Raw genomic sequence first — 56,284 nt, 5'->3', positions numbered from 1 at the left:
AAAGCGAAATCGTGCGCCACAGCTCGACGTTCGACCGCGGCATCGTCGCACCGAACAACCGCTGGAGCGGCGTTTCCCGTTCGACCTTCCTGGGCGAGCCCAACGACGGCGACATCGACAACCACAACAACATGCTCCAGGCAGCCCTCGAACATCAGCTCAACGATACCTGGCAAGTACGCCTGGCCAGCCATTACAAGCAAGGCGAACTGTGGGGCTTTGCCTCCGAGGCGCGCCCGCTGAACGCCGACGGCCACACAGTGAACCGCCGCTACCGCGAGCGTGACAACGATTGGCACGACAGCATCACTCAGCTGGAATTGCGCGGTCTGTTCGACCTGGGCCCCTGGCAGCACGAACTGCTGGTCGGTACTGAATACGAGGATTACCGCAAGAACGAGCGCGTGACCACCATCGCCGGCGGTGCTTATCCCATCGACATCTATCAACCGATCTATGGCCAGCCAAAACCCAACGGCACGCGCTCCGGCACAGACTTCTTCGAGCACGTCCAAAGCCGGGCGTTGAACCTTCAGGATCAGATCGTGTTCACCGACAAACTGCGGGGCATGCTCGGCGTGCGTTATGAGCATTTCGAGCAGAGCATCGACGACCACACCACCGACGTCACCCGCCGCCAACGTCACGACGCCCTGACGCAACGGGCCGGCTTGCTGTATCAACTGACGCCGCAAGTCGGGCTGTTCGCCAATGCCTCCACCTCGTTCAAGCCCAATAATGGCCTGGATGCGGACGGTAAGACCTTCGACCCGGAGGAAGGGGTTGGCTATGAAGTGGGGATCAAGAGCGAGCTGTTCGACAATCGCCTGAGCAGCACGCTGGCAGCATTCCATATAGAGAAGGAAAACGTTCTGGCGCCGGTTCCGGGTACTGACACCAACGTCGCCACGGGCAAGGCCCGCAGCCAGGGGATCGATCTGCAAGTCACCGGGCAAGTCACCGACGCCATACGGGTGATCGGCGCTTTCGCCTACATCGATGCTGAAGTGACCAAGGGTGACAAAACCATTCCCACAGGCAGCCGGATCCTCGGCGTCGCCAAGCGCAGCGGCAGCCTGCTCGGCGTCTACGAATTCCAGGACGGGCACCTGCGGGGCTCGGATCTCGGCGCGGCATTCACCTATGTTGGAGACCGCTCGGGTGAAGCCGGCAAGGATTTCGAATTACCGGCCTACCACACCGTGGACCTGCTGGCCCATTACAAAGCCAGCGATAACGTCACCGTGGGCCTGAACCTGAACAACGTCTTCGACGAAAAATACTTCGAGCGCTCCTACAGCAACTACTGGGTCACCCCCGGCGCGCCGCGCAACTTCACCGTCAGCCTCACCCTCGATATGTAAAGGAAACCCCCTATGAAACACCCCAAGACACTCGCCCTTCTCGGCTTGCTCCTGGCTACACAAGTTTCGGCCCATGGCCTGTGGACCGAACAACGGCGTGGCAACATCGAAGTGATCTACGGTCACGGCGCCGAGGACAATGCTTTCAAGGCGCAGAAAATCAGCGGCGCATGGGCTTATGACCTGGGCGGCAAAATGATCCCGGTCACCGTGGAACGCTTGCCGGACCACGCCCGCCTGCAACCGCTCAAGCCGCCGGCCGCGCTGGCAGTGGCGCTGGACAATGGCATGTGGTCACAGACCGCCGACAAGAAGTGGATCAATGAGGGTCGCAGCAAAGTGCCGGGGGCGATCGAGTCGACCCATACCTTCAAATACAGCCTGGCCATCTACGAGCCGGGGGCGAAACTGCCGGCATTGGACTCGATCAAATTCCTGATCTTGCCGGAGGTCGATCCACTGACCGTAGGGCCGGGCCAGCCATTGCCTGTCAGGGTATTGCTCGACGGCAAGCCGGCAGCCGGCGTGAAACTGGTGGGCGACTACCGCAGCGCCCCGGACACCGTATCGACTGAAACCGATGCCGAAGGCCGGGCCAAGGTCGTGGTGCGTAACGAGGGGTTGAATGTGATTGCCGCGCAGCTGGAAATTCCGCTCAAGGACAACAAGGACGTAGCCACACGCGGCGTCTTCACCTCGCTGACATTCGTCGGCGAGCCGCATCACGAATAAGCCCTGAACACCTGAAAGCAATGTGGGAGCGAGCTTGCTCGCGATAGCGATGGTTCAGTCAGTACTGAAGTGACTGACACACCGCTATCGCGAGCAAGCTCGCTCCCACATCAGGTTCATCGCCAGGCTTTAGAGTTCGCCGAGGGCTTCGATCAGCGCCTGGTTCTGCTCTGGCGTGCCAATGCTGATCCGCAGGAACTGGGCAATCCGCTCCTGCTTGAAGTGCCGCACGATCACACCTTGCTCCCGCAGTTTCGCCGCCAGGCCTGCCGCATCGTGCCGGGGATGACGGGCGAAGATGAAATTGGCCGCCGAAGGCAGCACCTCAAAGCCCTTGGCTTGCAGTTGCGTCACCACCCATTCCCGGTGCTCGATGACCAACCGGCAAGTCTTGTCGAAGTGCTCGCGGTCGTCGAACGCCGCCGCGCCGCCGACATTCGCCAGGCGATCCAGCGGGTAGGAGTTGAAGCTGTTCTTGATCCGCTCCAGCGCTTCGATCAGGTCCGGATGGCCTACCGCCAGGCCCACCCGCAGTCCTGCCAGTGAACGGGACTTGGACAAGGTCTGGGTCACCAGCAAGTTCGGGTAACGGTCCACCAGGCTGATGGCCGTCTCGCCGCCGAAGTCGATATAGGCTTCATCGACCACCACCACCGAATCCGGGCTGGCCTTGAGAATTTGCTCCACGGCCTCCAACGCCAACAGGCAGCCGGTCGGCGCGTTCGGGTTGGGGAAAATGATCCCGCCGTTCGGCTTGGCATAGTCCGCCGGATCGATCCGGAACTGTGCGTCGAGGGGCACGGCGTCGAACTGGATGCCGTACAACCCGCAATACACCGGATAAAAGCTGTAGCTGATGTCCGGGAACAGCAACGGCCGGTCGTGTTGCAACAGGCCGTGAAAGATGTGCGCCAACACTTCATCCGAACCGTTGCCCAGGAACACTTGGTTGCCCTGCACACCGTAGTACCGGGCCACGGCGTTTTTCAGCAGGTCGCTGTTGGGATCCGGGTACAGGCGCAGGTTGTCGTTCAGCTCGGTCTGCATCGCCGCGAGCGCCTTGGGCGAAGGCCCATAGGGGTTCTCGTTGGTGTTGAGCTTGACCAGGCGGGTCAGCTTCGGCTGTTCGCCCGGCACGTAGGGCACCAGGTTCTTGACGAACGGGCTCCAGAATTTACTCATTTCAGTTCCCCTGCCCTTCAATGGAAGGCTCGTCAAGAATGCGGTATTCGGCGCTGCGGGCGTGGGCGCTCAGCGATTCGCCACGGGCCAGCACGGAAGCGGTCTTGCCCAGTTCGGATGCGCCCTGCTCGGAGCAGAAGATGATCGACGAACGTTTCTGGAAGTCATACACCCCCAGCGGCGATGAGAAGCGCGCGGTGCCGGAAGTGGGCAGCACGTGGTTGGGGCCCGCGCAATAATCACCCAGGGCTTCGCTAGTGTGGCGGCCCATGAAGATCGCACCGGCGTGGCGGATCAGCGGCAGCCAGGCCTGCGGGTCGGCGACCGACAACTCCAAATGTTCCGGCGCGATGCGGTTGGCAACCTCGATGGCCTGTTCCATGTCGCGGACCTTGATGAGTGCGCCACGGCCGTTGATCGAAGTGTTGATGATCTCGGCGCGGTCCATGGTCGGCAGCAGCTTGTCGATGCTGGCGGCGACCTTGTCGAGAAACTCGGCGTCCGGGCTGACCAGGATCGCCTGGGCGTCTTCGTCGTGCTCAGCCTGGGAAAACAGGTCCATGGCGATCCAGTCCGGATCGGTCTGGCCGTCGCACACCACGAGGATTTCCGAAGGGCCGGCGATCATGTCGATGCCGACCTGGCCAAACACGTGACGCTTGGCGGTGGCGACATAGATATTGCCTGGCCCGACCACCTTGTCGACCCGTGGCACGCTTTCGGTGCCATAGGCCAGCGCAGCGACGGCCTGGGCGCCGCCGATGGTGAACACCCGGTCCACCCCGGCGATACAAGCGGCGGCCAGCACCAGTTCGTTGATTTCACCCCGCGGCGTCGGGACGACCATGACCACTTCGGTCACGCCGGCCACCTTGGCCGGGATCGCGTTCATCAGCACCGAGGACGGATAGGACGCCTTACCACCCGGTACGTACAAGCCGGCACGGTCCAGCGGCGTGACTTTCTGGCCCAGCACCGTGCCGTCGGCTTCGGTGTAGCTCCAGGAGTCCTGTTTCTGTCTTTCGTGATAGTCGCGCACCCGCGACGCGGCTTTTTCCAGGGCTTCGCGCTGGGGCACGGTGATCCGGGTCAGGGCCAGCTCCAGACGCTCGCGCGGCAGGATCAGGTCGGCCATGGACGCCACTTGCAAGCCGTCGAATTTCTGGGTGAACTCCACCAGGGCTTCATCGCCACGCTCGCGCACGGCCTTGATGATGTCCAGCACCCGCTGATTGACCGAGTCGTCAGACACACTTTCCCAGCTCAGCAGATGATCCAGATGATGGGCGAAATCCGGGTCGGCAGCGTTGAGTCGGCGAATCGAAGTGGGAGCGGTCATAGCGAGGGCCTCATTAATGGCAAATGCTCAGGCGCCCTAAGCTACCAGTCCATTCGCGTGGGCACCTGAGAAAATTGGCTATGACACGGATAGACGGGCGCGACTCAAGGTCGCGCAGGTGAATCAGCCGCGGTGTCGCGATTCCACTGCCTTGCGCAGGGTATCGATCAAAGCCTGGATTCGGGCGTGTTGCATCTTCATCGAAGCCTTGTTGACGATCAGCCGGGAGGTGATGTCCGCGATGAAGTCCTGGGGCTCCAGGCCATTGGCCCGCAGGGTGTTGCCGGTGTCGACCACGTCGATGATCTTGTCCGCCAGGCCGATCAGCGGCGCCAGCTCCATCGAACCGTACAACTTGATGATATCGACCTGACGGCCCTGCTCGGCGTAATAACGCTTGGCAACGTTGACGAACTTGGTCGCTACCCGCAGGCGGCCCTTGGGCTCTGGCGCGCCGACTTTACCGGCCGTCATCAGCTTGCAACGGGCGATCTGCAGGTCCAGGGGCTCGTACAAACCCTGGCCGCCGTATTCCATCAGCACGTCTTTACCGGCAACGCCCAGGTCGGCGGCGCCATGTTCCACGTAAGTCGGCACATCGGTGGCACGCACGATCAGCAAGCGCACATCGGCCTGGGTCGTGGGGATGATCAGCTTGCGGCTCTTGTCCGGATTCTCGGTCGGCACGATGCCCGCTTCAGCCAGAAGCGGCAGGGTGTCGTCAAGGATGCGGCCCTTGGACAGTGCGATGGTCAACATGGGAAACGTCAGTCCTTATCAAGGTACTCATGCCCGGTCGCAAGCGGCGCCGGACATACATCGAGGGTGCAACCACCCTCGAATGAAACGAAATCAACGGATGCGTCCCTGCATCCATGCAACCAGAACTAGCCCGGTACGCGGCGGATCTTGGCGCCAAGCATCTGCAACTTCTCTTCGATGCACTCATAACCACGGTCGATGTGGTAGATACGATCGATGAGGGTATCGCCTTCGGCCACCAGGGCCGAGATCACCAGGCTGGCCGAGGCCCGCAGGTCGGTGGCCATGACTGGCGCGCCCTTGAGCTTCTCGGTGCCGGTGACAATGGCCGTGTTGCCTTCGACTTGGATCTTGGCGCCCATGCGGTGTAGCTCGTAGACGTGCATGAAACGGTTTTCGAAGATCGTCTCGATCACTGCGCCCGTGCCTTCGGCAATGGCGTTGAGGGAGATGAACTGGGCCTGCATGTCAGTCGGGAACGCCGGGTACGGAGCGGTGCGCACGTTGACGGCTTTGGGCCGCTTGCCGTGCATGTTCACTTCGATCCAGTCTTCGCCGCAGGTGACTTCGGCACCGGCTTCCTTGAGCTTCTCCAGGACGGCTTCGAGGATGGTCGGATCGGTGTCCTTGACCTTGACGCGGCCACCGGTGACGGCAGCGGCCACCAGGTAGGTGCCGGTTTCAATCCGGTCCGGCATCACCTTGTAGGTGGCCGAATGCAGACGCTCGACGCCATCGATGGTGATGGTATCGGTGCCGGCACCGCTGATCTTGGCGCCCATGGCGATCAGGAAGTTCGCCAGGTCGACCACTTCCGGCTCGCGCGCGGCGTTTTGCAGCACGCTGCGACCCTTGGCCAGGGCAGCGGCCATCATGATGTTCTCGGTACCGGTCACGCTGACGGTATCGAAGAAGAAATTCGCGCCGCGCAGGCCACCTTCAGGTGCCTTGGCCTTGATGTAGCCGCCTTCGACGTCGATCACCGCACCCATGGCTTCCAGGCCGCGAATGTGCAGGTCCACCGGACGCGAGCCGATGGCGCAACCGCCAGGCAGTGCAACTTCCGCCTCACCGAAGCGGGCAACCATCGGGCCCAGCACCAGGATCGACGCGCGCATGGTTTTCACCAGCTCGTACGGCGCAATCAGGGTCTTGATGGTGCGCGGGTCGATCTCGACGCTGAGCTTCTCGTCGATCACCGGCTCAATGCCCATGCGCCCGAACAGCTCGATCATCGTGGTGATGTCGTGCAGGTGCGGCAGGTTGGCCACGGTCACCGGGCCATCGCACAGCAGGGTTGCGGCCAGGATCGGCAGGGCGGAGTTCTTTGCCCCGGAAATACGGATTTCGCCATCAAGACGAACACCGCCGGTAATAATCAATTTATCCATAAGAATCTCGACGCCCTTGGGCTCAGGTGCGCTCGGCCCAGGCCGCGCTGCTGAAAAATTTCATAGTGACCGCGTGGATGCTGCCATCGGCGATCCATGGGTTCAAATGGGCATAGACTTGCTGTTGACGCTTCACCGGGCTCAACGCCGCCAGTTCATCGCTAATCACGTTCAGCTGAAAGTTGCAGCCTTCGCCCTCAACTTCAATTCGAGTTCCGGGCAGCTTTCCTTCGAGGAAGCTCTTCACTTCTATGGCCTGCATGCTCAACCTCAATCGGCGCCCTGTGCGCGCGGGTCGCACATCATACAAAAAAGCCCCGCGCCTGCGAACCCCGCGAAGCAGGACTCTGACGGGGGGCTTTTTCAAGGATGTGGGTCAGGGGTGCACAAGCAGCTCGGTCAGTTCGCTGACCTGGGCTATCTCACGCATGTCTTCGGGCATCCCTTGGATGCTCCACGTTTTACCGGCAGCCTTGGCGTCCCGCATAAAGCACAGCAGCAGCGACAGACCGACACTGCTGGACTTCTCGACGCCCGAGCAGTCAATCACCAGCTCGGCGCCTTTGGCGGACCTGATCAGCGCCTGGCCTTGCTTGCGCAGGGTCGGACCGGTGCGATAGTCCAGCACGCCGCGGAGCATCAGCTCGCCGGCCTCACCCAGACGAACGGCTGACTCGCTTGTCAACTCACTCATTGCGCCTGCTTCTCTTGGGCATCTTGGGCCACTTCCTTGGCCTTGGCCACTTCACCGGCCCAACCGTTGATGGTCTTGTCCAGATCATTGCCATTGCGCTGCATCGCGTCGGCGAACTGATCACGGAACAGCTTGCCGATGTTGATGCCATTGATGATCACGTTGCGCACTTTCCACTCGCCGTTGATGTTCTCGAGTGTGTAGGACACAGGATAGACCGCGCCGTTACTGCCCTTGACCTGCATGTCGACGCTGGTGCGGTTACCGCTTTCGTCCTTGGCCGGCGAAACGGTGATGCCCTGGTTGTTGTACTCGAGCAGGGCATTGCCATAGAACTGCATCAGGCTGCGCTTGAAGTTTTCCTGGAAGCGGGTCATCTGCGCAGGGGTAGCCTTGCGCGAATACTTGACGGTCATGATGCTCTTGGAGATGCCGTCGGCGTCCACCACCGGGCCGACGATACCGTTCAGCGCATCATAGAACGCCCCCGGGTCCTGCTTGTACTTCTCCTTGTTGGCGGCAAGATCCGCCAGCAACCGATTCGTGGTGTCCTGGATGATGTCGTGAGCCGAAGGCGCGGCCACGGCGTTGGCCATCAACGGCAGCGTCGCGAGCAACACCAACAGGCCACGTCGCAAGATAGAGATCATTCAAAAGCTCCTCATTTGGCGTCTTTGCTAACGGTATTGAGCAGGAATTTACCGATCAGGTCCTCGAGCACCAGCGAAGACTGGGTATCGTGGATGGTCTCGCCATCCTTGAGCAGCTTGTCTTCCCCGCCCACGCTGATGCCGATGTATTTCTCGCCCAGCAACCCAGCCGTGAGGATAGATGCAGTGGAATCAGTCGGCAGGTTATCCACGCGCTTTTCCAGCTGCAGCGTCACCCGACCAGTGAAACTGTCACGGTCCAGATCGATTGCCGTGACCTTGCCGATGGTTACACCGGCCATGGTCACCTTGGCTCTGACCGTCAAACCGGCGATATTGTCAAAATAAGCATAAAGTTTATAAGTATCGGTGCTTGCCGTCGGCGCCAGGCCACTGACTCGCAGGGCCAGCAGCAGCAAAGCCAGGATGCCAGCCAGCAAGAAAAGGCCGACACCGATTTCCAGGGTGCGGTTTTGCATCAGAAATCTCCAAACATCAAGGCGGTCAGAATAAAGTCAAGGCCCAGGACCGCCAGCGAGGCGTACACCACGGTCTTGGTTGTGGCACGGCTGATCCCCTCTGACGTGGGCTCACAGTCATAGCCTTGAAACACGGCGATCCAGGTCACCACGAAAGCGAATACGGCACTTTTGATAACGCCGTTGAGCACATCGTCGAGAAAGTCGACGCTGTTCTGCATGTTGGACCAGTAGGAACCTTCATAGACCCCCAGCCAGTCGACGGCCACCCATGAGCCCCCCCAGATCCCCACGACGCTGAAAATGATCGCCAGCACCGGCAGGGAAATGAAGCCGGCCCACAGGCGCGGGGCAACGATGTATTTAAGCGGGTCGACCCCGATCATTTCCAGGCTGGACAGCTGCTCGGTGGACTTCATGTTACCGATTTCGGCCGTCAGCGCCGAACCGGCACGCCCGGCGAACAGCAGCGCAGTCACCACCGGCCCGAGTTCACGCAACAACGTCAGCGCGACCATCTGCCCGACTGCCTGCTCCGAACCGTAGCTGGACAGAATACTGAAGCCCTGAAGCGCCAGCACCATACCGATGAAGATCCCCGAGACCACGATGATCACCAGGGACATCACGCCCACCGAGTGCAACTGCTTGACCAGCAGGCCAAAACCGCCGCCCGTCGAGTTGCGCCCAAACAAGGCGTGCATCAGAAACAGCGAGGAACGACCCAATATCGCCACCACGTCGATGCCGGAACGGCCGAACAGGCGAACTCTTTCTATCAGTGATTTCTTGCGCATCAGCGCTTCCCCAGCAGATCGGTACGGTAATCCGTGGCCGGAAAATGGAACGCCACCGGGCCGTCCGGATCACCTTTCATAAATTGGCGAATGCGCGGGTTGTCAGAATCCTTCAGCTCCTGGGGCGTGCCCTGCCCCAACACCTGGCCGTCGCCGACAACATAGATGTAGTCGGCAATACTCGCGGTTTCAGCCAAGTCATGGGACACCACGATGCTGGTGATGCCCAGCGCATCGTTGAGCAGGCGGATCAGGCGCACGAGCACGCCCATGGCGATCGGGTCCTGCCCGACGAAGGGTTCGTCGTACATGAGGATCTTCGGATCGAGGGCAATCGCTCGCGCCAGCGCAACCCGGCGCTTCATGCCACCGGACAACTCGTCCGGCATCAAATCGAGGGCGCCACGCAGCCCGACCGCCTGCAACTTGAGCAGGACGATGTCGCGGATCATCTCTTCCGGTAGGTCGGTATGAACCCGCAGAGGGAACGCCACATTCTCGAAAACGTCGAGATCGGTAAACAGCGCACCACTCTGGAACAACACCCCCATGTGCTTGCGCGCATCGAACAGATCGCCGCGCGACAGTTCGGGAAGATTCTGGCCGTTGACCCAGACTTCGCCCGCATTGGGACGCAGTTGTGCACCCATCAGGCGCAGCAGTGTGGTCTTGCCACACCCGGAAGGCCCCATGATACCGGTCACCTTGCCGCGCGGGATGCGAATATCAATGTCATTAAAAATGCTGCGCGTCCCTCGCTTGAAGGACAGTCCCTTCAGCTCGACCGCGTAGGCGTTGTCGGCACTCATCTAAACTCCTTGCGATGCAGCCTCACATTCGAACGCCCAGGCCAGCCGACCAACGCCGGTACCGCCGGGCATGCGAACCGGCGGCGAACTATATCACTGCAACAGCCAAGCGCCCAAGACCAACCCTGCGCCCGTTAAGCCTGGTTTAAGGTAAAAAGCCACATTTTATGTCGAACCTTGCGACCCCTTGAACAAAGCATGACGAACTTACGTGAGGGAATTGTTCATTGCCGCTATAATCGCCGCCTTTTCATCGGGCTATACGATTTCTGACATGAGCCAATCCAGCGACCTGATTCAATCGGCACAACGTACCATCCGCCTCGAGCTCGAAGCCGTACAAGGCTTGCTGCCCCATATCGACGCTGATTTCGTACGCGCCTGCGAGATGATTCTGGCCAGCAAGGGCCGCGTGGTCGTGGTCGGCATGGGCAAGTCCGGGCACATCGGCAACAAGATCGCCGCCACCCTGGCCAGCACCGGCACCACGGCCTTTTTCGTCCATCCGGCAGAAGCCAGCCACGGTGACATGGGCATGATCACCCGGGACGACATCATCCTGGCCCTGTCCAACTCCGGCTCCACCAATGAGATCATCACCCTGCTGCCGCTGATCAAGCGCTTGGGCATCCAGTTGATCAGCGTCACCGGCAATCCGGATTCGCCGCTGGCCAAGGCCGCCGAAGTGAACCTCAACGTCCATGTCGAGCACGAAGCCTGCCCGCTGAACCTGGCGCCCACCTCTTCCACCACCGCGGCGCTGGTCATGGGTGATGCACTGGCTGTCGCCCTGCTGGAAGCGCGCGGGTTCACCGCTGAAGATTTCGCCTTTTCCCATCCGGGCGGCGCCCTGGGCCGTCGCCTGTTGCTGAAAGTCGAGAACGTGATGCATGCCGGCCAGGAGTTGCCGCAGGTACTGCGCGGCACGCTGCTCAAGGACGCACTCATGGAGATGACCCGCAAGGGCCTGGGCATGACGGTCGTTCTCGAAGCCGACGGCAAGCTCGCCGGGATCTTCACCGACGGCGACCTGCGCCGCACCCTGGACCGCACCATCGACATCCACAGCGCGACCATCGAGCAAGTCATGACGCCCCATGGCAAGACCGCACGCGCCGAGATGCTCGCCGCCGAGGCCCTGAAAATCATGGAAGACCACAAGATCAGCGCCCTGGTGGTCGTCGACGACGAAGACCGTCCGGTGGGCGCCCTGAATATGCACGACTTGCTGCGTGCGGGAGTCATGTAAATGAACACAGACCTGCTGCAACGTGGCAAAGCGATCAAACTGGCCGTGTTCGACGTGGACGGCGTGCTGACCGACGGCCGCCTGTATTTCCTCGAAGACGGCAGCGAATTCAAGACCTTCAACACCCTCGACGGCCAGGGCATCAAGATGCTGATGGCCGCCGGCGTACAGACCGCTATCATCAGCGGCCGCAAGACCCCGGTGGTCGAGCGGCGCGCAAAGAACCTTGGCATCCCGCACCTTTACCAGGGTCGCGAAGACAAACTGGTGGTGCTGGACGAACTTTTGGGCCAACTCAACCTAAGCTACGAACAAGTCGCCTACCTCGGTGACGACCTGCCTGACCTGCCGGTGATTCGCCGGGTCGGCCTGGGCATGGCCGTCGCCAACGCGGCCGCGTTCGTACGCGAGCACGCCCACGGCATTACCACGGCACGAGGCGGCGAAGGGGCCGCGCGTGAATTCTGTGAACTGATCCTGCGCGCCCAGGGCCGCCTCGAAGCGGCCAACGCCGCGTACCTGTGAGCCATTTATGCTGAGCAAGAAGATTCGCACCATCGTGGTGTTCGGCTGTATCGCGGCGATTTTCGCGGCGGTGGGCTACTGGAACATCAGCCCGGAACGCTTTCTCGACCAACCCGCGGCCACGGTCGAAGAAAATATCGACTGGTACGCGACCAACACGCATACCCTGCAATACCTGCCCGATGGCAAAGTGCAGTATGAGATGACGTCCGACAAGGTCGACCATGTAAAGGCCACTGATATTACGCTGGTGACCAAGCCGGACCTGAACATGTTCCGCGGCACCGAGTTTCCGTGGCACGTGCAGAGCCTGCGGGCCGAGGTCAACTCCGGGGGCACTGAGGTGGAACTGATCGATTCGGTCCGCGTGGCCCGGACCGATGAGAAAAACCGCACGACCATCATCACCAGCAGTCGCATGACCGTGTTCCCACAGCAGCAATATGCGCAGACCGAGCAACCCGTTAGAATCGACGGCGCCGGAGGGGTATCGACCGGCACGGGAATGAAAGCGTATTTGAAGGAAAGCAGGATACACCTGCTATCGAACGTAAGAGGACAGTATGAAGCTCGCTAAAACCCTCCCTATTTTGCTCAGTCTGGGCGCAGCACTGGGAAGCGCGAGCGCCTGGGCTCTTCCCAACGATCGTGACCAACCTATCCGCATCCAGGCCGACGACGCCCAGCTGGACGACAAGAACGGTGTAGCCACCTACAAGGGTGACGTGATCATCACCCAGGGCTCGATGAAGGTCACCGGCAACACCGTGACCATTACCCGCACCCAGTCCGGCGATATCGACGTGGTGACCTCGGTGGGCAACCTGGCCTACTTCGAACAGATCCAGACCGCCGGCGACACCAAGCCTGTGCAAGGCTACGGGGTGACCATCCAGTATCACGCATCCCAGGACCGTGTCGTGCTGATCGACCGCGCCAAGGTCGTCGACAAGGACGGCAACGTCACCCAAGGCGAGAAAATCGTCTATGACACGAACAAAAAACTGGCCAGCGCCGGTCGTGCCACCGGCAGCAAGGTCACCGAATCGCGCCCACGCATCGACATGGTGATCCAGCCGAAAAAGAAAACCGACGAGCAGAAGGCCCCGTAATGGCAACTCTGAAAGCTCAGCATCTGGCCAAGAGCTACAAGAGCCGCCAAGTCGTGCGTGATGTCAGCCTGTCTATCGACAGCGGCCAGATCGTCGGCCTGCTCGGCCCCAACGGCGCGGGCAAGACCACCTGCTTCTACATGATCGTCGGCCTGGTCCAGGCCGATCAGGGCCGCGTGCTGATCGACGACCTGGACGTCAGCCACCAGCCGATGCACGGCCGGGCAAAGGCCGGCATCGGCTATCTGCCACAGGAAGCGTCGATCTTCCGCAAGCTGTCGGTGGCCGACAACATCATGGCCATCCTCGAGACCCGCAAGGAGCTCGACAAGGCCGGCCGCCGCCAGGAGCTGGAAAGCCTGCTGCAGGAATTCCACATCAGCCACATCCGCGACAACCTGGGCATGAGCCTGTCCGGCGGCGAACGACGCCGCGTGGAAATCGCCCGCGCCCTGGCCACCGCGCCGAAATTCATCCTGCTCGACGAACCGTTCGCCGGCGTGGACCCGATTTCGGTGGGTGACATCAAACAGATCATCCATCACCTCAAGGCCAAGGGGATCGGCGTGCTGATCACCGACCACAACGTGCGCGAGACCCTGGATATCTGCGAAACCGCCTATATCGTCAATGACGGCCAACTGATCGCCGAAGGCGATTCCGCGGCCATCCTGGCCAATGACCTGGTCAAGGAAGTGTACTTGGGCCATGAGTTCCGCCTGTAAGCGCAAAGTGTCTGGCCAATCGCCAGGGCGTCGCTAATTTTATTATGGCGACGCCCTAGGCAAACACTTCAGTTTCAGGCATATAATTTGCTTAAGTTTGGCGCTTCGGCGCCCTGTAGTGGATGGCGCATGTGCGCCGGCGAATAAGGTGTTAAGCCCCTGCCATGAAACCATCGCTAGTCTTGAGAATGGGCCAGCAGCTGACGATGACACCGCAGCTGCAACAGGCCATCCGCCTGCTCCAATTGTCGACCCTGGACCTGCAACAGGAAATCCAGGAGGCCTTGGAGTCCAATCCGATGCTCGAACGCCAGGAAGAAGGCGACGACTTCGACAACACCGATCCGCTGGCCGATAACGTCGAGCAAAAAACCAATACCGAAATTCCGGAACCCTCCTACCAGGAAGCCGCCCCGACGGTGGATAACCTTGAGGATGGCGAATGGAATGAACGCATCCCCAACGACCTGCCCGTGGACACTGCCTGGGAAGACGTCTACCAGACCAGCGCCAGCAACCTGCCCAGCAGCGATGACGACGAGTGGGACTTCACCACCCGTACCTCTGCCGGCGAGAGCCTGCAAAGCCATCTGCTGTGGCAGCTGAACCTGGCGCCGATGTCCGATACCGATCGCCTGATCGCCGTGACCCTGATCGATTGCATCAACAATCAAGGCTACCTGGACGAGACCCTCGAAGAAATCCTCGAAGCCTTCGACCCCGAGCTGGACATCGAGCTGGACGAAATCGAAGCCGTCCTCCATCGCATCCAGCAGTTCGAACCGGCCGGCATCGGTGCCCGCAACCTGGGCGAATGCCTGCTGCTGCAACTGCGCCAGTTGCCTGCCAAGACGCCATGGCTGGCCGAAGCCAAGCGATTGGTCACCGATTACATCGACCTGCTGGGCGGTCGCGACTACAGCCAACTGATGCGCCGCATGAAACTCAAGGAAGACGAGCTGCGCCAGGTGATCGAACTGGTCCAGAGCCTCAACCCGCGCCCTGGCTCGCAGATCGAGTCCACCGAACCCGAATACGTGGTCCCTGACGTGATCGTGCGCAAACACAACGATCGCTGGCTGGTGGAACTCAACCAGGAGTCGGTGCCCAAGCTGCGGGTCAATGCCCAGTACGCCGGTTTCGTCAGGCGCGCCGACACCAGCGCCGACAACACCTTCATGCGCAACCAGTTGCAGGAAGCACGCTGGTTCATCAAGAGCCTGCAAAGCCGCAACGAAACCCTGATGAAAGTCGCCACCCAGATCGTCGAGCATCAGCGCGGCTTCCTGGAGTACGGCGACGAAGCGATGAAACCGTTGGTCCTGCATGACATTGCCGAGGCGGTGGGCATGCACGAGTCGACGATATCCCGGGTAACCACCCAGAAATTCATGCATACCCCCCGGGGCATCTATGAATTGAAATACTTTTTCTCCAGCCATGTCAGCACCTCCGAAGGCGGCGAATGCTCGTCCACGGCCATCCGCGCGATCATCAAAAAACTGGTCGCTGCGGAAAATCAGAAAAAGCCGTTGAGTGACAGCAAGATCGCTGGTTTACTGGAGGCACAAGGCATTCAGGTGGCCCGCCGTACCGTCGCCAAATACCGCGAGTCCCTCGGGATCGCACCTTCGAGCGAACGCAAGCGGTTGATGTAACGGGCCACGCCACAGCGTTCCAGTGGCAGGCATTTCTGCCTGCCGCTTTATGCACTGGCAACGAAGGAGAAGCTGTATGCAAGTCAACATCAGTGGACACCAACTGGAAGTGACCGAACCCCTGCGCACCTATATCGGCGAAAAACTCGACCGATTGGAGAGGCATTTCGACAAGATCACCAACGTGCAAGTCACGATGAACGTCGAGAAGCTGCTGCAGAAGATCGAAGCCACGCTGCATATCCCCGGCGGAGAAGTGGTCGCCAACGCGGAGCATTCAGACATGTATGCCGCAATTGACCTGCTGACCGACAAGCTGGATCGCCAACTTAAAAAGCATAAGGAAAAGACCCAGAGCCTCCTCCAGGGCGCAACCGGTCGTTAACCCCCCCAATCCATGATCCGACTAGAATCCATCCTGACCCCCGGCCGTTCCATGGTGAACGCGCCGGGCGGCAGTAAAAAGAAAGCCCTCGAACAAATCGCCAACCTGATCCACCGCGAAATGCCGGATCTGGAAATGCAGGACGTCTTCGAGGCCCTGGTTGCCCGTGAAAAACTCGGTTCCACCGGTTTTGGCAACGGCATCGCCATTCCTCACTGCCGCCTCAAGGGTTGTACCGCGCCCATCAGTGCGCTGTTGCACCTTGAAGCCCCCATAGATTTCGACGCCATCGATGGCGCACCGGTCGACCTGCTGTTCGTACTGCTGGTCCCGGAAGCGGCTACCGATGCGCATCTCGAGCTGCTGCGCCAGATTGCCAGCATGCTGGACCGCAAGGAAGTTCGCGAAAAACTGCGCAGCGCACCGAGCAACGAAGCCTTGTATCAGGTTGTCCTGGACGAGCAGAACGGTCATTAAACATGCGCATGATCATTGTCAGTGGCCGCTCCGGCTCCGGTAAAAGCACGGCGCTCAATGTGCTTGAGGACAACGGCTACTATTGCATCGATAACCTCCCGGCCGGCCTGCTGCCGGAGCTGGCCGAACGCGCCTTGATCCACACTGAACTGGCGCAACCGCTGGTGGCGGTGTCCATCGATGCACGCAACCTGCCAAGCCATCTGTCGCGCTTCCCCGAGTTGCTGGAGGAAGTACGCAACCGGCATATCCAATGCGATGTGCTGTACCTGGACGCCGATGAAGAAACGCTGCTCAAGCGCTTTTCCGAAACCCGTCGACGTCACCCGCTGAGCAACGCCAGCCGTTCCCTGGCTGAAGCCATTCATGACGAAAGCCACCTGCTCGGCCCGATCGCCGACCTGGCGGACCTGAAGGTCAACACCACGAACCTGAACCTGTATCAGCTACGCGACACCATCAAGTTGCGCCTGCTGAACCAGCCGGAGCCAGGCACGGCGTTCCTGGTGGAATCCTTCGGTTTCAAGCGTGGCATGCCGGTAGACGCCGACCTGGTGTTCGATGTGCGCTGCCTGCCCAACCCTTATTGGAAACCGGAATTGCGTGAGCAGTCCGGGCTCGACCAGCCGGTGATCGACTACCTGGCCGCCCAGCCGGATGTCGAAGACATGTACCAGGATATCTCCAGCTACCTGCTCAAATGGCTGCCCCGCTTTGCCGCGAGCAACCGCGCCTACGTCACGATAGCCATCGGCTGCACGGGTGGCCATCACCGCTCTGTCTACCTGACCGAACGCCTGGGTCAGCTCCTGCAACAATCCCTGAAGAACGTCCAGGTTCGCCACCGCGACCTCAGCTAAAGGATTCACATCGCGATGCCTGCTCGGGAAATTGAAATCATCAACAAGCTGGGCTTGCATGCCCGTGCGTCGGCCAAGTTCGTCGGGATTGCCGGTCAATTCAAGGACACCACCATCCGGGTCGGGCGCACGCCTGAGTCTACGGTCGACGGTAAAAGCATCATGGCGATGATGATGCTCGCAGCCGGCAAGGGCACCAAAATCCACCTGCAAACCGAAGGTGATCGAGCGCAGGAAGCGATGGATGCCCTGGTGGACCTGATCAACAGGTATTTCGACGAAGGCGAATAATTCCCCTGTGGTGCAGGCGCGGATTGATCGTTCCCACGCGCAGCAAAGGAATGCATCCTGTGACGCCCTGCGTCACCTTGCAGAAGCGGAACGCGGAGCGTCCCTGGCGGCGTTCCCACGCGGGAGCGTGGGAACGATCAAAAACCAGATCGCTCTAGTTCCCTGCGCGACAGCGCAGCGTCGAAGACGCGGCGGCTCCCTCGCCACAAAGGCATTGCGTCACGCCAACGCCGTATCCATCACCATCATCAGGCAAAACCCCACCAGCAACCCCAGGCTCGCCAGCTTGTCGTGGCCATTGCGGCGTGATTCGGGAATAACCTCATGAGTCACCACCAGCAACATCGCCCCGGCCGCCAGTGCCAACCCCAGGGGCAGCAGCATCTCGGCCAGGCTCACCAACCAGGCGCATAACAACGCGAACACTGGCTCGACCACCCCTGACGCGGCGCCAATCAGGAACGCCTTGACCCGCGACATCCCAGCCGCAGCCAGCACCAGTGCGATCACCAGCCCTTCCGGTACATCCTGCAAGGCGATCCCCATTGCCAGGCTATCGGCATCGGGCATGCCGCCACCCGCCGACACGCCAACGGCCATTCCTTCGGGAATGTTGTGGGCCACGATGGCAAACACGAACAACCAGATCCGCGGCGCGATGATCGGGCGTCCGGGCGTCTCTATCAGCCTTGCGGGGCTGGCTGACACCTTGCGATCCACCAGATACAGCCCGAAGGCCCCCAGCAGGATGCCGAAGCTGATCAGGCCACTGGCCGCCCAAGGCGTGAGCCCCAGCTGTTCGGCCGCGGCAATGCCCGGCACGATCAGCGAAAACGCCGTGGCGGCCAGCATCACGCCAGCACCGAAGCCCAACAACGAATCACTCACGGCCTGGGGCATGCGCCGGATGACCAGCACCGGCACGGCGCCCAACGCCGTACCCAAGGCGCATAACCCACCGCCCTGCAGCGCACGCAACAGTCTCGGCTCCAGGTCCAGCCACGCCAGGCCCTGGGCCGCCAGCAATGTCATTCCGGCCAACAGCAACAACGATCCCAAGGCGTAGCGGAACATCCGCCCGCTCCCTATCGCCAGCGTTTCAGTATCCATAGTCAGCCTTGGATGATTTTCATGAGGCAGTCAGGCCAGCGCAGCCTGGTAACGGCGTGCGACTTCCGGCCAGTTGATCACGTTGTAGAACGCGTTGATGTATTCAGGCCGACGGTTCTGGTACAGCAAGTAATAAGCGTGTTCCCAGACGTCCAGGCCCAGGATCGGCGTGTGCCCGTTCATCAACGGGCTGTCCTGGTTGCCGCTGCTTTCCACCACCAAAGTCTTTTTCGGGGTCACGCTCAACCAGGCCCAACCGCTGCCGAAACGGGTCAGCGCCGCTTTGGTGAAGGCTTCCTTGAATCGCTCGAGACCACCCAATTGCGCTTCGATCGCGGCGGCCAGGGCCCCTTCGGGTTGCCCCCCGCCCTGGGGCGCCATGACCTCCCAAAACAGCGAATGGTTGGCGTGGCCACCGCCCTGGTTGATCACTGCGGCCCTGAGGCCTTGCGGCAATTGCTCGACGCTGGCCAGCAATTTTTCCACGGGCCAGCCGGCGTATTCAGTGCCGTCGACCGCAGCGTTGAGGTTGTTGATGTAAGTCTGGTGATGCTTGGTGTAGTGGATCTCCATGGTTTGCGCATCGATGTGCGGTTCCAGGGCGTCGTAGGCGTAGGGCAATGCAGGCAAGGTAAAAGCCATTTTCAATGAACTCCGTAATGAACAGGGGCGTTGCGCTGCCGGGGCGAAGCGGCATTGCAGTGCAGCAGGCGCTGGGTGCGAGGGTATTCACCGTGCTCGCTGATGAACGTCAGCAGTTCGATATAGGTCTTGTGGCTCTGACGCAACGCGGCAGCGCGCAGGGCCGGCGCCATACGCTCGTCCTGCACGGTCTGCAGCAAACGCTGGTGGATGGCGCAGAGGTACTCGGCGCTCTCCTCCGGCTGGTTCAGGCGCAAGTGCAGATCCGCCAGGTTGTGGTGGGAGACGACGCAGGCGGCCACGGCTTCGTCGGCATCTGCCCAGCGCTCAAACAGCACTTGGGCCAGGGCCAGCGCTTGCAGATAGCCTTCGCGGGCGTCCACCAATTCACCTAGCATGAAACAGCGATTGGCTCGTTCGATCGTGCGTTTCCAATGTTCCACGGTGAGTCCTCCACAGCGTGTCGGGTTTACACACCGCCGGCGGTGAGCTTTTCCGGGTCCAGCAGGACCTCGAGCTCACTGCGCGTCAGATCGGTGTGTTCCAGGGCGACATCGATGACCGGGCGACCTTGCTGATAGGCCTTCTTGGCGATTTCAGCGGCCTTCTGGTAACCGATGATCGGGTTCAGCGCGGTCACCAGGATCGGGTTGCGTGACAACGCTTCCTTGAGCCTGGCCTCGTTGACCTTGAAGGTGGCGATGGCCTTGTCGGCCAGCAAGCGGCTGGCGGTGGACATCAGGACGATGCTGCTCAGCAGGTTCTGGGCGATGATCGGCAGCATCACGTTCAATTCGAAGTTGCCCGATTGACCGGCGATGGTGATCACGGTGTCGTTACCGATCACTTGGGCGGCGACCATCGCCGTGGCTTCGGGAATCACCGGGTTGACCTTGCCGGGCATGATCGAGGAGCCCGGCTGCAGGCCTTCGAGTTCAATCTCTCCCAAGCCCGCCAGCGGCCCGGAGTTCATCCAGCGCAGGTCGTTGGCGATTTTCATCAGCGACACCGCCGTGGTCTTGAGCTGTCCGGACACCGCCACGGCGGTGTCCTGGGAGCCGATCAGCGCGAACAGATTCTTGCCCGGGGTGAATTGCACCTGGGTCAGTTGCGTCAGTTGTTGGCTGAACAGCTCGGCGAAGCGGGGATGGGCGTTGACCCCGGTGCCGACCGCCGTACCGCCCTGGGCCAGGGATTGCAGGCTCGGCAACAGATCCCGCAAATGGTCGATATTGGCCTTGAGCTGCTGCGCCCACCCCTCGAGCACCTGGCTCAAGCGCACCGGCATGGCATCCATCAAATGGGTGCGGCCGGTCTTGATGAACGGGTGCACCTCTACAGCCTTGCGCTCGATCACCTGCACCAGGTGCTGCAGCGCCGGCAGCAGTTGCTCATGCAAGGCCAACGCGGCACTGACATGGATGCTGGTAGGGATGATGTCGTTACTGCTCTGGCCACAGTTGACGTGGTCGTTCGGATTGACCGCTTCCCCCAGCAGACGACTGGCCAGGGTGGCGATGACTTCGTTGGCGTTCATGTTGGAACTGGTACCAGAGCCGGTCTGGAAGATATCCACCGGGAAATGGTCCATGAATTGGCCTTCGAGCAGCCCTTGTGCGGCGTCGACGATGGCCTTGCCCTGGGCTGCGCTGATTTGTTCCAGCTCGACGTTGGCCCGAGCGGCGGCGGCCTTGGCCAGGATCAGGGCGCGAATGAACTGCGCCGGCATGCGCTGGCCGCTGACAGGGAAGTTATCCACAGCGCGCTGGGTCTGCGCGCCATAGAGGGCGTCCACCGGGACTTGCAGTTCGCCCATGCTGTCGCGTTCGATACGGGTATTACTCATCGGGAGATCCTTGCACCAGTTCAATAAGAGGAATCGATGGCTCCAGGGCGCAGGTCGCCAGCGCCCAGGCATGGCTCTGCCAGCGCTTGAGGCGGCAGCGGCAAAGCGATTGGCGTTCGAGGTCACGTAAGGGGCGCCAGGCCTGGTCGAGGCACAGATTGCGCCAATGCCACGGCAGCGCGACGTCGGCGGCGGTGTCGAGCAGCAGGCGGAACGCGGTTTCGGAAATCATCCACGGCGAAGTGGCGGTGCAACAGGCCAGATAACGGCCCTCGGCCAGGTAGTGCTCGATCAGACGTGGCTCGTCCGGAGTCATCGCACAACGGATCTGGCGACTCATCCAGCGCCAGCTTTCAAGGTAGGGTTGCTCGTGCAGGGCAGAACGCATGACCGCGGCTCACTCGGCGAATGAGATTCATTATTAGATGATAATAAGAAGCAACACAAGTCTTGAGAGGGACACATTGTGGCGAGGGGATTTATCCCCGATGGGGTGCGTAGCGCCCCCCAAAAAGGCCTATACAATCAACCAGAGACACCGCGAGAGTAGGTTTTGGGGCTGCTTCGCAGCCCAGCGGGGATAAATCCCCTCGCCACAAAGGAGCTCTGCGGGTACAAAAAAGGCGCGTCACCCCAGTAGATGACGCGCCTTTTTTCAAGCGGTGATCGTTAGCTACCCGCCACCGTCATCCGCTCGATCAGTACCGAGCCGGTGCGGATGTTGCTGCGCAGTTCCAGGTCATTGCCCACGGCCACGATCTGTTTGAACATATCGCGCATGTTACCGGCGATGGTCACTTCCTGGACCGGGAACTGAATCTCGCCATTTTCGACCCAGAACCCCGCCGCGCCACGGGAATAGTCCCCGGTGACCATATTCAGGCCATGGCCCATCAGTTCGGTCACCAGCAGACCGCGCCCCATCCGCCGGAGCAAGGCGGCCTGGTCTTCTTCGCCATGGGTCACGAACAGGTTATGCACGCCGCCGGCATTGGCGGTGCTCGGCATGCCGAGCTTGCGGCCCGAATAGGTGCCGAGGATGTAGGACACCAGCTCGCCGTTTTCCACGAACGGCTTGGCGTAGGTCGCCAGGCCATCACCGTCGAACGCCGAGCTGCCCATGGCCTGCATCAGGTGCGGACGTTCGTCGATGGTCATCCACTCTGGGAACAACTTCTGCCCCAATGCACCTTCGAGGAACGACGACTTGCGGTACAGGTTGCCGCCGGACACCGCCGACAGGAAGCTGCCGAACAAGCCACCGGCCAACTCGGCGGCAAACAGCACCGGCACTTCACAGGTCGGCACCGGCCGGGCGCCCAGGCGGCTGGCCGCCCGCTGCGCGGCTTTCTGGCCGATGCTGACCGGATCTGCCAACAAATTGCCCTGGCGACTCACGTCGTACCAGTAATCGCGCTGCATCTGGCCGTTGGCTTCGGCGATCATCACGCAGCTGAGGCTGTGGCGGGTCGATGCATAACCGCCGATGAAACCATGGCTGTTACCGTAGACGCGGCAGCCCTGGTGAGTATTGAGGGTGGTCCCGTCGGCGTTCTTGATCCGGCTGTCAGCCTCGAACGCCGCCGCTTCGCAACGCAGCGCCTGCTCGATGGCCTGTTCAGGGGTGATGTCCCAGGCGTGGAACAGGTCGAAGTCACGCAGTTCCTTGCACATCAGCGCGGCATCGGCCAGGCCCGAGGCTTCGTCTTCGGAGGTGTGCTGGGCAATCGCCAGCGCCGCGGCAACGGTTTCGCGAATGGCGTCAGGGCCGCTGGCCGATGTGCTGGCCGATCCTTTGCGCTGGCCGGCGTACAGGGTGATGCCAAACCCCTGGTCGCGATTGAATTCGACGGTTTCCACCTCGCGCTGACGTACCGACGTCGACAGCCCCTGCTCCAGGGACACCGCCACCTCACAGGCACTGGCGCCCTGCCGCTTGGCTTCGGCGAGGATCTGCTCGACTTGTTCCTGCAGTGCCGGCAATGCTTGCGGGCCGACGCTCTGAACTGCACTCATGGTGTTCTCCACTCAAATTCTGTTTTCGGTCAGGGTATGCACGAACAAACCCGAGGCCTTCGAGCGACCGGGCCGGACAAGCGGCCCCCGACTGGTTATCATGGCGGCGTTTCTTTGCGGACTGCCACCATGGTTGATTCTTACGACGACTCCCTCTACGAGGGTGAAAAAAGCAAATCCCAGGTCAAACGCGAGCTGCATGCTCTGGTTGACCTCGGCGAGCGCCTGACAACACTCAAGCCTGACTTGCTGGCCAAACTGCCCTTGACCGACGCCATGCGTCGGGCCCTGGCCGATGCGCCCAAGCACACCGCGAATATCGCGCGTAAACGGCACCTGCAATTCATCGGCAAACTGATGCGCGACCAGGACACTGCCGCCATTCTGGTTCTGCTCGATCAACTCGATGCCTCCACCCGACAGTACAACGAACGCTTCCATGGCCTGGAACGCTGGCGTGATCGCTTGATCGCAGGCGATGACGGCGTGCTGGAAAAATTCGTCATCGACTACCCGGAGGCCGATCGCCAGCAATTGCGCTCCCTGATTCGTCAGGCCCAGCACGAGTTGGCGCATAACAAGCCACCGGCCTCGAGCCGAAAAATCTTCAAGTACATTCGTGAGCTGGACGAAACCCAACGCGGCCTGCGCTGAGTAACGCCCACGGGTGGAGGCCTCGCACTCCACCCGACGCTCCCATCATGCGCCCGTGCCACCCACGGTAATCGCATCGATCTTCAGGGTCGGTTGACCCACGCCAACCGGCACCGATTGCCCGTCCTTGCCGCAGGTCCCCACCCCGCTGTCCAGCGCCAGGTCGTTACCGACCATCGACACCTTGCTCATCGCCTCCGGCCCGTTGCCGATCAGCGTCGCGCCCTTGACCGGCGCGGTGATCTTGCCGTCTTCGATCAGGTAGGCCTCGCTGGTGGAGAACACGAATTTGCCGCTGGTGATGTCCACCTGGCCGCCGCCGAGGTTGGCGCAATAAATGCCCTTTTTCACCGAGGCGATGATTTCCGCCGGATCGCTCTGGCCACCCAGCATGTAGGTATTGGTCATGCGCGGCATGGGCAGGTGCGCGTAAGACTCGCGGCGACCGTTGCCGGTGCGGGCCACGCCCATCAGCCGGGCGTTGAGTTTGTCTTGCATGTAGCCCTTGAGTACGCCGTTCTCGATCAGCGTGGTGCACTCGGTCGGCGTGCCTTCGTCGTCGACGCTCAGGGAACCGCGACGCCCAGCCAGGGTGCCGTCATCGACGATGGTGCAGAGTTTCGAGGCAACCATTTCCCCCATGCGCCCGCTGTAGGCTGAGCTGCCCTTGCGGTTGAAATCGCCTTCCAGGCCGTGGCCCACCGCTTCGTGCAGCAGCACGCCGGACCAGCCGGAACCCAGCACCACCGGCAACGTCCCCGCCGGCGCCGGGATCGCCTCGAGGTTGACCAGCGCCTGGCGCAACGCTTCGCGGGCATAGCCCATGGCGCGGTCTTCGCTGAGGAAATAGCGGTAATCGGTACGTCCGCCGCCGCCATGGCCGCCACGCTCGCGACGACCGTTCTGCTCGACAATGACGCTGACATTGAAACGCACCAGCGGCCGGACGTCCGCCGCCAGGCCGCCGTCGGTGGACGCCACCAGGATCCGTTCCCAGACACCGGCCATGCTCACCGTCACTTGCTGGATACGCGGGTCTAGGGCCCGGGTGGCGACGTCGATGCGCTTGAGCAGTTCGACCTTCTCGGCGCGGCTCATGACTTCCAATGGGTTGTCCGGCGCATACAGCTGCGTCACGTCCTGGCTGCTGAAGGCCTGGACCGTGCCATTCTGCCCGGCCCGGGAAATCGAACGAGCGGCACGAGCCGCGGCGCCGAGGGCCTCCAGGGTAATGGCGTTACTGTAGGCGAAGCCGGTTTTTTCCCCGGACTGGGCCCGCACCCCCACGCCTTGGTCAAGGTTGAAACTGCCTTCCTTGACGATGCCGTCTTCCAGCGACCAGGACTCGGAGATCTGCCCCTGGAAATACAGGTCGGCCGCATCGATGCCCGGGCCGGCCAGGTCGCCCAGCACGCCTTGCAGGCTCTCCAGGGTGACGCCGCCGGGGGCTAAAAGGTGTTCGCTGACTGAGGATAACAACCCGCTCATATGTTCTACGCCTTGAATTCGTCGTCTTGGACAGGTCGCGGTGAAGCGCCCTGCGAGAAAAAGCGCCGATGGCTGGCCACCGGCATGCGCGCCCGGATGGACGCCTGTTCGCTGCTGTCGCGTTCGGCCAGCAGCACGGCCTCGCCTTGATCCTGGTGCGCCAGCACACGGCCCCACGGATCGACAATCGCGGCGTGGCCAAAGGTTTCCCGTGGCCCTGGGTGCATCCCGCCCTGGGCGGCCGCCAGCACATAGCACTGGGTCTCGATGGCCCGGGCGCGAATCAGCACCTCCCAATGAGCGGCGCCGGTCACCGCCGTGAATGCCGAGGGCACCGTGATCAGCTCGGCGCCGGCCGCACGCAATTCGCTGTACAGCTCCGGGAAACGCACGTCATAACACACCGTCAGGCCAACCTTCCCTGCGGGTGTATCGGCGACCACCACCTGGCTGCCATAAGCATAGTCATCAGACTCGCGATAGCGCCCGCGATTGTCCGCCACGTCCACATCGAACAGGTGCAGCTTGTCGTAGCGCGCCACGATCTGGCCCTGGTCGTCGATCAACAACGAACAGGCATGGACCTTGCCCTCGGGCCGGTCCACCGGCGGCAACGGCAAGGTACCGGCCACAATCCATAACTTGAGGTCGCGGGCGGCCTGTTTCAACCAGGGCAGGATCGGGCCCTGACCAAAGGCTTCGGCACGACCGATGTCACCGATGTCCCGCCGGCCCATGGCCGCGAAATTCTCAGGCAGCACCACCAGCCTGGCCCCGCCGGCGGCCGCCTGTTCCAGCAGCACACGGGCACGCGCCAGGTTGGCGAGCACATCGCTCTGGCTGACCATTTGAATCACTGCGACTGGCATGGCAGTTCTCCTGTGTTGGGTGGTGCCCTGTGTGGGAGCGAGCTTGCTCGCGATGGCGGTGTATCAGTCAACCTAATTGTCAGATGTACCGGCCTCATCGCGAGCAAGCTCGCTCCCACAGGGGATTGTCATCGCCCTTTAGAACGGTTTGTCGAAGGTGATCTTCGGCTCTTTCCACGGTCCCTTGACGTCGTATCTTACGCTGGCGAAACGCGCCACGCGGTCGCCGATCAACTTGTCGATCAAAAACAGTGCGCCACCCACCGCCGGCGCACCGACAATCAGGGCGGCAATCGGCAGGTTGTTGGTCACCGGCAGCGTCACCAGCAACTTGGCGTCGACCCGGTCGGCCACCATGTCCAATGTCCCGTTGAGCTCCAGGTTGCTTGACGGTCCCGTCAAGGTGATGGGTTCACGGGTGACGTAGATACCATCGCTCGCCACCAGCAGCCCCTTGACCCGGTCGTAGCTCAAACCCTTGCCGAACAGGTCGGAGAAGTCCAGGCGCAGGCGTCGGCCGATGGAGTTGAAATTCAGCAGGCCAAAGACCCGCAATGCCTGGGCGCTGCCTTCAACCTCGACGAACTGGCCCTTGCTCAACGACGCATCGAGACTGCCGGAAAAACGTTTGGTCGCAACCCACGCTGGCGAACCCGGCCAACGACCATCGACATCCAGGTGGAATTCCTGGCTGGTCACGCTCGGGGCATAGCCCCAGCCCTTGAGCACGTCGGCCAGGTTCTTGCCACCGATGCGGCCCTTGTACCAGCTGCTGGTGGAACCCGGCGCGCCCTCCCAGGCGCCGTTGCCCTGCAACACCATGCCCTTGAGGCCCAGGTCCAGGTTGTTCAGCGCGATGCCCTTGCCTGTTGGACGCACTTTCAGCGACCAGGCACCGATCAGGTCCGGGCCTTGGAACAGTTGGTCGATGGCGATATCCATCGCCGCAATTGCAGTGGGATCGACCGATGCCAGCGGGTCCGGTGCGTTCTCGTCGGTCTGGACCGTCGGGTCCACGGCCGGCAGGCGGACATAGTCAAGCTTGATACCAATCGGGGCGGTCTTGGCGTCTGGCAAGCTGACGCGGCCCTTGGCCTGCTGGCTGTCGAGTCGCAAGCCCCAGGCGTCCGGCTTACGATCAAGTTGCACCGAAGCCTGGTCCAGGGTCGTGCCCATGGCCGTGAGCTTGCCGATTTTCAGGTCGGCGCTGCTGAGCAGTTGCTTGGCGCTGCCGCCCGGGTCCTGGCCGGCGTACTTGCTCACCAGTGCCTGCCAGGGGCCGACGTCCAGTTCCGAAAGCGTCCCGCGCAATCTCAGGCCCTTGCCGCCCGGCAAGACAGCATCACCATCCCCCAGCAACAACTCGCCACGACCGTCGGCGAACTTCCCGCCCGGCGCCGCGTAAGTGAAGCTGGCCAGGTCGCCATAATCGACCCAGTAACGGCGCTCCGGCCCTTGGAGGGTCATGCGAAACGTCGTGTCGCGCCCCACATCGGCGGCCATGCCGAAGGGCGCCGGCAGGTCCACCGCCACGCCCTTGAGGCTGGAGTTGACCGACAACTGGCTGTCGGCACCGTCGAGGATCACTTGCAACTGATAGGGAATCACCCCGGACACGGGCAGCGGCTGGGTGACGTTCAGCCAACTGGTGAGCTTGTTGATCTCCACCTGCCCAGACGCAGCGACCCGGGTATTGAGCGCACCGGCGCGGCCTTCGGCAAAAATCTGCGCCGTGACAGGCCGGTCGAAGGCCCGAGCCGTAATGCCCTTGCCGCTGAGCCCTTTGTTGCTGTCGAAACGGAAGTCGCCTTTGAGCTGGGTCAGCTCCAGCGCCGGCTCGCTGAGTTTGAGCCGGGCTTTATCAGTGGCGAAATCCACCAGGATCTTCGGCTGCTCGCCTTTGACCAGCGGGATATCGAGCTTCACGCTGCCTTGCAGACTCCCCTCGCCCTCCCAGCCGGCGAACGTCTCGGCGGTGCCAATCGGCGCCGTCTGGAGAATTTTCAGACCGTCCCCCAGCCCTCCGACGAACCCGCCGTCCAGCAGCAGATGGGAACTCTGCCCGCTCGGTACATGGGGAATATTCACCGCAACGTCCTTGACCTGGGTATCCAGCAATTGCCCCTGGCTGGCATAGATGCGCACGCCGCTGTCTTCGACAAAGACATCGCCACTGACTTTGCTGACCGACGGCCAGCCCGGCTGGAACGCCAGTTCGGCATCGTGCACCTTGAAAAACAGGCTGATACTGCGAGCCGCATCTTCAGCACCGTGGTTCAGCGAGCCCTGGTACTGGAAAAAGCCCTCATCCACCGCACCCTTGACGATTGCCGTGCGCAGCCACTCATCCAGCGCCGGGCTCAAGACTGCGGGCAGATACTTGGCGGTGTAGCGCCCATCACCGTCCACCAGGCCGACCCGCAGGTCCATGTAGTCTTCCTGGCTGTGGTCGAAATGCAGGCGGATCAGGAAATCGCCAGCAATCCGGCCCTCCTCGCCCAGCACCTTGAGATACGGCGCGATGAGGGTGAAACCTTGTTTGTCCAGCTTCCAGGTCAGCCGCGCGTTGGCCTGCAGATACTGCCAGGGCTTGGCGAAGATCGGGGCCAGGTGCAGGGAAAAGTCCTTGCTGTCCATGCGCAGCTCACCGCCACCCAGGTCGCCGCTCAGGCTGCCCGATACATTGCGCGCCGCCGGCGCACCGCGATAGGCATCGAACCCCACCGTGTCCAGATTCGTGGCAAAGCTGATTTTTTGATCACCGCTGTTTTGCGGTCGATAGTCCACCAGCACGTTGCGCAGGCCGCCCGTCACCTTGAGATGGTCGATGGTCGTGGCGACGCCTTCGGGCAGCGGTGCCAGGGCATTGAGCAAGGGCGTCAGCGGGGTCAGGTCGAGGCGATCGGCCTGTAAATGCCAGCGCTCTTCAGCCGTCTCGGTGGCGTTGCTCTGTTGCAGTTGCAGGCGCGACTCCCAGCGCGTCTCGCCGAGGCTCATCGCCAGGGAATCGAACGTCGCGGTGAACCCTTGGCTACCGCGCTGGAAATAAGCGTTGAGGGCCAGGTTGTGGATCTGCACCGGTTTGCGCTCGGCATAGGCGCCCTGGAGCTGCGGCGCGTTCAATCGCATGGCCGCGCTTTGCACCGCGCCCTCGCCCCAACTGAGCCAGAACTCACCGCCGGCCTGGATCCGGGAGAAATTCCATTGCTGGGTCAGGCGTTTCGGCAACCATTTGGCCCAGTCGCTTTGCGGCAGGCTCAGGTAGACATCGGCCTGGCCGTTCTTCCAATCGCTGGCGCGGATACGGGTGCGCAGGTTGATCGCCACGGGCTGGCCGTCGGGCAGGGTCAGGCGTGCGTCCAGGCGTTGGCGCGTGACGCCGGTGCGCAGGCTCAGGCCGACGTAGGTCAGGGTCAACGGTGGCTGTTCAAGGGGTTGCAAGGTTACCTGGCTGTCGAGTACCGACAGCCGGGAAACCACCTGCATGCGATCGAGCAACTGCTGCGGATCCAGAGGCTGGTCGTCCTGCACCGGCAGGCCTTCCAGGGCCCACTTGCCATCGCCACCCTCCTTGAGGCTGATCTTCAGCCCGCTGAGCTCCAGGTGAGCAATGCGCACCTGGCGCGCCAGCAGGCTGCCCCACAAGTCCGGCACGGCCCGCACCTGATCCAGGTGCAAGGCGTTGGCGCCCTCGCCGACCACCACGTCGCGCGCCGCCAGTATCGGCGCCAACGCGCTCCAGCTGCCCTCGAGGCTGCCGATGTGCACCGGCATGCCCAAGGCTTCGCCGGCCCGGGTCTGGACCTCGGCGCGATATTCGGCCACCAGCGGGACCAACTCCCGACCAAGGCTGACGTATAAGGCCAGCAGCACCAGGAGGAGCGCGCACAGGCCCAGCCCCCAGCGGGTCAGCGCGGCCAAAATGCGTGTCAGACGCTCCATGTCAGTGGGCTCCCCTGGCAAAGAAAATCAAATCCGCGGGCCCGCCGCTTCCCAAGCTCTTCAGAGCAACACCACGTCGTATTGTTCCTGGGAATACATGGTTTCCACCTGGAAGCGAATCGTACGGCCGATAAAGGCCTCCAGCTCGGCGACATTGCCTGACTCTTCATCGAGCAGGCGGTCCACCACTTTCTGGTTGGCCAACACTCTATAGCCGGTCGCCTGGTAGGCGCGTGCCTCCCGGAGAATTTCCCGGAAGATTTCGTAACACACGGTTTCGGGGGTCTTGAGCTTGCCCCGGCCCTGGCAACTGCTGCAGGGCTCGCACAACACTTGCTCGAGGCTTTCGCGGGTGCGCTTGCGGGTCATCTGCACCAGGCCCAGTTCGGTGATGCCGATGATGTTGGTCTTGGCGTGGTCCCGCTCCAGTTGTTTTTCCAGGGTCCGCAACACCTGGCGCTGGTGCTCTTCATGCTCCATGTCGATGAAGTCGATGATGATGATCCCGCCCAGGTTGCGCAGGCGCAGTTGGCGGGCAATGGCCGTGGCCGCTTCCAGGTTGGTCTTGAAGATGGTTTCTTCGAGGTTGCGATGGCCGACGAACGCCCCGGTGTTGACGTCGATGGTGCTCATGGCCTCGGCCGGATCGACCACCAGGTAACCGCCGGATTTGAGCGGCACCTTGCGCTCGAGGGCTTTCTGGATTTCGTCCTCGACGCCGTACAGGTCGAAAATCGGTCGCTCGCCCGGGTAATGCTCAAGGCGATCGGCGATTTCCGGCATCAGCTCGGCGACGAATTGAGTGGTCTTCTGGAAGGTTTCCCGGGAGTCGATGCGGATTTTCTCGATCTTGGGGCTGACCAGGTCCCGCAGCGTGCGCAGTGCCAGGCCCAGGTCTTCGTAAATCACGCTGGGGGTGGCGATGGTCTTGATCTGCGCGGCGATCTGGTCCCACAGCCTTCGCAGGTAACGGATGTCCATGAGGATCTCATCGGCCCCGGCCCCTTCGGCCGCCGTGCGCAGGATGAAACCACCGGCTTCCTTGATGCCTTCTTTTTCCACGCAATCGCTGACCACCTGCTTGAGGCGCTCGCGTTCGGCTTCGTCTTCGATCTTCAGGGAAATGCCGACGTGGGCGGTGCGTGGCATGTACACCAGGTAGCGCGACGGGATCGACAGTTGCGTGGTCAGGCGCGCGCCCTTGGAGCCGATGGGGTCCTTGGTGACCTGCACCACCAGGCTCTGGCCTTCATGGACCAGCGCGCTGATGCTCTCCACGGCCGGCCCTTCGCGCATGGAAATTTCCGAGGCATGAATGAACGCCGCGCGGTCCAGGCCGATGTCGACGAAGGCCGCCTGCATGCCCGGCAACACCCGCACCACCTTGCCCTTGTAGATATTGCCGACAATGCCACGCTTTTGCGTACGCTCGACATGGACCTCTTGCAGCACACCGTTTTCAACCACCGCCACGCGCGATTCCATCGGCGTGATGTTGATCAGGATCTCTTCACTCATGGCAGGGTCTCGTTCAGGCGTGTTCACGATTATGGCCGCATCAAGTCAGACGGCGCTCAGCGCGCGTTCAAGGTTTGCCAACAGGGTATGCCGAAATGGCCCAGCAGCTCGAAGGTTTCGCACAGCGGCAGCCCAACCACGGCCGAATAACTGCCTTCCAGCCCAGCGACGAACACCGCACCCAACCCCTGGATGCCATAGCCACCGGCCTTGTCCCGGGGTTCACCGCTGGCCCAGTAGGCGATCGCCTCTTGTTCAGTGATGAAACGAAAACGCACCCGGCTGCGCACGACGCGGGATTCGCAACGTTGCCCGTCCAGGACCGCAATGGCGGTCAACACTTCATGGTCGCGGTTGGACAGGCTCAAGAGCATGGCCAGGGAGTCGGCCTGGTCCAGCGGTTTGCCGAGTATCTTTGCGTCCAGCACCACGGCCGTGTCGGCACCCAACACACAACCATCCACGCCGGCCGGCATGGCGCGCCGCCCGGCCTCGGCCTTGCCGCGCGCCAAACGCTCGACATAGGCCGAAGGGGTTTCGTGATCCTGGGGTGTTTCATCGATGTCCGCGCTGATGGCGGTAAAAGGCACGCCGATCTGCGTGAGCAGTTCACGTCGACGCGGTGAGCCGGAGGCGAGGTAAAGCGGTTTCATCAAGACATTCTCCCTATCAAGGCCAATGCCTGACCGAATCAGTTGATTTTGAAACGCAGGCGCAGGCCACGCAAACCGAAGCTGACCCACGGCCAGAGCAAGGCGCTGACCAGGGCTGGCAGCACCAGCGCCAGGGTTGGCTGACGATTGCCGGTGAGCGCGCTGAGCCACAACTGCACCAGTTGCGCCAGGCCGAAAATCACCAGGATCACCAGGCATTGTTGCCACATGGGGAACATCCGCAAGCGTTGTTGCAGCGACAGCACCAGGAACGTGATCAGCGTCAGGATCAGCGCGTTCTGCCCCAGCAGCGTGCCATAGAGCACATCCTCGGCCAGGCCCAGGCACCAGGCGGTGACCATGCCGACCTTGTGCGGCAGCGCCAGTGCCCAGAATGCCAACAGCAGCGCCAGCCATAGCGGCCGCAGGATTTCCATGAACTGCGGCAGCGGCGACACGCTGAGCAACAGGCCGATGGCGAAGGTCAGCCAGACCATCCAACCGTTACCGGATTGAGTACTGCTCATTCTTCTCGTGCTCCCCTGGTGGCTGGCGCGGTGGCCGGCGTGGAGACAGGTGGTTTGGCTGCGGGCCGGGCCGGCTGAGACGCCGGCGCATGAGTCGTCGACCGGGTAGGTTTCGCAGCAGGCGTGGCGGGTGCGGCCGTTGGCGCTGGCGCCGTTGCTGGAACGGCCGGAGTTGCCGGGGCCGGTGCAGCCACTTGCGGCTTGGGTACGATGGCAGGAACTGCCGCCGGGGTAGCCGGGGCAGCCGACTCGCCGCCTTGCCGGTCCTGGGCTTCCTGGGCCGCCGCGGCTTCGTTGGCGCGCTCCTCGGGCGTCCGCGTGTCGCTGAACACCAACAGCAGATAACGGCTGCGGTTCAACGCGGCCGTCGGCACCGCGCGCACGATGGCGAATGGCTGGCCGGAGTCATGGATGACTTCCTTGACCGTCGCCACCGGATAACCGGCCGGAAAGCGCTGGCCGAGGCCGGAGCTGACCAGCAGGTCGCCTTCCTTGATGTCGGCGGTGTCGGCCACATGCCGCAGTTCCAGGCGCTCCGGGTTGCCGGTGCCGCTGGCAATCGCGCGCAAGCCGTTGCGATTGACCTGCACCGGAATGCTGTGGGTGGTGTCGGTCAGCAACAATACCCGGGAGGTGTAGGGCATCAGCTCCACCACCTGGCCCATCAGGCCCCGGGCGTCGAGCACCGGCTGGCCGAGGACCACACCGTCGCGCTCACCCTTGTTGATGATGATGCGGTGGGTGAAGGGGTTGGGGTCCATGCCGATCAACTCGGCCACTTCGACCTTCTCGTTGACCAGCGCGGAAGAATTGAGCAACTCACGCAGCCGGACGTTCTGCTCGGTGAGGGCCGCGAGCTTCTGCATGCGCCCCTGCAACAGCAGGTTCTCGGTCTTGAGTTTTTCGTTTTCGGCGACCAGTTCGGTCCGGCTGCCAAAACTGGCTGGCCACACCCTGCCACAGCCGCTGCGGCAGGTCGGTGATCCAGTAGGACTCCATCAACACCAGCGACATCTGGCTGCGCACGGGCTTGAGCAGCGTGAAACGGGCATCGACCACCATCAGCGCAACCGATAGCACGGTCAGCACCAACAGGCGCACACCCAATGAGGGGCCTTTGGCGAAAAGCGGTTTAATAGGCCGCTCCTCCCAGGCAAATGTTTCTCTTTATTCATACGGCATCAAACCGGCCTGGATACGAATGACAGAAGATAAACGCCAACGGGCAGCACTGCAAAGTGCTGCCCGGGAGCGAACAACATAGACCACTTCAGCAAGACTTATTCGCTGGAGAGCAGATCCATGGTGTGCTTGTCCATCATTTCCAATGCACGGCCACCGCCGCGGGCAACGCAGGTCAGCGGGTCTTCGGCAACGATCACCGGCAGGCCGGTTTCCTGGGCCAGCAACTTGTCGAGGTCACGCAACAGCGCGCCACCACCGGTCAGCACCAGGCCACGCTCGGCGATGTCCGACGCCAGTTCCGGCGGCGATTGCTCCAGGGCGCTCTTGACCGCCTGCACGATGGTCGCCAGCGACTCCTGCAGCGCTTCGAGCACTTCGTTGGAGTTGAGGGTGAAGGCCCGCGGAACGCCTTCGGCCAGGTTGCGGCCGCGTACGTCGACTTCACGCACTTCGCCGCCCGGGTAGGCCGTGCCGATTTCCTGCTTGATGCGCTCGGCGGTGGACTCGCCGATCAGGCTGCCGTAGTTGCGACGCACGTAGGTGATGATCGCTTCGTCGAAACGGTCGCCGCCCACACGTACGGATTCGGCGTAGACCACCCCGTTCAGGGAGATCAGGGCGATTTCAGTGGTACCGCCACCGATGTCGACGACCATCGAGCCGCGTGCTTCTTCCACCGGCAGGCCGGCACCGATGGCAGCGGCCATCGGCTCTTCGATCAGGAACACTTCACGGGCACCGGCACCAAGGGCCGATTCACGGATGGCGCGACGCTCCACCTGGGTGGATTTGCATGGAACGCAGATCAGCACCCGAGGGCTGGGCTGCAGGAAGCTGTTTTCGTGAACCTTGTTGATGAAGTACTGCAGCATCTTTTCGCAGACGCTGAAGTCGGCGATCACGCCGTCTTTCATCGGACGAATGGCGGCAATGTTGCCCGGCGTACGGCCCAGCATGCGCTTGGCTTCCGTGCCGACAGCCACGACGCTCTTCTGGTTACCGTGGGTACGGATGGCCACGACCGAGGGTTCATTCAGGACGATACCGCGCTCGCGCACGTAAATAAGGGTGTTGGCAGTGCCCAGGTCAATGGAGAGATCGCTGGAAAACATGCCACGCAGTTTCTTGAACATGGGAAAGGGACCCTAGGCAACGCGTGGGTAAAAAAGTGCGGCAAACTCTAACAACGACAGGGATTTTGGGCAAGGCGCCAATATGTTAAATTGGCCGCTTTTCTGTGCACCAAACCCCACAATCGCGGCCGTAAGGCCGTAGAAATGCGGTAGTGTTCCGACAATCTAACACACGGACAGACTGCGTCCGTTTTGTTTTCCACTGGAGAATCCCATGGCGCTTGAACGCTCCGACGTGGAAAAAATCGCTCATCTGGCCTGTCTGGGCCTCAATGAAGCCGATCTTCCACACATTACTTCTGCCCTGAACAGCATTCTGGGGCTGGTCGACGAGATGCAGGCGGTCAACACCGACGGTATCGAACCACTGGCTCACCCACTGGAAGCCAGCCAGCGCCTGCGCGCCGACGTCGTGACCGAGTCCAATCACCGCGAGGCCTACCAGTCCATCGCACCAGCGGTCGAAAACGGCCTGTACCTGGTTCCGAAAGTCATCGACTAAAGGGAAAGAGCCTCTCATGCATCACATGACCCTGGCCGAGATCGCCCGCGGACTCGCCGATAAAAAGTTTTCTTCCGAAGAGCTGACCCAGGTCTTGCTGGCGCGTATCGCCCAGCTCGACCCACAGCTCAACAGCTTCATCAGCCTCACCCCGGAACTGGCCCTGAGCCAGGCCAAGGCCGCCGACGCCCGTCGCGCCAACGGTGAGAACGGCGCCTTGCTCGGCGCACCGATTGCCCACAAGGATCTGTTCTGCACCCTGGGCATCCGCACCAGCTGCGGCTCGAAGATGCTCGACAACTTCAAGGCCCCGTACGACGCCACCGTGGTCGCCAAACTGGCCGCCGCCGGCGCCGTGACCCTGGGCAAGACCAACATGGACGAATTCGCCATGGGTTCGGCCAACGAGTCGAGCTACTACGGCGCGGTGAAGAACCCGTGGAACCTGGAACACGTACCGGGCGGTTCGTCCGGCGGTTCCGCCGCCGCCGTGGCCGCGCGCCTGTTGCCGGCTGCCACCGCCACCGACACCGGCGGTTCGATTCGCCAGCCGGCGGCGTTCACCAACCTCACCGGCCTCAAGCCCACCTATGGCCGCGTCTCGCGCTGGGGCATGATCGCCTACGCCTCGAGCCTCGACCAGGGCGGCCCGCTGGCCCGCACCGCTGAAGACTGCGCGATCCTGCTGCAAGGCATGGCCGGCTTCGACCCGAACGATTCCACCAGCATCGATGAGCCAGTGCCGGACTACAGCGCCGGCCTCAACGGTTCGCTGCAGGGCCTGCGCATCGGCGTGCCGAAGGAATACTTCGGCGCCGGCCTGGACCCGCGCATCGCCGACCTGATCCACAACAGCATCAAGGAACTGGAAAAGCTCGGGGCGGTGATCAAGGAAATCAGCCTGCCGAACATGCAGCACGCGATCCCCGCCTACTACGTGATCGCGCCAGCAGAGGCCTCCTCGAACCTGTCGCGTTTCGACGGCGTGCGCTTCGGCCATCGCTGCGAGAACCCGGAAAACCTGATCGACCTGTACAAACGCTCCCGTGGCGAAGGCTTCGGTGCCGAAGTACAGCGCCGGATCATGGTCGGCGCCTACGCGTTGTCCGCCGGCTACTACGATGCCTACTACCTCAAGGCGCAGAAAATCCGCCGCCTGGTGAAGAACGATTTCATGGCCGCCTTCAACGAGGTCGACATCATCCTCGGCCCGACCACGCCGAACCCGGCCTGGAAACTCGGCGCCAAGAACAGCGACCCGGTCGCTGCGTACCTGGAAGACGTCTACACCATCACCGCCAACCTCGCCGGTTTGCCGGGCCTGTCCATGCCGGCCGGTTTCGTCGATGGCCTGCCGGTAGGCGTACAGTTACTCGCGCCGTATTTCCAGGAAGGCCGCCTGTTGAACGTTGCCCACCAGTATCAGTTGAACACTGACTGGCACACCCGCACCCCAACCGGCTTCTGAGGAGAAACACATGCAATGGGAAGTCGTGATCGGGCTGGAGATACACACCCAGCTCACCACCCGGTCGAAAATCTTTTCCGGTAGTTCCACCACGTTCGGCTCCGAGCCCAACACCCAGGCCAGCCTGGTCGACCTGGGCATGCCCGGCGTGCTGCCGGTGCTCAACGCCGAAGCCGTGCGCATGGCGGTGATGTTCGGCCTGGCGATCGACGCCGAGATCGGCCAGCACAACGTGTTCGCCCGCAAGAACTACTTCTACCCGGACCTGCCCAAGGGCTACCAGATCAGCCAGATGGAACTGCCGATTGTCGGCAAGGGCCACCTGGACATCGCCCTGGAAGACGGTACGGTCAAGCGCGTCGGCATCACCCGTGCACACCTGGAGGAAGACGCCGGCAAGAGCCTGCACGAAGAGTTCAACGGTGCCACCGGCATCGACCTGAACCGTGCCGGCACGCCGCTGCTGGAAATCGTCTCTGAACCGGACATGCGCAGCGCCAAGGAAGCCGTGGCCTACGTCAAGGCGATCCATGCGCTGGTGCGCTACTTGGGCATCTGCGACGGCAACATGGCCGAAGGCTCGCTGCGCTGCGACTGCAACGTGTCGATCCGGCCCAAGGGCCAGGTCGAGTTCGGCACCCGCTGCGAGATCAAGAACGTCAACTCGTTCCGCTTCATCGAGAAAGCGATCAACAGCGAGATCCAGCGCCAGATCGAACTGATCGAAGACGGCGGCAAGGTCATCCAGCAGACTCGCCTGTACGATCCGAACAAGGACGAGACCCGTCCAATGCGCAGCAAGGAAGAAGCCAACGACTACCGTTACTTCCCCGATCCGGACCTGCTGCCGGTGGTCATCGAGGACTCGTTTCTCAATGACGTGCGCGCCACCCTGCCGGAACTGCCGCCACAAAAACGCGAGCGCTTCCAGGCGCAGTTCGGGCTGTCGAGCTATGACGCCAACGTCCTGGCCACCAGCCGCGAGCAGGCCGATTACTTCGAGAAAGTCGTGAGCATCGGCGGCGATGCGAAGCTGGCGGCCAACTGGGTGATGGTCGAGTTGGGCAGCCTGCTGAACAAGCAGGGCCTGGAAATCGACGAATCGCCGGTCTCGGCCGAGCAACTGGGCGGCATGCTGCTGCGGATCAAGGACAACACCATTTCCGGCAAGATCGCCAAGATGGTGTTCGAAGCCATGGCCAATGGTGAAGGCAGTGCCGACGAGATCATCGAGAAGCGCGGCTTGAAGCAAGTCACCGACACCGGTGCGATCAGCGCCGTGCTCGATGAAATGCTCGCGGCCAACGCCGAGCAGGTCGAACAGTACCGGGCGGCAGACGAAGCCAAGCGCGGCAAGATGTTCGGCTTCTTCGTCGGCCAGGCCATGAAAGCCTCCAAGGGCAAGGCCAACCCGCAACAGGTCAACGAACTGCTCAAAAGCAAGCTCGAAGGCTGATGACCATGGAGCCAGTCTTCCAGCCTGGCTCAATTCCCTGTGGGAGTGAGCTTGCTCGCGATAGCGGCATCACAGTCAACACCGATGTTGAATGTGATGGCCTCTTCGCGAGCAAGCTCGCTCCCACATTGGATTTGGAAAACCCTACATGAAGCGTCTCCTCGGCGCCTGCGCCCTGCTGTCCTTGCTGGCCGGTTGCGCCAGCCAGAGCGGGACGGTCGACCCACACGGCTACGACCAGACCGGCGTCGCCTCTTATTACGGTGCCAGGCACCATGGCAAGCGCACCGCCAGCGGCGAGCGTTTCAACCAGCACGGCCTGACCGCCGCCCATCGCCAGTTGCCGTTCGGCACTCGGGTGAAAATCACCAACCTGGGCAACAATAACAGCGTGGTGGTGCGCATCAACGACCGTGGCCCATACTCCCGAGGCCGTTTGATCGACGTGTCCCGCGAAGCCGCCGAGCAACTGGGCATGTTGCGCAGCGGCACCGCACGGGTGCGTGTGCAAGCCCTCGACGATTGATAGACGGAGCCCGGCCATTTCCCTACTCACCGCCCTACCGCTGCTCAGCCTGATCGAATTGCTTGGTGGCCTGCTGTTGCTGATCGCCGGCGCCGAGCTGCTGGTGCGCGCCGCCGTGGGCCTGTCGGCACGCTTGCACGTGCGGCCGCTGATCATCGGCCTGAGTGTCGTCGCCGTCGGCAGCAGCGCGCCGCAAATGGCGGTCAGCCTGCAGGCGACCCTGGCGCAGAACGCCGACATCGCCGTGGGCAGCGTGATCGGCAGCAGCATCTTCAACATCCTCGTCACCCTCGGGCTGTCGGCACTGATCATTCCGCTGCGCGTCTCGCGTCAGTTGGTGCGCCTGGACATCCCGCTGATGATCGGCGCCGCCCTGCTGGTGTTCGTGCTGGCCTGGAACGAAGAACTGACGCGACTGGACGGCGTGCTGCTGCTCATCGCCCTGGCGGTGTACCTGGGCCTGTTGCTGCGCCAATCGCGCCACTCGGGGCGACCGCATCCGATGGGCGTCGACGCGGCCCAGATGACCTGGTTCAAGAGCCTGTCGATGATCGTGCTGGGCCTGGCGATGCTGATTTTTGCCGGGCACCTGCTACTGGGCGCGGCGGTGGAAGTGGCGACGGACCTCGGGCTTTCAGAACGCGTCATCGGCCTGACCATCGTCGCCATCAGCACCTCGCTGCCGGAACTCGCCACCTCGCTGATCGCCGCCCTGCGGGGCCAACGGGACATCGCGGTGGGCAACGTCATCGGCAGCAACCTGTTCAACCTACTGGGCGTGCTGGGGGTGACGGCCCTCGTCGCGCCAACGCCACTCTCGGTCTCGCCCAACGCCCTGGACTTTGACCTGCCGGTCATGCTCGGCGTGGCCGTGCTGTGCCTGCCGGTGTTTTATTCCGGCTATCGCGTCACCCGCGCCGAAGGCCTGCTGTTTCTAGGCTTGTACCTGGCCTACGGGCTGCACGTGGTGTCGTTCACCACCGGCATGCCCTTGGCCGGCCAGCTGGAACGGCTGATGCTGTTTTATGTGCTGCCGGCCTTGCTCGCGTTTTTGCTGTTCACCTCCTTGCGCGCCTGGCGCCGCCAACATCACAAGAGGGATTTGCCATGACCGACACTCCAAAGACCGGCCTGGACATGCGTCGCCAGGTCATGGGCGACGCGTTCGTCGACCGCGCCCTGGGCAACGCCACCGACTTCACCCAGCCGTTGCAGGACTTCGTCAACGAACATGCCTGGGGCAGCGTCTGGCGCCGCGAAGGCCTGCCGCTGAAAACCCGCAGCCTGATCACCCTCGCCGCCCTCACCGCCCTCAAATGCCCGCAGGAATTGAAAGGCCACGTGCGTGGCGCGCTGAACAACGGTTGCACAGTGGAAGAGATTCGCGAGGCGTTGCTGCATTGCGCGGGGTATGCCGGCGTGCCGGCGGCGATCGATGCGTTTCGGGCGGCGCAGGAAGTGATCGAGGCGTATCAGAAACCTGAGTAAAGTACCGGGGCCTGTAGTGACAGGTCAGGCCTCTTCGCGAGCAAGCCCGCTCCCACATTAACCGAGTTCTTCCAAGGGAATACGGTCAAATGTGGGAGCGGGCTTGCTCGCGAATGGATCGAGAGAGCAGCACAAATCCAAGCCTAGATCCACCCACCCCACTGCAACACAAAAATCCCCAGGTTGGTGGTAATCGCCGCCATCAACGTGGTGATGACGATGATCGCCGCGGCCAGTTCATGGTTGCCATCGGCCGCCCGGGCCATGACGTAACTGGCGGCGGCGGTGGGGCTGCCGAAATACAAGAACAGGATGCCCAACTCCGCACCGCGAAAGCCCCAGAGCCAGGCACCGAGGGTGGCCACCAGCGGCAGGCCGACCATTTTCACCAGGCTCGAACTCAGGGCCATCTTGCCGCTCTTGCGCAGCGCTGCCAGCGACAGCGTGCCGCCGATGCAGATCAGCGCCAGGGGCAAGGTCATTTGCGACAGGTATTTGGCCGAGGTCTCGAACCAGTTCGGCAGGCCGATCTGCCAATAGGCGAACGGCGCGGCGACAAACACGCTGATGATCAGCGGGTTGCTGACCACGCTTTTGCAGATACTCCACGGATCGGACTTGATCACCGGGCTATAGACCGCCAGGACGATGGTCGACAAGGTGTTGTAGAACAGGATCACCAACGCTGCGAGGATCGCCCCTAGGGAAATCCCGTAGTCGCCGTACATACTCGCCGCCAGCGCCAGGCCGATCACACCGTTGTTGCCGCGAAACGCACCTTGGGTATAGATGCCGCGGTCCTCCCGCGGACAACGCCAGATCGACCAGCCCCAGGCCATGGAAAAACTCACCAGGGTGGCGATGGAGAAGTAGATCAGCAGGTCTGGCTGCAACGCCGCATGCAGGTCGGCATGGAGGATGCCGAGGAACAGCAGCGCCGGCATGGTGACGTTGAACACCAGGGACGAGGCGATGTGGATGAAGTTGTCGTTGATCCAATAGATACGCTTGAGCAACACCCCCAGAAACAGCATGGCAAACACCGGCGCGGTGATGTTCAGGGTTTCGAGGAAAATTGCCAGCATGCCGGGGACCTTGAGAAGGGTGTCGTTAGGTGGCTAATGATAAGCCACTCGCGACATTGGCGTCTGGTGAAGTGCTATCGCGAGCAGGCTCGCGTCCCTATTTTTTTGGTGAACACAGAACCTGCATTCATCACAAATCCCCTGTGGGAGCGAGCTTGCTCGCGATAGCGGTGTTTCAGCTTGCACAGGTATCGAATGTGCCGCCGCCATCGCGAGCAAGCTCGCTCCCACATTGGTTCTTCAGTGGTCAACAGATCAGGTAATCGGCGCCGGATTGAACAACGTGATGTCGTTGTACAGTTTGTGCCGCTCGGCCCAGGTCTGCTTCTTGCCGCTGGCCACGTCCAGGTAGTAGTGGAACAGCTCCCAACCCAACTCTTCGATGGTCGCCCGTCCGGTGGCGATGCGGCCGGCGTCGATGTCGATCAGGTCCGGCCAGCGCTGGGCCAGTTCGGTGCGGGTCGAGACTTTCACCACCGGGGCCATGGCCAAGCCGTAAGGCGTGCCACGGCCAGTGGTGAAGACGTGGAGGTTCATCCCCGCCGCCAATTGCAAGGTGCCGCAAACAAAATCACTGGCCGGTGTGGCGCAGAAGATCAGGCCCTTTTGCTTGAACCGCTCGCCCGGGCCGAGCACGCCATTGATCGCGCTGCTGCCAGACTTGACGATCGAGCCCAGGGATTTTTCGACGATGTTCGACAAGCCGCCCTTCTTGTTGCCCGGCGTGGTGTTGGCACTGCGATCGGCTTCGCCCTTGGCCAGGTAACGGTCGTACCAGTCCATTTCGCGCACCAGTTCCTGGGCGACTTCCTGGGTTTGCGCCCGGGAGGTCAGCAGGTAAATCGCATCGCGCACTTCGGTGACTTCGGAAAACATCACCGTCGCTCCCGCCCGCAGCAGCAAGTCCGAGGCGTAGCCCAGCGCCGGGTTGGCGGTGATGCCGGAGAACGCATCACTGCCGCCGCACTGCATGCCCAGGATCAGCTCCGACGCCGGCACGGTTTCGCGGCGGCGCTGGTCGAGTTTCTTCAGGCGGGTCTCGGCCAATTCCATGATCTGCTCGATCATTTCGGTGAAGCCGTGACTGGAATCCTGCAAGCGATACAGCCACGGCTCGCTGAGGTCCACCGAGCTGTCGTTTTCGTGCATCACCTGCCCGGCCTGCAATTTCTCGCAACCCAGGCTGATCACCAGCGCTTCGCCACCCAGGTTCGGGTTGCGCGCCAGGTTACGCACGGTACGGATCGGGATGTACGCATCGGTGGCGGTGATCGCCACGCCACAGCCGTAGCTGTGGGTCAGCGCCACCACGTCATCGACGTTCGGATACTTGGGCAGCAGCTCATCCTTGATGCGCTTGACCGCGTGGTCCAGCACCCCGGTCACGCACTGCACCGTGGTGGTGATGCCGAGGATATTACGCGTGCCGACGGTGCCGTCGGCGTTGCGATAGCCTTCGAAGGTGTAGCCCTCCAGCGGCGCATCGGCCACCGGAACATCGGTAGACAGCGGCAAGCTGTCCAGCGGCGGCGCGGTGGGCATGCGCAGCTGGTCTTCCTTGACCCAGCTGCCACGGGGAATCGGTTGCAACGCGTAGCCAATGACCTGGCCATAGCGAATCACCTCGCCGCCCTCGGGAATATCTTCCAGGGTGACCTTGTGGCTCTGGGGTACAAAGTCCACGGTAACCAGGCCGTCCGGGAACTCGGTCCCGGCCGGTACGCCCTGGTCATTGACGACGATCACCACATTGTCCCGCTCGTGCAGGCGGATGTAACGCGGCGAATCGGCATGTTCAATCAGTTGCATTGACGCCGCTCCTTCAGGATTTCGCTTCAGACAGGCTGGAGATGCCGGCATCCTTGGCCGTCGGTTCCTTGAGTACCACACGCTTGATCGGTCCAACGATGACCAGGTAGCTGAACACCGCCACCAACGCGTTGCAACCGACGAACACCAGTGCCCACTTGAACGAACCGGTGGCGCTGATGATGTAGCCGATGACGATCGGGGTCGTGATCGACGCCAGGTTACCAAAGGTGTTGAACAAGCCACCGCTCAAACCGGCGATCTGTTTTGGCGAGGTGTCGGAGACCACGGCCCAGCCCAGCGCCCCGACGCCTTTACCGAAGAAGGCCAGGGCCATGAAGCCCACCACCATCCATTCGATGTCCACGTAGTTGCAGGCCACGATGCTGCTGGACACCAGCAGGCCGGCGATGATCGGCGCTTTGCGCGCGAAGGTCAGCGAGTGGCCCTTGCGCAGCAGGTAGTCGGAAATCACCCCGCCCAGCACACCGCCGATAAAACCGCAGATCGCTGGCAAGGACGCGATGAAACCGGCCTTGAGGATGGTCATGCCGCGTTCCTGCACCAGGTACACCGGGAACCAGGTCAGGAAGAAGTACGTGATGCCGTTGATGCAGTACTGGCCCAGGTATACGCCCAGCATCATGCGATTGGTCAGCAGTTGACGGATGTAGTCCCACTTCGGACCGTCGGCTTTCTTTTCCTTGCCCTTGTCCTGGTCCATGTCGACCATCGCGCCGTTGGCGGCGATATGATTGAACTCGGCCTCGTTGATCATCGGGTGCTGACGCGGGCTGTAGATCACTTTCAGCCAGATCAGCGAGAACACGATGCCGATCACGCCCATCACGATGAACACGTGCTGCCAGCCGAAACGGTAGACGATCCAGCCCATCAGCGGTGCGAACAACACGGTGGCGAAATACTGCGCCGAGTTGAAGATCGCCGAGGCGGTGCCGCGTTCCGCGGTGGGGAACCAGGCGGCGACGATCCGTGCGTTGCCCGGGAAGGACGGCGCTTCGGCCAGCCCTACCAAAAAGCGCAGCATGAACAGTGCAACCACGGCCGTGGAGACGCCGAACTCACCGACATAGCCTTGCAGCACGGTGAACAGCGACCAGGTGAAAATGCTCAAGGCATAGATTTTCTTCGACCCGAAACGGTCGAGCAGCCAGCCGCCAGGAATCTGCCCGGCCACGTAGGCCCAGCCGAAAGCGGAGAAGATATAACCGAGGGTAACGGCATCGATGCCGAGGTCTTTTTGCAGGCTGGAGCCTGCGATAGCGATGGTGGCACGGTCGGCATAGTTGATCGTCGTCACCAAGAACAGCATGAGCAGGATCAAATAGCGGACGTGTGTCGGCTTGGTCGCTTGCATGTAGAGGTACTCCCACTATTTATTTTTATGCGGGTCAGCAGATTGTGACGCCAGGGCCGGAAGGCCGGCCCTGGCGGTGTCGCACTTACGATCCGATGTAAGAAGTTTTAACCACGGTGTAGAACTCTTGCGCGTAGCGACCTTGCTCACGCGAACCATAGGACGAACCTTTGCGCCCGCCGAACGGCACGTGGTAATCCACGCCGGCGGTGGGCAGGTTGACCATCACCATGCCCGCCTGGGAATGGCGCTTGAAGTGGTTGGCATACTTCAACGATGTAGTGGCGATACCAGCGGACAAACCGAACTCGGTGTCGTTGGCCATCGCCAGCGCCGCCTCGTAATCGGCCACGCGCACGACGTTGGCCACCGGGCCGAAGATCTCTTCGCGGCTGATGCGCATCGACGCTTCGCTGTCGGCGAACAGGGTCGGCGCGAGGAAGTAACCTTCGGTATCGCACGTCACCAAGCCACCACCGCTCACCAGCCGCGCACCTTCGCTCTGGCCAATATCGATGTACTTCAAGTCCTGGCTGAGCTGGGCTTCGGAAACCACCGGGCCGATATCAGTGCCGGACTTCAAGGCATGACCGACCTTGATCGACTGCATGCGCTCAGCCATGGCCTCGACAAACTTGTCGTGAATGCCAGCGGTGACGATCAGTCGGCTCGAGGCCGTGCAACGCTGGCCGGTGGAGTAGAACGCACTCTGCACGGCCAGTTCGACGGCCTGCTTGAGGTCGGCATCGTCGAGGATGATCTGCGGGTTCTTGCCGCCCATCTCCAGTTGCACCTTGGCCTGGCGCGACACGCAGTTAACGGCGATCTGACGCCCCACGCCCACGGAACCGGTGAAGCTGATGCCGTCGACTTTCGGGCTGTTGACCAGGACTTCACCGACCACGCGGCCGCTGCCCATCACCAGGTTGAACGCACCGGCCGGGAAACCGGCGCGGGAAATGATTTCGGCCAGGGCCCAGGCGCAGCCCGGCACCAGCTCGGCGGGTTTGATCACCACGCAGTTGCCGTAGGCCAGGGCCGGGGCGATCTTCCAGGCGGGGATGGCGATCGGGAAGTTCCACGGGGTGATCAGGCCGACCACACCCAGGGCTTCGCGGGTCACTTCGACGTTGACGCCCGGACGCACCGACGGCACGTAATCGCCGGACAGGCGCAGGCACTCACCGGCGAAGAACTTGAAAATGTTACCGGCGCGGGTCACTTCGCCGATGGCTTCGGGCAGGGTCTTGCCCTCTTCCCGGGCCAGCAACTGGCCGAGCTCTTCACGGCGGGCGAGGATCTCGCTGCCGACTTTGTCCAGCGCATCGTGACGGGCCTGAATGCCTGAGGTCGACCAGGCCGGGAACGCGGCGCGGGCGGCTTCGATGGCGGCATTGACTTGCGCTGCGTCAGCCTTGGCGTATTCACCGATGACATCGGACAGGTCAGACGGGTTGATGTTGGTGCAATAGTCGGCACCGGCCACCCACTGACCGTTGATGTAGTTATCGAAACGCTTTGCATCTGCCACGGAGCTACTCCTTCTACAAAAACTGTCTAGGAACGCCGAGCGTCCCTGGCTGCATTCCCACGCAGAGCATGGGAACGATCAAGCCTTACGCAAAAAGCCGCTGATTACTCAGCGGCCTTCTCGGGTCTGTTATTGCTTGCCTTGCTTGTCGATCAGCGCGGCCAGGGCTTCGTATTCTTCTGGCAGCAGATCGGTCAGCGGCGTGCGCACAGGACCTGCGTCATAGCCAACGATCTTCGCGCCGGCCTTGACGATGCTCACGGCGTAACCGGCCTTGCGGTTGCGGATGTCCAGGTAAGGCAGGAAGAAGTCGTCGATGATCTTGCCGACGGTTTCGTGATCGTCGCGGGCAATGGCGTGGTAGAAATCCATCGCGGTTTTCGGAATGAAGTTGAACACCGCCGAGGAGTAGACCGGCACGCCCAGGGCCTTGTAGGCCGCGGCGTAGACTTCAGCGGTCGGCAAGCCGCCCAGGTAGCTGAAACGATCGCCGAGGCGACGACGGATCGACACCATCAGTTCGATATCGCCCAGGCCATCTTTGTAGCCGATCAGGTTCGGGCAACGCTCAGCCAGTTGCTCCAGCTGAGTGGCATTCAGGCGGCAGACGTTGCGGTTGTACACCACCACGCCGATCTTCACCGATTTGCACACGGCTTCAACGTGGGCGGCAACGCCGTCCTGGCTGGCTTCGGTCAGGTAGTGCGGCAGCAGCAGCAGGCCCTTGGCGCCCAGGCGCTCGGCTTCTTGAGCATATTCGATGGCCTGGCGGGTGGCGCCGCCAACACCGGCGAGGATTGGCACGCTGGTGGCACAGGTATCGACAGCGGTCTTGATGACTTGCGAATACTCACTGGCGGCCAGGGAGAAGAATTCACCGGTGCCGCCCGCTGCGAACAATGCAGAGGCGCCATACGGGGCCAGCCACTCGAGGCGTTTGATGTAGCTGGCGCGATTGAAATCGCCTTGGGCAGTGAAATCGGTGACCGGGAACGACAGCAGGCCAGACGAGAGGATGGACTTCAGTTCTTGTGGATTCATTATTCGAACACCCTGGGACGCAAAATTGTGTATGAGAGAGTTAAGCTTCGGCCAGAAGTTGTAGGTCATCGTACAACTTAAAATACACACGTCAACTGCATTTCGTCTTTTGTGTGGCACACCTCTGCCCGGAATTCGGCAAGGACCTTGTAGACAGCGCTTTTGAGCCGGGTCGGCCGGCAGGTGTGAGGATGCAGATTTCTGGAGTCGGCCGACGGGAAGACCGCTGGTCGTCACTGTCAACTCTGTCAGTAGGCGTCGTTTGGGATTGGGGGGATAACGCAGCTGTGGCTGTTCAGTGCCGAAAGGACGTGGTGATGAGCGTATTCAGTGATGTGCTGAAACCACCCATCGGTGAAGCTGCGCTACCAGTGTTCCAACGAGAGCTATGGCCCGGAGAACTCCAAGCCAATCACGTTGAAAATCGTACCGTAAGGCCATCGTATGGGCCGCGAGCCAATCCATTTTGGCAAAGGAAACCGTCATGAAAACTTCAATTCAACTGGCTAAACCTTACTTCTCACATGCCACAGAGGGTGTGGTTGACGTGCCCAAACTACCCGACCCTGCAAAGGCAGAGGTTCGACAATACCAACCCCAGTATCCAGGCGATATGGTTGAATTCCACGTGACAACCAGTACCGGTAATACTTGGACCGATACAGTGACTGTAACTGCTGACAAACCTTTCCCGCTGGGCTTCGCAATTCCAAAATCGACGTTCGAGAAAGGGCTGACGGCTGGAGCGACAGCGCAAATGTATTACACCATCTTCAGCGAAGGCGGGAACCCCAGTCCACCTTCTGAAGTTCTGGAACTTTCGTTAGTGTCGTAGATTCTCTCCGCTTAGCCTTACGCCAGCCCCGTCCGCGGGGCTGGGTAATTACGGCGCTATCGTTTGCGCAGGTTCCAGCCTCGGAGCCATGCATCAGGACTTGACTCTATCCTTGACTCGGAGCAGCAATTCAATTGAAGGATACGGGCGTCCGTCGATCTTAGCCTCATAACTGGCGGTCAACGTTCCATCTTCGGTCGTGAAGTGGAACTGACTGGTTTTGTAATGCACCTCTTCCTTACTGGCGTTTTGTGTGGTCAAACGCATCAAACGCGACATCGGCGGGGTGAAACGATCGGGTTTAATGGAGACCGTGAAATCAACCTGCTGACCGCTTGCCTTCTGCGGGTAATTGAACGCGAGCGTCAGATACTCCCCGATGGCATCGAGATCGATAATACCGCCAGAAGCCTGGTCTGTTTCCGGGCGCGGGAGCATTTGAACTTGTTTATCGTTGGAGTTGGCCATTGCGTTGTCCTCTTACCCCATCAATGGGGAGGTGCGTTCATTCGCACCGCCAGTTAAGGGCAAATGGGGACAACGATTGAACTGTCAGGACTGACAGTGGCGACGGCCGGTATCGTCTAACTAGCCTTGGGCCTGGGCCTCTTCATGGGCCTGGCGCAGCCGCTCACGGCTGTTGGTCAAGTGCAGGCGCATGGCGGCACGGGCCGCATCGGAGTCCTGGCGGGCGATGGCCTCGTAGATTTCCTCATGCTCGCGGCTCAAGCGATTGAGGTAGTGCTGCTGATCGTCATGAGCCAGGCGCGCCGAGTTCACCCGGGTGCGCGGGATGATGCTGGTACCCAGGTGAGTCATGATGTCGGTGAAATAGCGGTTACCGGTGGACAGGGCGATTTCCAGGTGGAAGGCGAAGTCCGAGGCCACCGCGTCGGTGGCATGGGCCGCGCTCTCGTTCAATGCGTCGAGGGCCGCACGCATCGCCGCCAGCTGCTCGTCACTGCGGCGCTGCGCCGCGAGCCCGGCGGATTCCACTTCCAGGCTGATGCGCAACTCCAGGATCGCCAGCACGTCACGCAACGTGACCACCGTGGCCGGATCGATGCGAAAACCGCTCGGGCTGGGCGGATCCAGCACGAAAGTGCCGATGCCATGGCGGGTTTCCACCTGGCCGGCCGCCTGCAAGCGGGAGATCGCCTCACGCACCACGGTGCGGCTGACGCCATGGGCTTCCATGATCGCCGACTCGGTGGGCAATTTATCGCCGCGCTTGAGCAGACCGTCGCGAATCTGCTCGGTCAGCACCGTCACCAGCTCCTGCGCCAGGCTACGGCGCTTGCGGGGAAGGCGGGGTATGTCGATCGGGTTTTCCATGTGTCAGTGTCTCGGCAAGCGGCTGAATGGCATCATCATAGCGCAACGTGGTTGTACGATCACCGCCCAACCGGGCAGCCCTCGCTGAGGACTGCCGTTGTGGCGAGGGGATTTATCCCCGTTGGGCTGCGTAGCAGCCCCTTGATAGGTCAACAGGCCGCATGGGTAGGGGCCTGTGATTTGATGGGGCGCTTCGCGCCCAGCGGGGATAAATCCCCTCGCCACAGTAATGCTCGGCGATGATCGTCAAGCGGTCACGGTGCGCTCCACCAGTTGGCCGTTTTCGATACGTACATGTCGCGGGTGGAAACGTTTCAAACTGCTTCGGTGGCCAACGCTGACGATGCTCAGGCCCGGCAACTGATCGATCAGCGCCTGATACAGCGTTGCCTCGTCTTCTTCATCCATCGCCGACGTGGCTTCATCCATGTACAACCATTGCGGTGCATAAAGCAACGCGCGGGCAAAGGCCAGGCGTTGTTGCTCGCCGGGCGAGAGCATGCGCTGCCAGTGGTTGCTTTCATCCAGCCGCGGGATCAGGTGCGGCAGGCGGCAGGTTTCCAGTACCTGTGTATAACGTTCATTGGGGTAGACATCGCCGGGCTGTGGATAACTCAGCACTTCGCGCAGGCTGCCAATCGGCAGATAAGGTTTCTGCGGCAGGAACAGATAGCGCGCGGCCGGCAGCCGGATCGCGCCGTGCCCCGCGGGCCACAAATGCCCCATCGCGCGAAACAGGGTGGATTTGCCACTGCCGGAACGACCACTGAGCATGACCCGCTCGCCGGATGCAACAGTCATGTCGGCGTTGCTGAGCAAATGCCGACCATCAGCCAGGTCCAGCCCCAGGTTGTGCACCTCCAAGGCATTGCCCTGGTTTTGCACATCAATGGCCGGCACGCGGTCTTCGTTGTCACTCATGGCCTGGCGGAAACTCAGCAGACGATCACAGGTGGCGCGCCACGCGGCGAGGTCGGAGTAGGCGCTGATGAACCAGCTGAAGTTCTCCTGCACGTTGCCGAACGCCGAGTTGATCTGCATGAGCTCGCCCAGTTGGATCTTGCCGGCAAAGTAGCGCGGCGCGGCGACGATGAACGGGAAGATGATCGCGATCTGGCCATAACCGGAGGTGAAGAACGTCAGGCGCTTGGACACCCGCATGATGTCCCAGAAGTTATGCCAGACCAGGCCGAAGCGCCCGCTCAGGCGGCGGTTCTCGTTCGGTTCGCCGTTGTACAGCGCAATACTCTCGGCATTTTCACGCACCCGGACCATGGAGAAACGCAGGTCGGCTTCGAAGCGTTGCTGGTTGTTGTTCAGCCCGATCAGACGTCGACCGATCAGGTGCGTCAGCCAACTGCCCACCGCCGCATACACCAGGGCGCACCAGAACATATAGCCTGGAATGGTGTAGCCGAACACTTCGATGCTGCCGGACACACCCCACAAGATGATCGAGAACGACACCAGGCTGACCACGGTGCGCAACAATCCCAGCCCCAGGCCCAAGGTATTGGTGGTGAAACTGTTGAGGTCTTCGGAAATCCGCTGGTCCGGGTTATCGGTGTAGCCGCCCTGCTCCAGCCGGTAATAATTCTTGTCACTGAGCCAGCGGGTAAAGTGCTGCTCCGTCAGCCAGGCCCGCCAGCGGATGGTAAGCATCTGGGTGAGGTACAAACGATACACCGCGCCCAGGATCGCCACCGCCGCGATGCCGCAGAAATACAGGATCAACTGCCAGAACGCCGCGCTGTCCTTCTCTTGCAGGGCGTTGTAGAAATCCTTGTACCAACTGTTGATCCACACCGAAATCGCCACGCTGAACAGCGACAGCGCGATGACAGCGATCAACAGCGTCCAGGCCTTGCCCTTCTCCTCACTGCGCCAGTACGGCGTGGTCATTTGCCAGACACGGCGGAAAAACTGCCCGCGCACCGCGTCATTGACCGCGGAATATTCAGCGTTCTGATTCATGGTTAAGGCTCGATAAAGAAAAGAACAGACTCGGGCCGATCATATAGAGCAACGACCCGATGTGTCGCGGGGGTGGACAACATCTGTTCAGCGCAGGTTCAGCGACGCACGGGGCGCTTCTGCAATTTGCGCTGCAGAGTCCGCCGGTGCATGCCCAAGGCGCGGGCGGTGGCGGAAATATTGCCTTCGTGTTCGGTCAGCACCCGCTGGATGTGTTCCCATTGCAGGCGGTCCACCGACATGGGGTTTTCCGGCACCAGGGTGTCGAGGTCGGCGTGCTCGGACAACAGCGCCGCCAGTACGTCATCGGCATCCGCCGGTTTGCACAGGTAATTGCAGGCGCCGCGCTTGATGGCCTCGACCGCCGTGGCGATGCTCGAATAACCGGTGAGGATCACCACGCGCATTTCCGGGTCCAGCTCCAGCAGCTTGGGCAGCAGCACCAGGCCGGAATCGCCGTCCATTTTCAGGTCCAGGGCGGCGTAGTCCGGCAGGTCGGCCTGGGCGATGGCCAGGCCTTCCTCGGCGGAACCGGCGGTGCTGACGCGAAAACCGCGACGGGACATGGCCCGGGCCATGACGCGGGTAAACGTGGCGTCGTCATCTACCAGCAACAGGTGCGGCAGTTCTTCGCCGTCGACTTGGATCTCGTCACTCATGTTCGTCTCCTCGGTCGGCATGGGGCAGGCGCAGCTCGGTGAGCGTGCCGCCTTCCTCATGGGGGTAGAGTTTCACCGAGCCGCCGGCGCGTGTCACGCTGGCTTTGCTCAAAAACAGGCCCAGGCCGAAACCTTTGCCCTTGGTGGTATAGAACGGCTTGCCGATCTGCTCGGCAATCGCCAGCGGTACACCGGCGCCGTGGTCGCGAATACTGATGGTCAGCTCATAGGCATTCCAATCCAACGCCACTTCCAGCCCTTCGGGGCAAGCGTCGGCGGCGTTGTTCAGCAGGTTCAGCAGCGCCTGGGTCAGGTCCGGCGGCGGTGCCATGCGCGGCACCACACCCTTGCCCAGGCACTGGAAGCGATAACTGGCTTCCGGGCGCATCAGGTGCCAGCGGTTCAGGGCATCGTCGAGCCAGAAGGTGACCGCCTGCATGTCGATGTCCAGCCGGCGGTTAGCCTCGGCCGCACGCACCAGGTACTGCAGGGTCTCCTTGCAGAGCTTGACCTGATCCTGCAACACGCTGAGATCGTCCTGCAGCGCCGGGTCGTGATGATCCTGGCGCATCTCCTTGAGCAGCACACTCATGGTCGCCAAGGGCGTGCCCAATTCATGGGCGGCACCAGCGGCCTGGGTGGCCACGGCCAGCAGTTGCTCGTCCCGCAAGCCCTCTTCACGGCGAATGGCCCGCAGTTCTTCCTGGCGGCGCAACTCCTCGGCCATGCGCGCGGCAAAAAACGTGATGACCGCCGCCGCCAGGGCGAAACTCAGCCACATGCCGTAGATCTGCAGGTTTTCCCGGGCGATGGGAAAGGTTTCCAACGGATAGAACCGCGCCAGCAACAGCGTGTACAGGGCCAGGGCGATGCCGGAAAGAATCAGCGAAAACCGCCACGGCAACGTCACCGCGGCGATGGTCAGCGGCACCAGGTAATAGGACACGAAGGGATTGGTGGAACCGCCGGAGAAATACAGCAGCGCGCTGTGGATAAACAGATCGCAGGCCAGCTGCACGGCGTATTCCAGTTCAGTCACCGGCCACGAGGTGCGCAGGCGGATGGCCGTCAACGCGCAGAGCACGCTGGAACAGACCAGCGTGATCGCCAGTTGCAGCCAGGGCAGCGGCAGCAGGTCGAACCAATAAGCAAGCCCCACGGAGCCGGCCTGGGCCGCCAGGACCAGAATACGGATAAACGTCAGGCGCCAGAGGTTCTGGCGGGAAGCGGAAGTCATTTGCAAAGGGGCGAGCATGAGCTCTCCTGATGAGCGCTCCAGGCGGATCGCACGGAGTATAACCAAGACGTGGGTTGCAGCGGCAGCTATGCGGCAAAGCGCCACAGCCTCGAAATGACACACGGCCCACTGTGGCAGGTATCTGTATAGAAGTTGTAACTGTGCGAACCGGGCCATAAACGCTAGAGTCTTATCCTTCACGCAGGCCCGGACCTCACCCCTGCGCCTCATTCCAAGGAGCTTTCATGCACACGTTCAGTCGCCCCGCCGCCCTGCTCGCCTTCAGCCTCGGCACCGTCGCCAGCCTGCCGGCCCTGGCCGCCGACGAGCTTCACTACAACCAGATTTCCCTGCGCGCCGAAGTCAGCCGGGAAGTGGCCCGCGACCTGATGATCGTCACCCTCTACACCGAAGAGCAAAACACCGACCCGGCCAAACTCGCCGCCGCCGTCAGCACCACGGTGAACAAAGCCATCGGCCAGGCCAAGCAGGTCAAGGACATCACCCTGCGCCAGGGCAGCCGCAACAGCTACCCGATCTACGACAACAAAGGCGGGAAAATCACCGGCTGGCGCGAGCGCGCCGAACTGCGCCTGGAAAGCGCCGACTTCGCCGCCCTGTCCAAACTCACCGGCGAGTTGCTCACCGATATGAAAATGGCCGGCATGGACTTCGCCATCTCCACCGCCACCCGCCAGGGCAGCGAAGACGCCCTGCTCAAAGACGCGGTCAACGCCTTCAAGGCCCGCGCCCAGCTGGCCACCGAGGCCTTGGGCGGCAAGGGTTACAAAATCGTCAACCTGAACCTCAACACCAACGGTTATCCACAACCCTTCATGCGCCCGCAAATGATGATGAAAGGCGCGTCCATGGATGCTGAATCCGTGACGCCGGAAGTGGAAGCGGGTACCAGCCAGGTGACCATGACGGCGGATGGGGTGGTTGAGGTGTTGTTGCAGTAACCCGCCTGATCGTTCCCACGCTCCGGCGTGGGAATGCCTCCACGGACGCTCCGCGTTCGGCTTTGGAAAGGGACGCAGAGCGTCCCCGGCTGCATTCCCACGCGGAGCGTGGGAACGATCAAACGGTCTTTACTTCAGCAAAGGCACAGCCGCCTGCGCGAGTTGAGTGAGCAACTCAATATCTCGCCCATCGCGTGCGCCATCCTCATTTAAATCGGTTTTTATACCCACCTTGTCGTAGCGTCCATCCTTCGAGGAGGAGGCGACAAAGGTGAGCAAGTAACTTTTGTCGTCACGAAAAAACTCCAGCCGAACCTCCGGGCTTTCGTCTTTATCGAAGTCTTTAAGAGATATACGGATTTCTTCGGCGGCCATCGCTACACCTCTTCCATGGATTGGCTCAACACGGCATCGCTGCTTAACAGCGTGCCCGTAGCCACCTTATAACCATGCCTCCAAAAATCTACTGTCAGAAGTATCAGGGTGTATGTCCGCACAGTAGAACCTACGGAGAATCAAGCACTCTTTGTGGCGAGGGGATTTATCCCCGCTGGGTTGCGAAGCAGCCCCGACCCTGGCATCGCGGTTTGTCAGGTTGATTGAGTCGCTGCTTTTGGGCCGCTGCGCAGCCCAGCGGGGCGGTGCGACGTTTCGCTAAATCCCCTCGCCATAGGACGGTGCCCGACCTTAAGTGGGCGGGCAGGCCGAACTGGCCGGCGCCTCGATCTGATCCAACGCCTTGTCCACCAATAACTGGCACAACTCCACCAACTGATGAATCCCCAACGCCACACTGCGGCGCGTGCCCTCCACTTCGAAAGCCAGGTCCTCGGCCATGGCTTTTATCGACGCTAGGGTTTCCGAGGTACTGGTAAGCAGCGTATCGGTGTCGGCTTTGGCGGTGACGGAGAACAGGCTGTCGATGCGTGGATCGGTGCTTGGCTCCGGTTTTTTTGGATTCAGGTAATGATCGAGGGCGCGCTCGGCGGCGGCGCGGTCTTTGAGTAGGTCTTCGATGGCGTCGAAATCCGCCAATGGATTTGTCCTGTTGAAATTCGGTTCAGTCTTTCCTTCGTTCATGCGAATGCTCCTGATGAAATTGGAGCCATCACTTGCCGTTATGGTCGTGAGGCTTACGACCTATTAATTTCGGGTTCCCACTCCCGGCCGCTGTTTCGCAGCGACAGGCAAAAGGTTAGAGAGCCCACTTCCGAGGGACAACCTTAAAAGCTTGTCGGATGTTTCGTTCTGGAGAGCGGATCCTTCCTACGCACCTGAATGATTTATGCAGCCGTCTGACCTACCGCAACCCCGCGGCGCTATGCAATCAGCCCCGCACTGCAGGCATTGATGCTAATGGCGCCAAGCGTGAAGTCGGTTCCCGAGGGGGTGATGGAGGATCCGCATCCAAGTGCTGATCGGTGTTTGGTTTGGCTTCCACACCGGAACCGTCTTAGCCCTATAAGCAGTATTTTTTGCTGAAATTTATCGATATCATAACAACCGTTGTTGATCGCCCGAAAACGCTCCAGGATAAATAAATGTTCAATCGAATCCCAGATTTCCATTTGAAGCGTTTGCGCGTGACATGGTTTAAATCATTCGACACTAACAATGTCTTTAGCAACAACTCAAAGCCCGATTCCTCTTTGCCTGCCGAAGGAAATCGTCAAACTTCCATCGCTTACCGTGCAGATATCGACGGACTGCGGGCGATTGCCGTTCTGCTTGTACTGCTTTTTCACGGTGGACTAGCTTTATTCCCTTCCGGCTTTATCGGGGTAGATATTTTCTTCGTTATCTCGGGGTATCTGACTACCTCTATCATAATGAACTCGCTTGCCAACGGAACGTTCAGCTTCGCAAATTTCTACACCCGTCGCATCTGGCGATTACAACCAGCAATCATTGCACTGATGATAGTGACGTTAGCA

The 56,284-nt window shown here is 61.5% G+C and carries 57 protein-coding genes and 1 pseudogene (2 of these 58 running past the window's edge); 22 read left to right on the top strand and 36 right to left on the bottom strand.

Annotated elements, in window-relative coordinates:
- Both LOY70_RS04650 and LOY70_RS04645 read left to right on the top strand, forming a co-directional pair.
- A protein-coding gene (locus LOY70_RS04650; protein ID WP_265033782.1) for a TonB-dependent siderophore receptor crosses the window boundary here: on the top strand, positions 1–1,364 show its 3' portion. 742 nt of this gene lie to the left of the window's left edge; the window shows 1,364 of its 2,106 coding nt (coding positions 743–2,106); its start codon lies beyond the left edge, outside the window; the stop codon is at positions 1,362–1,364.
- Between the two features lie 12 nt (positions 1,365–1,376).
- Entirely contained in the window at positions 1,377–2,096 is a 720-nt protein-coding gene (locus LOY70_RS04645; RefSeq protein WP_123342758.1) for a DUF4198 domain-containing protein, read from the top strand.
- 129 nt (positions 2,097–2,225) lie between these two features.
- Here the strand turns inward: LOY70_RS04645 and hisC are convergent, their stop codons facing one another.
- From hisC to LOY70_RS04595, 10 genes are all read right to left on the bottom strand, one after another.
- Positions 2,226–3,278, bottom strand: coding sequence for a histidinol-phosphate transaminase (gene hisC, locus LOY70_RS04640; RefSeq protein ID WP_265033780.1), 1,053 nt, complete (start codon positions 3,276–3,278; stop codon positions 2,226–2,228).
- Position 3,279: 1 nt separating this feature from the next.
- Positions 3,280–4,617, bottom strand: coding sequence for a histidinol dehydrogenase (gene hisD, locus LOY70_RS04635; protein WP_123342760.1), 1,338 nt, complete (start codon positions 4,615–4,617; stop codon positions 3,280–3,282).
- 123 nt (positions 4,618–4,740) lie between these two features.
- The gene (hisG, locus tag LOY70_RS04630; protein WP_025211870.1) at positions 4,741–5,376 is read right to left on the bottom strand and encodes an ATP phosphoribosyltransferase; all 636 of its coding nucleotides are present in this window, start codon (positions 5,374–5,376) and stop codon (positions 4,741–4,743) included.
- Between the two features lie 128 nt (positions 5,377–5,504).
- Complete coding sequence (gene murA / locus LOY70_RS04625) at positions 5,505–6,770, bottom strand: UDP-N-acetylglucosamine 1-carboxyvinyltransferase (protein WP_025211869.1); 1,266 nt, start codon at positions 6,768–6,770, stop codon at positions 5,505–5,507.
- 22 nt (positions 6,771–6,792) lie between these two features.
- Positions 6,793–7,032, bottom strand: coding sequence for a BolA family protein (locus tag LOY70_RS04620; RefSeq protein WP_265033776.1), 240 nt, complete (start codon positions 7,030–7,032; stop codon positions 6,793–6,795).
- A gap of 114 nt (positions 7,033–7,146) precedes the next feature.
- Positions 7,147–7,464 (bottom strand): lipid asymmetry maintenance protein MlaB, encoded by a 318-nt coding sequence (locus LOY70_RS04615; RefSeq protein ID WP_265033774.1) that lies wholly within the window; start codon positions 7,462–7,464, stop codon positions 7,147–7,149.
- On the bottom strand, positions 7,461–8,114 hold the full coding sequence (locus LOY70_RS04610; protein WP_265033772.1) for a phospholipid-binding protein MlaC: 654 nt from the start codon (positions 8,112–8,114) through the stop codon (positions 7,461–7,463). The genes LOY70_RS04615 and LOY70_RS04610 overlap by 4 nt, the downstream gene beginning before the upstream one ends.
- 11 nt (positions 8,115–8,125) lie before the next feature.
- Positions 8,126–8,593, bottom strand: a complete 468-nt coding sequence (gene mlaD / locus LOY70_RS04605) for an outer membrane lipid asymmetry maintenance protein MlaD (RefSeq protein ID WP_025211865.1) — start codon at positions 8,591–8,593, stop codon at positions 8,126–8,128.
- A complete protein-coding gene (gene mlaE, locus LOY70_RS04600) occupies positions 8,593–9,390 on the bottom strand; it encodes a lipid asymmetry maintenance ABC transporter permease subunit MlaE (protein WP_025211864.1) in 798 nt (265 codons plus the stop codon). The genes mlaD and mlaE overlap by 1 nt, the downstream gene beginning before the upstream one ends.
- Positions 9,390–10,199 (bottom strand): ATP-binding cassette domain-containing protein, encoded by an 810-nt coding sequence (locus tag LOY70_RS04595; protein WP_123415406.1) that lies wholly within the window; start codon positions 10,197–10,199, stop codon positions 9,390–9,392. Before LOY70_RS04595 ends, mlaE begins: the two co-directional genes overlap by 1 nt.
- Before the next feature lie 274 nt (positions 10,200–10,473).
- Here LOY70_RS04595 and LOY70_RS04590 point away from each other — a divergent pair, with 274 nt between their 5' ends.
- The 10 genes from LOY70_RS04590 to LOY70_RS04545 all read left to right on the top strand — a co-directional run bounded on the left by LOY70_RS04590 (position 10,474) and on the right by LOY70_RS04545 (position 17,481).
- Complete coding sequence (locus LOY70_RS04590; protein WP_265033768.1) at positions 10,474–11,448, top strand: KpsF/GutQ family sugar-phosphate isomerase; 975 nt, start codon at positions 10,474–10,476, stop codon at positions 11,446–11,448.
- Complete coding sequence (locus tag LOY70_RS04585; RefSeq protein ID WP_025211861.1) at positions 11,449–11,973, top strand: KdsC family phosphatase; 525 nt, start codon at positions 11,449–11,451, stop codon at positions 11,971–11,973.
- A gap of 7 nt (positions 11,974–11,980) precedes the next feature.
- On the top strand, positions 11,981–12,550 hold the full coding sequence (gene lptC / locus LOY70_RS04580; protein ID WP_123342766.1) for an LPS export ABC transporter periplasmic protein LptC: 570 nt from the start codon (positions 11,981–11,983) through the stop codon (positions 12,548–12,550).
- A complete protein-coding gene (gene lptA / locus LOY70_RS04575) occupies positions 12,537–13,085 on the top strand; it encodes a lipopolysaccharide transport periplasmic protein LptA (RefSeq protein ID WP_123342767.1) in 549 nt (182 codons plus the stop codon). The genes lptC and lptA overlap by 14 nt, the downstream gene beginning before the upstream one ends.
- Positions 13,085–13,810: an LPS export ABC transporter ATP-binding protein gene (gene lptB / locus LOY70_RS04570; RefSeq protein ID WP_018614004.1), complete on the top strand. Its 726-nt coding sequence runs from the start codon at positions 13,085–13,087 to the stop codon at positions 13,808–13,810. The genes lptA and lptB overlap by 1 nt, the downstream gene beginning before the upstream one ends.
- Before the next feature lie 164 nt (positions 13,811–13,974).
- A complete protein-coding gene (locus tag LOY70_RS04565; protein WP_025211857.1) occupies positions 13,975–15,468 on the top strand; it encodes an RNA polymerase factor sigma-54 in 1,494 nt (497 codons plus the stop codon).
- Positions 15,469–15,544: 76 nt separating this feature from the next.
- Positions 15,545–15,853: a ribosome hibernation-promoting factor, HPF/YfiA family gene (gene hpf / locus LOY70_RS04560; RefSeq protein WP_039592236.1), complete on the top strand. Its 309-nt coding sequence runs from the start codon at positions 15,545–15,547 to the stop codon at positions 15,851–15,853.
- Between the two features lie 12 nt (positions 15,854–15,865).
- Positions 15,866–16,330, top strand: coding sequence for a PTS IIA-like nitrogen regulatory protein PtsN (gene ptsN / locus LOY70_RS04555; RefSeq protein ID WP_265033759.1), 465 nt, complete (start codon positions 15,866–15,868; stop codon positions 16,328–16,330).
- A gap of 2 nt (positions 16,331–16,332) precedes the next feature.
- The gene (gene rapZ, locus LOY70_RS04550) at positions 16,333–17,190 is read left to right on the top strand and encodes an RNase adapter RapZ (protein ID WP_265033757.1); all 858 of its coding nucleotides are present in this window, start codon (positions 16,333–16,335) and stop codon (positions 17,188–17,190) included.
- Positions 17,191–17,205: 15 nt separating this feature from the next.
- Positions 17,206–17,481 carry an HPr family phosphocarrier protein gene (locus tag LOY70_RS04545; RefSeq protein WP_265033755.1) on the top strand — a complete coding sequence of 92 codons (276 nt, stop codon included), beginning with the start codon at positions 17,206–17,208 and terminating at the stop codon, positions 17,479–17,481.
- A gap of 219 nt (positions 17,482–17,700) precedes the next feature.
- On the opposite strand, the gene LOY70_RS04540 is transcribed toward LOY70_RS04545, so the two are convergent.
- From LOY70_RS04540 to pmbA, 6 genes are all read right to left on the bottom strand, one after another.
- On the bottom strand, positions 17,701–18,591 hold the full coding sequence (locus tag LOY70_RS04540) for a ZIP family metal transporter (protein ID WP_265033753.1): 891 nt from the start codon (positions 18,589–18,591) through the stop codon (positions 17,701–17,703).
- A 30-nt stretch (positions 18,592–18,621) separates the two neighbouring features.
- Positions 18,622–19,233, bottom strand: a complete 612-nt coding sequence (locus tag LOY70_RS04535; RefSeq protein ID WP_265033752.1) for a superoxide dismutase — start codon at positions 19,231–19,233, stop codon at positions 18,622–18,624.
- Positions 19,234–19,235: 2 nt separating this feature from the next.
- On the bottom strand, positions 19,236–19,676 hold the full coding sequence (locus tag LOY70_RS04530; RefSeq protein WP_123415401.1) for a hypothetical protein: 441 nt from the start codon (positions 19,674–19,676) through the stop codon (positions 19,236–19,238).
- Positions 19,677–19,702: 26 nt separating this feature from the next.
- Positions 19,703–21,079 carry a class II fumarate hydratase gene (locus LOY70_RS04525; RefSeq protein ID WP_265033749.1) on the bottom strand — a complete coding sequence of 459 codons (1,377 nt, stop codon included), beginning with the start codon at positions 21,077–21,079 and terminating at the stop codon, positions 19,703–19,705.
- Positions 21,072–21,467 carry a FagA protein gene (locus LOY70_RS04520; protein ID WP_265033748.1) on the bottom strand — a complete coding sequence of 132 codons (396 nt, stop codon included), beginning with the start codon at positions 21,465–21,467 and terminating at the stop codon, positions 21,072–21,074. The genes LOY70_RS04525 and LOY70_RS04520 overlap by 8 nt, the downstream gene beginning before the upstream one ends.
- Before the next feature lie 281 nt (positions 21,468–21,748).
- Positions 21,749–23,095 carry a metalloprotease PmbA gene (gene pmbA / locus LOY70_RS04515; protein ID WP_025211847.1) on the bottom strand — a complete coding sequence of 449 codons (1,347 nt, stop codon included), beginning with the start codon at positions 23,093–23,095 and terminating at the stop codon, positions 21,749–21,751.
- 129 nt (positions 23,096–23,224) lie between these two features.
- Here pmbA and yjgA point away from each other — a divergent pair, with 129 nt between their 5' ends.
- Positions 23,225–23,749: a ribosome biogenesis factor YjgA gene (gene yjgA, locus LOY70_RS04510; protein ID WP_025211846.1), complete on the top strand. Its 525-nt coding sequence runs from the start codon at positions 23,225–23,227 to the stop codon at positions 23,747–23,749.
- Positions 23,750–23,794: 45 nt separating this feature from the next.
- Here yjgA and tldD read toward each other — a convergent pair whose 3' ends face one another.
- The 8 genes and pseudogenes from tldD to mreB form a co-directional block, all read right to left on the bottom strand.
- On the bottom strand, positions 23,795–25,237 hold the full coding sequence (gene tldD / locus LOY70_RS04505; protein WP_025211845.1) for a metalloprotease TldD: 1,443 nt from the start codon (positions 25,235–25,237) through the stop codon (positions 23,795–23,797).
- 5 nt (positions 25,238–25,242) lie between these two features.
- Positions 25,243–26,106, bottom strand: a complete 864-nt coding sequence (locus LOY70_RS04500) for a carbon-nitrogen hydrolase family protein (protein ID WP_265033743.1) — start codon at positions 26,104–26,106, stop codon at positions 25,243–25,245.
- Between the two features lie 138 nt (positions 26,107–26,244).
- Positions 26,245–30,048, bottom strand: coding sequence for a YhdP family protein (locus LOY70_RS04495; RefSeq protein ID WP_265033741.1), 3,804 nt, complete (start codon positions 30,046–30,048; stop codon positions 26,245–26,247).
- Positions 30,049–30,108: 60 nt separating this feature from the next.
- Entirely contained in the window at positions 30,109–31,566 is a 1,458-nt protein-coding gene (gene rng, locus LOY70_RS04490; RefSeq protein WP_025211842.1) for a ribonuclease G, read from the bottom strand.
- 56 nt (positions 31,567–31,622) lie between these two features.
- Positions 31,623–32,219: a Maf family protein gene (locus LOY70_RS04485; RefSeq protein ID WP_265033739.1), complete on the bottom strand. Its 597-nt coding sequence runs from the start codon at positions 32,217–32,219 to the stop codon at positions 31,623–31,625.
- 38 nt (positions 32,220–32,257) lie between these two features.
- Positions 32,258–32,746 carry a rod shape-determining protein MreD gene (gene mreD / locus LOY70_RS04480; protein WP_003197820.1) on the bottom strand — a complete coding sequence of 163 codons (489 nt, stop codon included), beginning with the start codon at positions 32,744–32,746 and terminating at the stop codon, positions 32,258–32,260.
- Positions 32,743–33,847, bottom strand: a pseudogene (mreC, locus tag LOY70_RS04475) (rod shape-determining protein MreC). Before mreC ends, mreD begins: the two are co-directional and overlap by 4 nt.
- 179 nt (positions 33,848–34,026) lie before the next feature.
- Positions 34,027–35,064, bottom strand: coding sequence for a rod shape-determining protein MreB (mreB, locus tag LOY70_RS04470; RefSeq protein WP_002555108.1), 1,038 nt, complete (start codon positions 35,062–35,064; stop codon positions 34,027–34,029).
- 214 nt (positions 35,065–35,278) lie between these two features.
- On the opposite strand from mreB, the gene gatC reads away from it, so the two are divergent.
- The 6 genes from gatC (at position 35,279) to LOY70_RS04440 (ending at position 40,504) form a co-directional block, all read left to right on the top strand.
- Complete coding sequence (gene gatC / locus LOY70_RS04465; protein WP_003197816.1) at positions 35,279–35,566, top strand: Asp-tRNA(Asn)/Glu-tRNA(Gln) amidotransferase subunit GatC; 288 nt, start codon at positions 35,279–35,281, stop codon at positions 35,564–35,566.
- A 16-nt stretch (positions 35,567–35,582) separates the two neighbouring features.
- Positions 35,583–37,034, top strand: a complete 1,452-nt coding sequence (gene gatA / locus LOY70_RS04460; protein ID WP_265033727.1) for an Asp-tRNA(Asn)/Glu-tRNA(Gln) amidotransferase subunit GatA — start codon at positions 35,583–35,585, stop codon at positions 37,032–37,034.
- A gap of 10 nt (positions 37,035–37,044) precedes the next feature.
- Positions 37,045–38,490 carry an Asp-tRNA(Asn)/Glu-tRNA(Gln) amidotransferase subunit GatB gene (gene gatB, locus LOY70_RS04455; RefSeq protein ID WP_060739170.1) on the top strand — a complete coding sequence of 482 codons (1,446 nt, stop codon included), beginning with the start codon at positions 37,045–37,047 and terminating at the stop codon, positions 38,488–38,490.
- Positions 38,491–38,638: 148 nt separating this feature from the next.
- Positions 38,639–39,016, top strand: a complete 378-nt coding sequence (locus LOY70_RS04450; RefSeq protein ID WP_265033724.1) for a septal ring lytic transglycosylase RlpA family protein — start codon at positions 38,639–38,641, stop codon at positions 39,014–39,016.
- A 49-nt stretch (positions 39,017–39,065) separates the two neighbouring features.
- Complete coding sequence (locus LOY70_RS04445) at positions 39,066–40,127, top strand: calcium/sodium antiporter (RefSeq protein ID WP_265037968.1); 1,062 nt, start codon at positions 39,066–39,068, stop codon at positions 40,125–40,127.
- Complete coding sequence (locus LOY70_RS04440; RefSeq protein WP_265033722.1) at positions 40,124–40,504, top strand: carboxymuconolactone decarboxylase family protein; 381 nt, start codon at positions 40,124–40,126, stop codon at positions 40,502–40,504. The genes LOY70_RS04445 and LOY70_RS04440 overlap by 4 nt, the downstream gene beginning before the upstream one ends.
- A gap of 143 nt (positions 40,505–40,647) precedes the next feature.
- Here the strand turns inward: LOY70_RS04440 and LOY70_RS04435 are convergent, their stop codons facing one another.
- The 5 genes from LOY70_RS04435 to kdgD all read right to left on the bottom strand — a co-directional run bounded on the left by LOY70_RS04435 (position 40,648) and on the right by kdgD (position 47,348).
- A complete protein-coding gene (locus tag LOY70_RS04435; protein ID WP_265033720.1) occupies positions 40,648–41,589 on the bottom strand; it encodes an AEC family transporter in 942 nt (313 codons plus the stop codon).
- 255 nt (positions 41,590–41,844) lie between these two features.
- Entirely contained in the window at positions 41,845–43,398 is a 1,554-nt protein-coding gene (gene garD / locus LOY70_RS04430) for a galactarate dehydratase (protein ID WP_025211833.1), read from the bottom strand.
- Positions 43,399–43,411: 13 nt separating this feature from the next.
- Positions 43,412–44,776, bottom strand: coding sequence for an MFS transporter (locus LOY70_RS04425; RefSeq protein ID WP_265033717.1), 1,365 nt, complete (start codon positions 44,774–44,776; stop codon positions 43,412–43,414).
- Between the two features lie 85 nt (positions 44,777–44,861).
- Positions 44,862–46,307 (bottom strand): aldehyde dehydrogenase family protein, encoded by a 1,446-nt coding sequence (locus LOY70_RS04420; RefSeq protein WP_265033715.1) that lies wholly within the window; start codon positions 46,305–46,307, stop codon positions 44,862–44,864.
- 129 nt (positions 46,308–46,436) lie between these two features.
- Entirely contained in the window at positions 46,437–47,348 is a 912-nt protein-coding gene (gene kdgD, locus LOY70_RS04415; protein WP_025211830.1) for a 5-dehydro-4-deoxyglucarate dehydratase, read from the bottom strand.
- A 484-nt stretch (positions 47,349–47,832) separates the two neighbouring features.
- On the opposite strand from kdgD, the gene LOY70_RS04410 reads away from it, so the two are divergent.
- The gene (locus LOY70_RS04410; protein WP_265033712.1) at positions 47,833–48,183 is read left to right on the top strand and encodes a hypothetical protein; all 351 of its coding nucleotides are present in this window, start codon (positions 47,833–47,835) and stop codon (positions 48,181–48,183) included.
- Between the two features lie 93 nt (positions 48,184–48,276).
- On the opposite strand, the gene LOY70_RS04405 is transcribed toward LOY70_RS04410, so the two are convergent.
- The 5 genes from LOY70_RS04405 to LOY70_RS04385 all read right to left on the bottom strand — a co-directional run bounded on the left by LOY70_RS04405 (position 48,277) and on the right by LOY70_RS04385 (position 53,406).
- Positions 48,277–48,651, bottom strand: a complete 375-nt coding sequence (locus LOY70_RS04405) for a hypothetical protein (RefSeq protein WP_265033710.1) — start codon at positions 48,649–48,651, stop codon at positions 48,277–48,279.
- A 120-nt stretch (positions 48,652–48,771) separates the two neighbouring features.
- Positions 48,772–49,518, bottom strand: coding sequence for a FadR/GntR family transcriptional regulator (locus LOY70_RS04400; RefSeq protein ID WP_265033709.1), 747 nt, complete (start codon positions 49,516–49,518; stop codon positions 48,772–48,774).
- A 246-nt stretch (positions 49,519–49,764) separates the two neighbouring features.
- On the bottom strand, positions 49,765–51,492 hold the full coding sequence (locus LOY70_RS04395; protein ID WP_265033707.1) for an ABC transporter ATP-binding protein/permease: 1,728 nt from the start codon (positions 51,490–51,492) through the stop codon (positions 49,765–49,767).
- A 98-nt stretch (positions 51,493–51,590) separates the two neighbouring features.
- The gene (locus LOY70_RS04390; protein WP_025211826.1) at positions 51,591–52,151 is read right to left on the bottom strand and encodes a response regulator transcription factor; all 561 of its coding nucleotides are present in this window, start codon (positions 52,149–52,151) and stop codon (positions 51,591–51,593) included.
- On the bottom strand, positions 52,144–53,406 hold the full coding sequence (locus LOY70_RS04385) for an ATP-binding protein (protein ID WP_123342788.1): 1,263 nt from the start codon (positions 53,404–53,406) through the stop codon (positions 52,144–52,146). The genes LOY70_RS04390 and LOY70_RS04385 overlap by 8 nt, the downstream gene beginning before the upstream one ends.
- Positions 53,407–53,633: 227 nt before the next feature.
- Between LOY70_RS04385 and LOY70_RS04380 the strand changes: the two genes are divergently transcribed.
- Positions 53,634–54,350: an SIMPL domain-containing protein gene (locus tag LOY70_RS04380; RefSeq protein ID WP_265033701.1), complete on the top strand. Its 717-nt coding sequence runs from the start codon at positions 53,634–53,636 to the stop codon at positions 54,348–54,350.
- A 129-nt stretch (positions 54,351–54,479) separates the two neighbouring features.
- Here the strand turns inward: LOY70_RS04380 and LOY70_RS04375 are convergent, their stop codons facing one another.
- A complete protein-coding gene (locus LOY70_RS04375; protein WP_123415384.1) occupies positions 54,480–54,725 on the bottom strand; it encodes a hypothetical protein in 246 nt (81 codons plus the stop codon).
- 312 nt (positions 54,726–55,037) lie between these two features.
- Positions 55,038–55,430 (bottom strand): DUF6124 family protein, encoded by a 393-nt coding sequence (locus tag LOY70_RS04370; protein ID WP_025211823.1) that lies wholly within the window; start codon positions 55,428–55,430, stop codon positions 55,038–55,040.
- Positions 55,431–55,891: 461 nt separating this feature from the next.
- On the opposite strand from LOY70_RS04370, the gene LOY70_RS04365 reads away from it, so the two are divergent.
- A protein-coding gene (locus tag LOY70_RS04365) for an acyltransferase family protein (RefSeq protein WP_265033697.1) crosses the window boundary here: on the top strand, positions 55,892–56,284 show its start. It continues 1,734 nt past the right edge of the window; only the first 393 of its 2,127 coding nucleotides appear in the window; its start codon is at positions 55,892–55,894; its stop codon lies off the right edge, out of view.

Origin of the sequence: Pseudomonas sp. B21-054 (assembly GCF_026016345.1) — a bacterium.
Taxonomy (GTDB): domain Bacteria; phylum Pseudomonadota; class Gammaproteobacteria; order Pseudomonadales; family Pseudomonadaceae; genus Aquipseudomonas.
This window is presented reverse-complemented; position numbering and strand designations above follow the sequence as displayed.

Bases quoted from the DNA above. Each gene is read 5' to 3' on its own strand.
- mlaE (WP_025211864.1), bottom strand. From the start codon at position 9,390: ATGCGCAAGAAATCACTGATAGAAAGAGTTCGCCTGTTCGGCCGTTCC.
- LOY70_RS04540 (WP_265033753.1), bottom strand. From the start codon at position 18,591: ATGGATACTGAAACGCTGGCGATAGGGAGCGGGCGGATGTTCCGCTAC.
- yjgA (WP_025211846.1), top strand. From the start codon at position 23,225: ATGGTTGATTCTTACGACGACTCCCTCTACGAGGGTGAAAAAAGCAAA.
- lptC (WP_123342766.1), top strand. From the start codon at position 11,981: ATGCTGAGCAAGAAGATTCGCACCATCGTGGTGTTCGGCTGTATCGCG.
- murA (WP_025211869.1), bottom strand. From the start codon at position 6,770: ATGGATAAATTGATTATTACCGGCGGTGTTCGTCTTGATGGCGAAATC.
- LOY70_RS04375 (WP_123415384.1), bottom strand. From the start codon at position 54,725: ATGGCCGCCGAAGAAATCCGTATATCTCTTAAAGACTTCGATAAAGAC.
- LOY70_RS04440 (WP_265033722.1), top strand. From the start codon at position 40,124: ATGACCGACACTCCAAAGACCGGCCTGGACATGCGTCGCCAGGTCATG.
- LOY70_RS04520 (WP_265033748.1), bottom strand. From the start codon at position 21,467: ATGCGTTCTGCCCTGCACGAGCAACCCTACCTTGAAAGCTGGCGCTGG.
- gatC (WP_003197816.1), top strand. From the start codon at position 35,279: ATGGCGCTTGAACGCTCCGACGTGGAAAAAATCGCTCATCTGGCCTGT.
- lptB (WP_018614004.1), top strand. From the start codon at position 13,085: ATGGCAACTCTGAAAGCTCAGCATCTGGCCAAGAGCTACAAGAGCCGC.
- LOY70_RS04525 (WP_265033749.1), bottom strand. From the start codon at position 21,079: ATGAGTAATACCCGTATCGAACGCGACAGCATGGGCGAACTGCAAGTC.
- rapZ (WP_265033757.1), top strand. From the start codon at position 16,333: ATGCGCATGATCATTGTCAGTGGCCGCTCCGGCTCCGGTAAAAGCACG.
- LOY70_RS04620 (WP_265033776.1), bottom strand. From the start codon at position 7,032: ATGCAGGCCATAGAAGTGAAGAGCTTCCTCGAAGGAAAGCTGCCCGGA.
- hisD (WP_123342760.1), bottom strand. From the start codon at position 4,617: ATGACCGCTCCCACTTCGATTCGCCGACTCAACGCTGCCGACCCGGAT.
- ptsN (WP_265033759.1), top strand. From the start codon at position 15,866: ATGATCCGACTAGAATCCATCCTGACCCCCGGCCGTTCCATGGTGAAC.
- gatA (WP_265033727.1), top strand. From the start codon at position 35,583: ATGCATCACATGACCCTGGCCGAGATCGCCCGCGGACTCGCCGATAAA.
- LOY70_RS04485 (WP_265033739.1), bottom strand. From the start codon at position 32,219: ATGAAACCGCTTTACCTCGCCTCCGGCTCACCGCGTCGACGTGAACTG.
- LOY70_RS04495 (WP_265033741.1), bottom strand. From the start codon at position 30,048: ATGGAGCGTCTGACACGCATTTTGGCCGCGCTGACCCGCTGGGGGCTG.
- LOY70_RS04545 (WP_265033755.1), top strand. From the start codon at position 17,206: ATGCCTGCTCGGGAAATTGAAATCATCAACAAGCTGGGCTTGCATGCC.
- mreD (WP_003197820.1), bottom strand. From the start codon at position 32,746: ATGAGCAGTACTCAATCCGGTAACGGTTGGATGGTCTGGCTGACCTTC.
- LOY70_RS04500 (WP_265033743.1), bottom strand. From the start codon at position 26,106: ATGCCAGTCGCAGTGATTCAAATGGTCAGCCAGAGCGATGTGCTCGCC.
- hpf (WP_039592236.1), top strand. From the start codon at position 15,545: ATGCAAGTCAACATCAGTGGACACCAACTGGAAGTGACCGAACCCCTG.
- LOY70_RS04370 (WP_025211823.1), bottom strand. From the start codon at position 55,430: ATGAACGAAGGAAAGACTGAACCGAATTTCAACAGGACAAATCCATTG.
- garD (WP_025211833.1), bottom strand. From the start codon at position 43,398: ATGCAACTGATTGAACATGCCGATTCGCCGCGTTACATCCGCCTGCAC.
- rng (WP_025211842.1), bottom strand. From the start codon at position 31,566: ATGAGTGAAGAGATCCTGATCAACATCACGCCGATGGAATCGCGCGTG.
- LOY70_RS04405 (WP_265033710.1), bottom strand. From the start codon at position 48,651: ATGGCCAACTCCAACGATAAACAAGTTCAAATGCTCCCGCGCCCGGAA.
- LOY70_RS04615 (WP_265033774.1), bottom strand. From the start codon at position 7,464: ATGAGTGAGTTGACAAGCGAGTCAGCCGTTCGTCTGGGTGAGGCCGGC.
- LOY70_RS04435 (WP_265033720.1), bottom strand. From the start codon at position 41,589: ATGCTGGCAATTTTCCTCGAAACCCTGAACATCACCGCGCCGGTGTTT.
- hisG (WP_025211870.1), bottom strand. From the start codon at position 5,376: ATGTTGACCATCGCACTGTCCAAGGGCCGCATCCTTGACGACACCCTG.
- hisC (WP_265033780.1), bottom strand. From the start codon at position 3,278: ATGAGTAAATTCTGGAGCCCGTTCGTCAAGAACCTGGTGCCCTACGTG.
- mreB (WP_002555108.1), bottom strand. From the start codon at position 35,064: ATGTTCAAGAAACTGCGTGGCATGTTTTCCAGCGATCTCTCCATTGAC.
- lptA (WP_123342767.1), top strand. From the start codon at position 12,537: ATGAAGCTCGCTAAAACCCTCCCTATTTTGCTCAGTCTGGGCGCAGCA.
- LOY70_RS04595 (WP_123415406.1), bottom strand. From the start codon at position 10,199: ATGAGTGCCGACAACGCCTACGCGGTCGAGCTGAAGGGACTGTCCTTC.
- LOY70_RS04425 (WP_265033717.1), bottom strand. From the start codon at position 44,776: ATGCAAGCGACCAAGCCGACACACGTCCGCTATTTGATCCTGCTCATG.
- pmbA (WP_025211847.1), bottom strand. From the start codon at position 23,095: ATGAGTGCAGTTCAGAGCGTCGGCCCGCAAGCATTGCCGGCACTGCAG.
- LOY70_RS04645 (WP_123342758.1), top strand. From the start codon at position 1,377: ATGAAACACCCCAAGACACTCGCCCTTCTCGGCTTGCTCCTGGCTACA.
- LOY70_RS04390 (WP_025211826.1), bottom strand. From the start codon at position 52,151: ATGAGTGACGAGATCCAAGTCGACGGCGAAGAACTGCCGCACCTGTTG.
- LOY70_RS04610 (WP_265033772.1), bottom strand. From the start codon at position 8,114: ATGATCTCTATCTTGCGACGTGGCCTGTTGGTGTTGCTCGCGACGCTG.
- kdgD (WP_025211830.1), bottom strand. From the start codon at position 47,348: ATGAATCCACAAGAACTGAAGTCCATCCTCTCGTCTGGCCTGCTGTCG.
- gatB (WP_060739170.1), top strand. From the start codon at position 37,045: ATGCAATGGGAAGTCGTGATCGGGCTGGAGATACACACCCAGCTCACC.
- LOY70_RS04450 (WP_265033724.1), top strand. From the start codon at position 38,639: ATGAAGCGTCTCCTCGGCGCCTGCGCCCTGCTGTCCTTGCTGGCCGGT.
- LOY70_RS04380 (WP_265033701.1), top strand. From the start codon at position 53,634: ATGCACACGTTCAGTCGCCCCGCCGCCCTGCTCGCCTTCAGCCTCGGC.
- LOY70_RS04565 (WP_025211857.1), top strand. From the start codon at position 13,975: ATGAAACCATCGCTAGTCTTGAGAATGGGCCAGCAGCTGACGATGACA.
- LOY70_RS04585 (WP_025211861.1), top strand. From the start codon at position 11,449: ATGAACACAGACCTGCTGCAACGTGGCAAAGCGATCAAACTGGCCGTG.
- LOY70_RS04410 (WP_265033712.1), top strand. From the start codon at position 47,833: ATGAAAACTTCAATTCAACTGGCTAAACCTTACTTCTCACATGCCACA.
- LOY70_RS04590 (WP_265033768.1), top strand. From the start codon at position 10,474: ATGAGCCAATCCAGCGACCTGATTCAATCGGCACAACGTACCATCCGC.
- LOY70_RS04395 (WP_265033707.1), bottom strand. From the start codon at position 51,492: ATGAATCAGAACGCTGAATATTCCGCGGTCAATGACGCGGTGCGCGGG.
- LOY70_RS04385 (WP_123342788.1), bottom strand. From the start codon at position 53,406: ATGCTCGCCCCTTTGCAAATGACTTCCGCTTCCCGCCAGAACCTCTGG.
- LOY70_RS04400 (WP_265033709.1), bottom strand. From the start codon at position 49,518: ATGGAAAACCCGATCGACATACCCCGCCTTCCCCGCAAGCGCCGTAGC.
- mlaD (WP_025211865.1), bottom strand. From the start codon at position 8,593: ATGCAAAACCGCACCCTGGAAATCGGTGTCGGCCTTTTCTTGCTGGCT.
- LOY70_RS04535 (WP_265033752.1), bottom strand. From the start codon at position 19,233: ATGGCTTTTACCTTGCCTGCATTGCCCTACGCCTACGACGCCCTGGAA.
- tldD (WP_025211845.1), bottom strand. From the start codon at position 25,237: ATGAGCGGGTTGTTATCCTCAGTCAGCGAACACCTTTTAGCCCCCGGC.